Consider the following 57,671-nt stretch of genomic DNA (forward strand, 5'->3'; position numbering starts at 1 on the left):
TCGACTGGTACGCGGGCATGGCGCTGGCGCTCGGGACCATGGTGGGGGGCTGGCTGGGCGTACACACCAACCTGGCCAAAGGCCAGACCTGGATTCGCCGGGTGCTGGTCATCACCCTGGTCGCCTTTATCATCAAACTGCTGTGGAGCGGCTGATACCGGGGACAGTGGCTACCCAAGTCAGCGCCATTGCCGCTGACCGGTTGAAACCGCTAAAATGCGGTTTCGGGCGCCCTCTCAATGGAGCGCCCTGTTTTTTTCCGGCGCCTTGCAGACCCTTTCAGCACCGCTCGACGCCACGTTAACGCCTGAGTACAGCTAATGGATATTTATAAAGAATTCACTTTCGAAGCCGCGCACCTCCTGCCCCATGTGCCCGCGGGGCACAAGTGCGGGCGCCTCCACGGACACTCTTTCCGGGTGCAGATTCATGTCAGCGGCGAGGTGGATGCCCACACCGGCTGGATCATGGACTTCGCCGACATCAAGGCCGCCTTCAAACCCATCTACGAGCGCCTTGATCACCACTATCTCAACGAGATCGAGGGGCTGGAGAACCCCACCAGCGAAGTGCTGGCCCGCTGGATCTGGGCCGAACTGAAACCCAGCCTGCCGCAGCTCAGCCAGATCCTGATTCAGGAAACCTGCACCAGCGGCTGCGTTTACCGGGGCGACTGATCGCTCGCCGGGCGTTTGCCCCGGGAAGGGAAACCAGCCGGGCGACGGTCTGCGGTCGATGAAAAACGCTTTCGTGCCCGGTTTTGCCCCCATGCCCGGTTATTCGTCAGCGGCACGGGCTGGGCTTCACCAACTGGCGACTTTTTTGTTGCCCGGCAAAACCTTACCATAAGCAAAAAAGAGCCGCCGGAACGCCCATGCACAGCCACAGTCATAGTCACAGCCACGCCCCCACCTCCCCTCAAGACCGGTCCGCCTTCGCCCAACGGGTTACCTGGATCGGCGCCATACTTGATGCGGTGCTCGGGGTCGCCAAAATCGTGGTCGGCTGGCTGTTCTATTCCCAGGCGTTGATAGCGGACGGGATTCACTCCCTGTCAGATCTGGTCACCGACTTTATGGTGGTGGCCATCGTGCGCATCTCCCACAGCGAACCCGATGAAGATCACCCCTATGGGCACGCCCGTTTTGAAACGCTGGGCACCGTGCTGCTGGGTTTCCTGCTGGTGGCGGTGGCCGGAGCCATGGCTTACGAGAGCACCCTTAACCTGCTCAATCCCGAAGAGATGCCCCTGCCCGGCTGGCCGGCCCTGGTGATTGCGGCAGTGTCCATTCTCAGCAAGGAGTGGATCTATCGCTACACCCTCGCCGCCGGCAAACGGATCAAGTCGGACCTTCTGATCGCCAACGCCTGGCACAGCCGCACCGACGCCTACTCCTCCATCGTGGTGTTCGTCGGGGTGGGGGGCGCCATGCTGGGACTCCCCTGGCTCGACAGCCTTGCGGCCCTGGCGGTGGCCCTGTTTGTTGCCAAGATCGGCTGGGATTTAAGCTGGAGCGCCCTGCGCGAGCTGGTGGATACCGCCATCCCCGCCGAGGAGCTGGAAGCACTGACCCAGGCTGCCCTGACGGTCGAGGGCGTGCGTGACGTCCACAGTTTCAAATCTCGTCAGATGGGGTCGGAGATTCTTCTGGAGCTCCACCTGCAGGTGGCCCCTTACCTGAGCGCCTCGGAAAGCCACTACATTGGTGAAGCGGTGGTGGCCAAGCTGCTCAAGGAGTTCGATAGCATCGGCCACATCATCTTCCATATCGACACCGAAGACGACGATGCGGCCAATTATTGCGCGGTATTGCCCATGCGCCAGGAGATCACCGAACTGCTGGACAGCGAGCTGCAGCAGGTGGATCCGACCTACCGGCGGGAGAAAGCGGTACTGCATTATATCCACGGCAAGGTCGAAGTGGACCTGTTCGTCAGCCACGCTGACCAGACGCCCGCACTGGATACCCGCACTCTGAGTGCTACCCTCAACCAGCGCCTTGGCGATCTGAGCTGGTTTCGGGAACTTAAAATCTGGGTTCCCGGCTAAACGCCGGGGCGGCTAGCGCGCTGCCGCGCTGGCCAGCAGGGGCTCTTCTCCCAGCAGCGCCTGGGCCCGCAGCAAAGCCGGGATACGCTGCGGGTACACCCGGTCTTCGCCCAACCGTTTCAGCACCCCCATCCGGGCCATCACGTCCGCCACCCCCTCGGCCATCCCCACCAGGTACACCTCCCGTCGCCCCTGACGGGACTCCAGGATCAACTCTTCGACGGCGATCGCCGTCGACACATCGATATAAGGTACGGCGGAAAGATCCAGCACCAGAGCATCGTGAGCCGTCTGGGCGGCAATCTTTTTCTGTATCGCCTTGGCCGCACCGAAGCTGACCGGTCCGGTCAACTGGTACAGTAAAATCCGGCCACGGGACTGGGCGAGAATCTCCCGCTCCTGGGGCGTCAAACAGGCTTCGTCATCACCAACCACCCGCGCCGACTCCAGCTGCAGGTCCGACAAGCGGCGCACGGTGTAGAGGTTCGCCAGGAACACACCCACCCCCACCGCAGTTACCAGGTCGACGAACACCGTCAGGTACAGCACCAGGAACATGAGCCCGGCCACGAACGGCGGGGCCCGGTGAACCCGACCCAGGAAGCGCCAGTCGATAATATCCAGGCCCACTTTCAGCAGAATGCCGGCCAGTACCGCGTGGGGAATCGCCTCCGCCAGCTGCCCTCCCCCCAGCACCGCCAGCAGCAGAAGCAGCGCATGGACCGCCCCGGACAACCCGGTGCGCCCGCCGGCGCGTATATTGACCACCGTGCGCATGGTGGCCCCGGCGCCCGGAAGGCCGCCGAACAGCCCGGCCGCCAGGTTACCGATGCCCTGCCCGACCAGTTCCCGATTGGGGTTGTGCTGACTCTTGGTCAAGTTATCGGCGACCAGCGAGGTGAGCAGAGAGTCGATGGCGCCGAGGGCTGCCAGCATCAGGGCGGCACGGATCATTTCCCCCGCAAGACTCATGTCCACATGCGGCCAGTGCAGCGCCGGCAGTCCCTGGGGAATCGATCCGATCACCGCAACAGCCCCCTGCGGGTAAAGCGAAACTGTCAGCGCCGTACCCAGAATCAGCGCCGCCAGCGGCGCCGGCAGCCAGCGATTGAAGGTCGAAGGCCAGAAGAACAGGATGGCCAGGGTCAGCAGCGCCAATCCGAGCGCATGGACGTTGAGTGCGACGATGGCCGCGGGAAGTTCCTGCAGCGCCGACAGGACACTGGCCTCGGCGGGATGCCCCAGCAGCGGTTCCAGCTGCAACAGAATGATGATGACCCCGATGCCGGTCATAAAGCCGGAAATCACCGGGAAGGGAACCAGGGTGATGTACTTCCCCAGCCTCAGCAGCCCGAACAGAATCTGAAAGCCGCCGGCAAGCATCACCACGGTAAAGGCCAGCACGGGACCGTTGGCCGGATCCCTGGCCACAAAGTCGGTGAAAACCGCCGCCATGACGACGGTCATGGGCCCGGTCGGACCGCTGACCTGGCTGGGGGTGCCGCCGAACAGCGCCGCGAACAGCCCGACACAGATAGCCCCGTAGAGTCCGGCCACCGGCCCCACCCCCGAAGACACGCCGAACGCCAGGGCAAGGGGGAGCGCCACCACCGCCGCCGTCACGCCGCCATAGATATCGCCCCTAAGGTGCCCCCAACGCTCGCTTTGTGCCACCGTTGTCCATTCTCCCGGTAGATTTTCCCGACCATCGACATTAACACCCTGTCCACAAGGGAAAAATGAGACCAAAGGGGAGAAGGCACCGGGGCAGCAAAAGAAAGCTGATGAGACGCCCTATTTTTAGTATCGTATGCGAGCTTTTACTTATGCTCGGCAAGGAGAGTCAAATTGTCTGTACGACGCGCCACCGCGATTTTTGCCTTATGGCTCGTCCCCGCCTCGCTGCTAGCCGCCTGCCCGGTTAGCAACGTCCGCGTCGGGCTGTTTGATTTTCCTCCGCTCTACCACCTGTCCGCCACAGGAGAAGCCGAAGGTCAGCTGGTGAACCTGCTAGACGAGGTCATGGCAGAGGCAGGCTGCACCTGGCAGCCCCGGTTCTTCACCGATACACCCAGCGCAGGCAAAAGCATCTTCCAGGGCTCCGTCGATTTGATGATGGCAATACGCCACCCGCTGATGGAGCCCCGGGTGTTTTATGGCAGCCTTCCCTTGACCCAACTGGAGCTCAACCTCTACCACGGACCTGCAACACCGGCCGCTCATGGACCCGAAGGACTCAAAGACAAAAGGGTTGCCGTCATTCGCGGCTTCGGTTACGGAGGGCTTATCAACCAGTTGCTCCCCGCCGCCGCGGCGATCGACCTCACTGTAGCCCAAAGCCACAGTGAAGCGTTCTCGCTGCTGTTCCAAAACCAAGTCGATTACGTGCTGGACTATCGCGGGCCCTCCGATGCGGTGCTGGCAACAGGCTCGCCAGTCCCTGTCACCTGGACCCCCTGGGGCTCGGAAGATCTGTTCTTCCTGGTGTCGAAGCATCTCTCGGATCCGCCGGCGCTGCTACAGGCCCTGGAGCAAGCGTTACGCCGGGTTCGACCGTAACCGGCTAACCGTGACGGCCTTGCCAGTGCCAGACCCCGTTTAGGTTATACTGCGCCGCTTGCTTTTGATGACCGCCGCTGGTTGAGCCCCGATGATCGAAATTCTTTACGCCGACGCCCACCTGGTGGTTGCCAACAAGCCCGCCGGGCTGCTGTCGGTACCCGGCCGTGGGCCGGATAAGCGCGATTGCCTGTGGCACCGGGTACAGCAACAGTTCCCCACCGCCCGCATCGTGCACCGCCTGGATTGCGCCACCTCGGGCGTGATGGTGCTGGCCTTGAATGCCGACAGCCACCGCGCCCTGAGCCGCCAGTTCCAGGAGCGCCAGACCGACAAGCGGTATGTCTGCATTGTTGACGGGCGGGTGGTCGCCGAGACCGGCCATGTGGCCCTGCCGCTGCGCTGCGACTGGGACAACCGCCCGCTGCAGATGGTGGATTTCGCCCAGGGCAAGGCCGCGCTGACCCACTGGCGGGTGCTGGAACGGGCCGCCGATCACACCCGCCTCGCCCTGACCCCGATAACAGGACGCTCACACCAGTTGCGAGTGCATATGAAAAGCCTCGGCCATCCCATTCTCGGGGACGCCTTCTACGCGCCCCCCAGGGTACAAGCGGTCAGCCCTCGACTGTTACTCCACGCCGAGCGGCTGCGCCTGATCCACCCGGGCGACGGCCAACCGCTGAGCGTTGAATCCCCCGCCCCGTTCTAAGCCACCACCCGCTGCGGTGAGCCGGCGACGAAAGCCGCGATATTTTCCGCCAGCTGGTCCACAATCCGCTGACGCGCCTCCAGGCTGCCCCAGGCACTGTGGGGGGTGACGATGAGATTCGGAACATCGCCGGCCAACAGTGGATTTCCCTCACGGGGCGGCTCCTGGGAGAGCACATCGACACCGGCTCCCCCCAGGTGCCCGCTCCTGAGGGCCTCGGCCAACGCCTGCTCATCGACGATGCCGCCACGGGCGGCGTTGATCAGCAGCGCCCCCGGGCGCATCCGGGCCAGTTCTTCGGCGCCGATCAGATCCCGGGTCGCCTCGGTCAGCGGGGTGTGGAGGCTGAGCACGTCCACCTGAGCGAGCAGTTCCGCCAGCGGCAGCCGGCCTTGCGCCGGGGATTCAGTCCCCGGTCGCTGGGCCACCAACACCCGCATTCCCAGCGCCTCCCCCAGGCGGGCCACGGCGCGACCAAGTTCACCGTAGCCGACGATCCCCAGGGTTTTGCCGGCCAACTCCATGATCGGATAGTCCAGCAGGCAAAAACGGGGGCTCTTTTGCCAGGCCCCTGCCCGCACGGCACGTTCGTAATCCAGCAACCGCGTGGCCAGCGCCAGCATCAACCCGAGCACGTGCTGAGCCACAGCGGCGGTGCCATAAGCCTGACAGTTGCTGACGCGAATTCCCTGATTCCGGGCCGCCTGGAGATCCACATTGTTGGTACCGGTCGCGGCGACGCAGATCAGCTGAAGCGCCGGGCAGGCAGCCAGGGTATCGGCATCCAGCACCACCTTGTTGCTGATGATCACCTGAGCGTCCCGCACCCGCTCCAGCACCTCGTCCGGCTCCGTGGCCTCGTAACGAACCCAGGGGGAGGCAACATTTCGCAGGGGGCCCATATCCAGATCGTCGAAGTCGAGGCTAGCTGCATCCAGAAAAACGGTCTTCATGGTCAACAACTCCTTATGCAGGCCGGACCGCGGTCAGGTCCGATAAAAAAGGGGCCCGTAGGCCCCTCTAGAATCGCCACGCCTCAACCGGCGGGCATGTTCTCTTTGATCTCCCACAGGATCTCTTCAGCCACCGTGTCCGGTGCCGGCTCCGCCCCATCGGTCAGTACCGAGACGTAGACGCCGCTACGCTGACGGTTGAGTTTCACCTGGTACTGGCCGGTATGCTCGAGCTTTCCGGTTGCTTCATTTTTTTCAAATCCGCTTTTGTCGCTGCCGAACACATAGATTACCCGTTCGCCCAGGTAGATCTTGTAACCTTCCTGCTCCTCCAGCGCCACCGGCTCATCGGGGCTCGGCTCATTACGGCTGTAACGGATACGCGCCTTTTCGTCGGGCTCGATCCCAAAGGCGCTTGAGAGCACCGAATCGCTGATGGTGATATCTTCTCGATCCCCGTGCAGCCAGCTTAAAAAGCCCCAGAACCCCCCTTCTTCCTCGGCGTCAAACGCCGTGGCGGTGGTGTAGGTGATGTAATACTTGCCCAGGGCGCGATCGGCGGACCCCACGTCAAGTTCGGCACGGGTCATGGCCTGCTCAAGCTGGGACCAGGCGACGTCGATATCCGCCGACAACTTCAACACCGGCTCACCGCGCGAATCCCGGCCAAGCAGTGCCGGACTCGTGCCCTGCTGGCGTCGCGCCAGTCCACGGGCAGAGGTGTCGGCGCTGCTTTTGCTCAGATAGTGCAGCAGCTCGTACATGATCTCCGACTTGTAGCTCAGGTCCTCCGCCTGCCGGGACCAGTCCACGGATTCGGTGTCTGCCGGCAGGCGTGCGTGCTGCAGGCGGATGGCGGTCTGCCCAGCATCCGCGGGGCGCGTGAGTACGAGTCGAAGCTTGTCCTGGTAAGGCGGCTCCACCTCCTGGAAGGTGGCGCGCTTAAGCAGGGTGGTGAAAAAGCCCGGCGCCTCTTCGCGGCCCGCGATCCAGGCTGTTTCCATAATGCCCAGCTCCGGGTCCATCAGGGCGATATCCACTTCGTTGTAGCGCCAGAAGCCCTGGACCTTCTCCCAGACGACCTCTTGAGGCTCGTCGACGAGAATCAGTTTTTCCTGCCCTTCACGGGCGAGGTTAACCACCTCGTTACCGGCCTCGGCATAAAAGAAACTGGGGCGCGGCACTTCGAAATCGCGCCCGGTGGCTGTCGCCACCTCGCTCACCTCAGGCACGACCAGAATATCCTCGATCGCCTCCGCATCCAGGTGCGCCGGCACCTCGATACGCGCCAGAGTCCGCGCCTGCTGGTAGTCCTGGCTGCGATCCCGGATCGCCCATTCATCTCCCCCGGGGAGCACATCGTTCACACTGGCACAACCGGCCAGCATCAGCCCCGCAAGGGCAACAACAGAAAGAGTCTTCATCGGTTACTCGGCAATCAGCCCCGCCCGGATAAGGCCCTGCCGCAGCGGCTCGCGCAGCGGCTCCGAGAGGGGCGTAAGGGGCAGGCGGATTCCGGTGCTGCAGTAGCCCATCTGGTGCAGCGCCCACTTGACAGGGATAGGGTTGGCCTCAACGAAAAGCTCCTTGTGCAGGTGGGCTACGGTCTCGTTGAGCTTGCGCGCCTCCTCACCCTTTCCGTCCAGGGCCAGGGCGCAGATTTCAGCCATCACCCGGGGCGCCACGTTGGCCGTCACCGAGATGTTACCCTGGCCGCCGAGCAGTATCAGCCCCATCGCGGTGGCATCATCCCCGGAGTAGATGGCAAAGCCTTCAGGCGCCCGTTCGATCAGCTCCTGGGCCCGCACCAGATCGCCGGTGGCCTCCTTGATACCGACGATATTGTCGATCTCTGCCAGCCGCATCACGGTATCGGGCAGCATGTCGCAGGCGGTGCGACCGGGCACGTTGTAAAGAATCTGGGGGATATCGACAGTTTCCGCCAGGGTGCGGTAGTGCTGATAAAGCCCTTCCTGGGTGGGCTTGTTGTAATAGGGCGTAACCAGCAGACAGGCGTCGGCGCCCATCTCCTTGGCGGCGGCGGTCAGCTCAATCGCTTCCCGGGTGGAGTTAGCCCCGGTTCCCGCGATCACCGGGATCCGACCGGCCACCCGATCCACCACGTACTTGATAACCCGGCAGTGCTCGTCGCAGTCCAGAGTCGCGGACTCACCGGTGGTGCCCACCGCGACAATGGCGCTGGTGCCTTCAGCGAGGTGAAAGTCCACCACCTTATCGAGACTGTTCCAGTCAATATCACCATTTGCCTCCATCGGCGTGACCAGAGCAACCAAGCTGCCAGTAATCATCAAGTCTCTCCACTTCAGAATTTTTTTGTCACCGGAGCACACCAAGTGACACATATCAACGTACCGTTTTATTATTCTGCCCCGTCTCATTGGACGGTCCGGCCCGTTCAGGTGGGCTATTTTAACGAATAAGCACCTGCAAGCGTACCCGAGGCCGGTACTAAATCAACAGATAGACCCGCGTGAAGGAGCATCCACTGATGGAACCCAGCATCGGCCAAAAGGCCCCCGACTTTACCGCCCCGGACCAGAATGGCGATCCGGTCACCCTGAGCCAGTTCCAGGGCCACAAGGTCATCCTCTACTTCTATCCCAAGGACTCAACACCCGGCTGCACCGCCCAGGCCTGCAACCTGCGAGATCATCATGAGACCCTTAAAGAGCAGGGCTACGTGGTACTCGGGGTGAGTACCGACAGCCCGAAACGCCATCAGAATTTTATCGCCAAGAACGAGCTGCCGTTCACCCTCATCGCCGACGAGGAGCGCAAGGTACACGAGCTCTATGGCACCTGGCAGCTGAAGAAATTCATGGGACGCGAGTACATGGGAACGGTGCGCACCACCTTCGTTATCGACGAGCAGGGAGTGATCAGCGACATCATCCGCAAGGTAAAGACCAAGGAGCACGCCGCACAAATCCTGGGTTGAGCCCGGTGGGGATTGGCCTTAGCCCGCCTCTTCGATGGCGGCCCCCGCCCCGGATCCGGCCCGGGGCCAGGCCGTCATCACCGCTTTGAGCAGGGTGGCCAGGGGAATCGCGAAAAAGACGCCCCAGAATCCCCAGAGCCCGCCGAAAACCAGCACCGCAACGATGATCGCCACCGGATGCAGGTTGACCGCCTCGGAAAACAGCAGAGGCACCAGCACGTTACCGTCCAATGCCTGAATGATCGCGTACGCGGCCATCAGGTACATGAACTCGTTGCTCCACCCCCACTGAAAGAACGCGATCACCGCCACCGGCAGCGTCACCACGGCAGCCCCGATGTAGGGAATCACCACCGAAAGCCCCACCATCAATCCCAGCAGCGCCGCATAATTAAGCCCCAGCGCGATAAACACAACGTAACTGACGGCGCCCACCACGATGATTTCCACCACCTTGCCGCGGACATAATTGGCGATCTGGGTATCCATCTCAGTCCAGACCTGAGACATGACTGCCCGACGTTCGGGAAGAAAGGAGGTCCACCAGCGCATGATCAGACCGCCATCCTTGAGAAAGAAAAACACCAGGATCGGCACCAGCACTAGGTAGATAAGCACCTGCACCAGGTTGGCGATGGACGACAGCGAGTAGGAGACGACAACTTGGCCAAGCTTGCCCAGCTCACTTCCCACCTGGCTGATCAACGAGCGCACCTGCACTTCAGAAATCAGGTCGGGGTAGCGCTGGGGCAACAGCAACAGCAGTTCCTGGCCTTCGGCCACCATGCCGGGCAGTTCGTTCAGCAGGTTCACCAGCTGCCCCCAGACCTGGGGAACCACAACCAGCAACAGGGCCATCAACCCCCCGACAAACGCGAGAAAAACCAGCGTCACCGCAAGATTATGGCCCATACCAAACTGCTCGAGCTTGCCCACGACGCCCTGCATCAGAAACGAGAGGATCATACCGGCGAAGACCGGCGCCAGGGTTCCCCCCAGGGTGAGAATGATCACCAGGGCCGCAGCCAGAAAAACGAACAACAACAATGCCTCCTCATCGGAGAAGTAGCGTTCGATCCAGCTGCTAATGACCTTAAACATCGATTGGAAATCCTCGGCAAAGCGGGTTCACGGCTTGGAGGCCTTGCGAATGGTGTAGAAATAATTTTGGTCGTGCACCTCAGCGGCCAGCAGCTCGTCTCCGGACTGGTCGGTAAAGGCCTTAAAGTCGCGCATTGAGCCGGCATCAGTGGCAATCACCCGCAACACCTGCCCCGGCTCAAGGCGGTTAAGGGCCTGCTTGGCCTTGAGCAGAGGCAGCGGGCAACTCAACCCGCTGGCATCAAGGGTCTGATCAATCTCCATCGGTGCTTCACCTTTGTATCCGCGTTCGGTTGAGCGTTATAGTACGGCTTGCACCCGTTGGACCTGAAGACGCTAGGAACGCGAAGCCGCAGCTGCGACTATATACCAAATACCAACCACCGATAAGCTGCGGGTGCGGGATTGGCTAAAAGAGGAAGCGTTTGAAAACCAAGCTGTTACCCTTGGCTTTTTTGGCCATGCTAGCCCCCCCCGCAAGCCAGGGCAGTAACGAGCTGCCGGTGATCGGGGATACCGCCTCTGCCATCGTCAGTCTCGACGAGGAATTCCGCATCGGCCGGGCCTGGGTACGGACGCTGAGAGCCCAGGCACCGCTTCTGAATGACCCCCTGGTCTACAGCTATACCGACAACCTGCTCTCCCGCCTCGCCACCTTCAGCCCCCTGCAAGACCGCCGCCTGAGTCTGGTGCTGCTCGAAAACAGCTCCCTCAACGCCTTTGCCGTGCCCGGGGGCATCATCGGTGTACATGGCGGGCTCTTTCTGTATGCCAGCACCGAGAGCGAATTCGCCTCGGTTCTCGCTCACGAACTGGCCCACCTGAGCCAACGCCACCACGCCATGACCCTGGAAGCCCAGCAACGCAACCTCCCCTGGCAGCTGGCGGCCACCCTGGCCAGCATTCTGATAGCCGCTAAGTCCGATGGCGCCGGCGGTACGGCGGCCCTGGTCACAAGCCAGGCCGCGAGCCAACAGCAGAGCCTGGCCTTCAGTCGCGACAATGAACGCGAGGCGGACCGCATCGGCATGCAGGTGCTGGCAGATGCCGGCTACACCCCCCGGGCCATGCCCAAAATGTTTGGCCACATGCAGCGCCAGATAGGACGAGCTGGCCGCAACGCCCCGGAGTTTCTACTGACCCACCCGGTAACCGAAGCCCGGGTTGCCGACGCCCTCAACCGCAGTGAACAGCTACCGAGCGAGGGCAAAACCGACAGCCTCGAATACCAACTGATCCAGACCCGGGTGAAGATCCACTTGGCCAAAAACCTGGGTGCGACCTACGCCCGCTACCGGGCCGCCGTGCGCCAGTTCCCCACCGAGCCCACCTACTACGGTTTGGCCCTGAGCGCGATCCGCAACAACCACTTCGAGGAAGCGCGCGAGGCAATAGACTGGCTGCTGGAACAATCGCCTGACCGCATGATCTACCGCATCGCCGAATTTGAATACTGGCTAGCCACACGCCAAGGAAAAAAGGCCCTGCCGGCGCTTGCCAAACTGCTGGAGGTTTATCCCGGCAACCACGCCCTGACCATGCTGTTCGCCCAGACACTCACGCAACAGGGCCATCCAAACCAAGCGGTTGAACTGCTGAGAGCCCACAGCCGACGCTACCCCCAGGACATGGAGCTCTGGTACACCCTTGCCGAGGCCGAGGGCCTGGCAAACAACATCCTCGGGGTTCACCTGGCGCGGGCCGAATACTACCTGCTGAAAGGGGCGGTTCGACGGGCCGAAAACCATCTGGAGGTCGCCCTCAAACTGCCCGAGCTAAGCCAGCATGACCGACTTCGCATCGAACAACGGCTTAAGGACGCCAAGCAGATCCGCCAGGACCTGGAGTTTTAGCCCCGGATAAAAAACGAGGCCCACCAGGGGCCTCAAGAAGGGGTTTTCAAAACGGTACCAGGCGGGCCGTCGCGCTCTGCGCGAGCTCAGGCGTTAACCGCCCCAGACTGCTTCAAAGCGGCGGTAAAGTCCAGCATCCGGCGCAGCGGAACCAGCGCGCGCTCGCGCAGCCCGGCGTCAACTTCGATGGCGTTGCTTCCGGTCTCCAGGACCTGGGCCAGGCTTTCCAGATCGTTCATCGCCATCCAGGGGCAGTTTGCGCAGCTGCGGCACGTGGCGCCCTGGCCACCGGTCGGCGCTGCAATAAAGGACTTGCCCGGGGCCGCCTGCTGCATTTTGTAAAAAATACCCTGGTCAGTCGCCACGATAAAATGCTCGTTAGGTAGCTCTTGGGCGGCTTTGATTAACTGGCTGGTAGAGCCCACCCGGTCGGCCAGTTCAACCATGCTCGCCGGCGACTCGGGGTGCACCAATACCGCGGCATCCGGATAAACCCGCTTCAGGTCGCTGAGCCCCTTGGCCTTGAATTCGTCGTGAACGATGCAGGCGCCGTCCCACATCAACATCTCGGCACCGGTTTCGCGCTCAATGTAACTTCCCAGATGCTTATCCGGGGCCCAGATAATCTTTTCACCCTGTTCCACCAGGCTCTCGACGATCTCAAGAGCGCAGCTGGAGGTTACCACCCAGTCGGCCCGGGCTTTGACCGCGGCCGAGGTATTGGCGTAAACAACAACCTTGTGGTCCGGGTGCGCATCACAAAATGCGGAGAACTCTTCGATCGGACAGCCGATATCCAGCGAGCAGGTGGCCTCGAGGTTGGGCATCAAAATCCGCTTTTCCGGGTTGAGGATCTTGGCCGTTTCCCCCATGAAACGGACCCCTGCCACCACCAGCGTCGAGGCAGAGTGCGCACTCCCGAAACGGGCCATCTCGAGGGAGTCAGAGACACAGCCCCCGGTCTCTTCGGCCAGCTCCTGCAGCAGTGGGTCGGTATAATAATGCGCCACCAGGCAGGCGTCCTGTTGTTGCAACAGGGTCTTGATCCGCGCCTTATACGCCACCACCTGATCGTCGCTGTAGGCGGGCTGCCGATACTGGTGAGCGAGGTGCTCCTGAACCAGTACGCGATCGGCAATCTGTTTCTCTGTCAGCATATCTACAACCATTTCACCGTTGCAACGTGCTTTCGGCATCGCCGAAAGCAGCGAGTTTACCACAAGTCAAAAAGACCACGGTGTGCAACCTGGAGTTCCGGGGGAATGGTGGGTCGTACAGGATTCGAACCTGTGACCAATTGGTTAAAAGCCAACTGCTCTACCAACTGAGCTAACGACCCGCTCAAGAGAGAAAAAAGTTGGTGGGTCGTACAGGATTCGAACCTGTGACCAATTGGTTAAAAGCCAACTGCTCTACCAACTGAGCTAACGACCCAACGGGTGACGTATGATACGCCCCTTGAATGGAAAATCAACTATTGAAAGCAGGATCCCGCTTCTCGGCGCAGCCCAAAGAAGCGGCGCCAAGCGCCGGCGACCTACCCCGAAGGCGCCAGCCTCAGAACTAAGAGCCCGCCCGGGACAATGGCGCTCAAAACGCGCGATCTCAGCGTGATCCCGAGCCGACCTTGTACCGGGTCACATCCTCTGCACCGGCGTCAGCAAAACCCTGCGCCCGCAAGCGACAGCTGTCGCAGACACCGCAGGCCCGGCCATCTTCATCAGCCTGGTAGCAGGATACGGTCAAGCTGTAATCCAGCCCCAGTGCGACACCCTGCTGAATGATCTGCGCCTTGGTCAGTTCCAGCAGGGGCGTCATGATCCGCACCGGACGCCCGCTGACGCCAGCCTTGGTGGCAACATTCGCCAGGGCCTGAAAGGCCTCGATAAACGCGGGGCGGCAATCTGGATAGCCTGAATAATCAACCGCATTGACCCCGATATAGATCGCATCAGCGTCGAGTACTTCTGCCCAGCCAAGGGCCAGGGAAAGGAAGACCGTATTACGGGCCGGCACGTAGGTAACCGGTATTCCTGCTTCCAACTGCTCGGGCACCGCAATACTGGGGTCGGTCAGCGCCGAGCCACCGAAGTCTTCCAGGCTTAAACGCACGATCTTGTGCTCCACCACTCCGATCTTGGCAGCCACTTCCCGGGCGGCATTCAGTTCGGTCAGAGAACGCTGGCCGTAGTCAAAGCTGAGCGCATAGCAGGAAAAGCCCTCGGCAGACGCCATGGCCAGGGCCGTAGCCGAATCCAGGCCGCCGGAAAGCAGCACCACGGCCTTTTTGTTTGTATCAGACATGAAAAGTACTCGAAGAAAGGACCGCCCGGGCGGATCAGTTCTGACTGAGAAAATCCCGTGCCAGCTGGGCGGACTGCTGGTCGGGGTATTGCCGAACGACCTGCTGCATCAGCTCAGCAGCCTGCTGACGATTACCGAGCGCAGCCTCGGTCAAAGCCAGCTTGTAGGTGGCCTCCGGCGCTTTGGCGTGTTGCGGAAACCGTTCCAGCAGCCGCTGGTAAGCCTGGCGGGCCGCCTCCTGATCAGGGTTGGGCTTTGCCCGGTGCACCTCGCCCGTCCAGTAGAGAGCGTTGGCCAGAAGCAGGCTTTGCGGGTAGTCGCGCTCGAATGCTGCGAAAGCCGCCAGAGCCTGGGTGTATTCCCGCTGGCGAACCTTGGCAAAAGCTTGTCGATAGGCCTGGGAGTCTGTCAGTTGAGGAACTGCCGTAGGTGTCGTCCCTGCCCCTTCAGTACCAGCAAGAGCTGGAGGTACCACCGGCGGCAAGGCAGACTGCTTAGGCGGCTCCTCCGCCAGACGTTGGGTCAGCAGGGTGATGCGGCGGTCCAGGTCCCGGTAGCGGTCCCGCTGGTTTTTCCGCATTTTATCCATCTGGTGACCCTGCTCTTCAACACGGCCACGCAAAAATCGCACCTCTTCCTGGAGCTGGTCCAGCGTCATCAGCAGTTCTGCCACCTGATTAGGCGGCATGGCGGCACGCTGCTGCGGCGCAGGAGCACTCCGCGGTGCAGCAGTCTCTTTGCCGTCACTACGATCAATGACAGGGACCGACGCCTGCTGCGCCATAACGCAAGAACTGGCCAGCACCACAAGGGTGCCGACCAGCGGTTTCAGAGTTCGCATTGCTTAACGGCTTTCGTATTTCAGCTCTACGCGACGATTTTCAGACCAGGCAGCTTCGCTGTGACCTACCACCGCAGGACGCTCTTCACCGTAGCTGACAGTTTCGATCTGCTGGCCGGGCACGCCCTGAACTGTCAGGTAACGGCTGACCGCCTTGGCACGACGCTCACCCAGCGCCATGTTATATTCCCGCGTTCCCCGCTCGTCGGCATGGCCCTCAAGTACGGCCTTGGCGGAGGGATTATCCAGCAGGTACTGGGCATGGGCAGTCAGGGCCTCGAAGGCCTCGGACTTGACCACGGCCCGGTCAAAATCAAAGTAGAAGACAGTCTGCAGGTCGGTGACGTCGGCCGCGCCTTGATCCATTGCGCTGCTGTCGGTCCCCATTTGGCTGCCCTGCATGCTTTCGCCCGCACCGGCACCCGTGGCGGCAGCGGCATCCTGCTCGGCGCGCTGGTCTGCCTGATCCATGGAGTCGGCACTGTCACTGGTCGAGCTAGTCGTACTACAACCGGCAGCCCACACGACAGTTGCGGCGATTGCCATAGCCTTGCTGAGATTTCCCACTCGCATTATCTGCTCCTAATAATAATTCAGACACTTGTTTGTTTTTCGGCATAAGGTACTGCGTAGATTGATCTATTGCAAGTAAGGGGACCATGCTGGCTCGCGCACATTCCCCTCACGTGAAGGCAGCTTGTATTTCACGGTTCCGTCGATGGAAACCACCGCCAACACTTCCCGGGTTCCCTCCTGGGTGCCGTAGATCACCATGCTGCCGTTAGGCGCAATACTCGGTGACTCGTCTAGGTAGGTTTCGGTCAGCACATCCAGGCGCCCGGTCTTAAGGTCCTGCACCGCGATATGGAAAACCCCGTTATTGCGATGAACCATCACCAAGTGACGACCATCCTGGGTCAGACTGCCCCGGGCATTATAGTCGCCTTCAAAGGTGAGACGCTCGACCCAGCCGGACTCCAACTCAATACTGTAAATCTGCGGCATGCCTCCCCGGTTGGAGGTAAAAATGATCGAGCGTCCGTCCGCCGACCAGGTGGGCTCAGTGTCGATCCCATAGTGCCGGGTAATCCGCTGAAACTGGCGGCTGGCGATATCCAGCACATAGATCTCCGGATTGCCGTCCTTAGAGAGCGTCATAGCCAGGCGCGAACCGTCGGGGGACCAGGCCGGCGCTCCGTTCAACCCGCGAAAACCGGTCACTCGCTCGCGTGCACCGCTCTGCTTATCCTGCAGGTAAATGGCAGGTCGACCGGTCTCAAACGAGACGTAGGCGATCCGCTTGCCGTCACGGCTCCAGCTTGGAGAAAGAATCGGCTCGCGGGACTCAAGTATGATCCGCGCGTTGGCACCATCGGCATCGGCCAGCTGCAACTGGTAGTTAAACTCGTCGGGGCCCAGCTTTTTTGAGGTGACGTAGACAATTTCGGTGGAAAAGGCTCCAGGGATCCCGGTCAGCTTCTCGTAGACCTTATCACTGATGTAATGGGCCGCTTTGCGCAGGCTGCCGGGCCTCACCGTCAGCTGCTCACCGAGCAGACGCTGCTCCTTGAGTACATCGTGCAGTTCAAACTCGACCCGCAGCTGTCCCCCTGCGGCCGGCAGGACACGGCCAATAACAAGGTATTCCTGGCCGCCCAGGCGCCAGTCACGAAAATAGACCTGCTCCGACCGGGTGGGGAAACTGAGCATGTCGGCACGATCCATCATTTTGAACAGACCGCTGCGGTACAGATCAGCAGCAACCACCTTGGAGACATCCTCGCTCAGCGCGCTGGTACCGGCCCAGCCGAACGGCACTACGGCGACCGGTACCGGCTCGTCCACCCCTTGAGTTATTTCGATGGTCAGTTCGGCGCGTGCGCCAAAAGCAATGAAAAGCAGCGCCCCAAAGAGCAGGGCTGACAGTCGGCGGGTCACAGTCGTAAATCCTCCGGTCTGAATTTGAGTTTGATTCGACGTAGGTTGCGGTCAAAAACCACGGGGTCAATGTTCTGGAGCTCGGGGAAGCGCTCGGCCTTGAGTACCGCATTCACCGCGCTGCGGTCAAAAGCCCCATCACCGCTGGAGCGGGTGACGTAAGCGTCGTCGACCTCCCCAGTGGGTAGCAGGTGAATTTGCAGCTCCACCTCCATACCGTTACGGGCAGAGGGGGGGCGAGACCAGTAGGAAGCCACCACCTCTCGAATCAGGTCACCGGCAGAGGCTACTACCTGCTGCTCTTGCGCCGCCCGGGCGCGGGCCAGTTCGGCCTGGCGCGCCTGCTCGGCTTCCTGCCGGGCACGCTCCTCAGCGGCAGCCTTGGCCGCCTCCTGGCGGCGCTGTTCCTCGGCCCGCTCGCGGGCTAAACGCTCCTCTCGAGCCTTCTCCGCAGCCCGTTTAGCTTCCGCCTCTTTGCGGGCCTCGGCTTCGCGCCGCGCCTTCTCCTGACGGGCTTTTTCCTCGGCCAAGCGCCGACGCTCGGTCTCGGCGCGGCGCTTGGCCTCCGCCTCGGCCTTCTTACGTTCGGCTTCGGCACGGCGCTTCTCTTCGGCCGCCCTTTTTTCGGCCAGCTCCTGCTTGCGCTTTTCCTCAGCGCTGCGCTTAGCCTCGGCTTTTTTCTTCTCGGCCGCGAGGCGCTTTTTCTCCTCCTCGCGACGCTTCTTCTCAGCCTGACGCCGCACCTCTTCCTGCTTGGCCTGCTCCGCCTGGTTAAGCGCCTTGAGATCAATCAACTCAGCCTTCACGTGGCGAAACGGCTGCACCCGCCGCTCAGCCTCCTGGTCAAACCAGGTCGAGGCCGCCAAAAACAAGATTCCGCCGTGCATTGCAACGGCGATACAGGCAGGTACGATATAGGAACGCAGGTCGTTCACTGCCAACCGCCTACTCGGTAACCAGGCCGACACTGGGTGCGCCGGCACCCTGCAGCGCCGCCATCAGGCCCACGACCCGCTGGTAATCCACCGCCTTGTCACCACGCACCAGTACCAGCTTCTTGGGGTTGGTACGCAGTATTTTTCCCACTCGGTCCGCCAAAATCGGCAACTCGATTGCCTCCTTGGGATCACCGCCGACATTGAGGAAATACTCCCCCTGGGCATTGACGGTGGCAATCAGGGGCTCTTCGTCCCGAGTGTCAACCGGCTCCGCTCCCGCCTGCGGCAACTCAACATCCACCCCCTGGGTCAACATGGGCGCCGTGATCATAAAAATCACCAGCAGCACCATCATCACATCGATGTAGGGAACGACGTTGATCTCCGCATTCAGCTTGCGGCGCTTCTTATTGGGTCTCAGCGCAGTCATAAATCAGTTGGACCCGTAGACACGACGATGAAGAATGCTGGAGAATTCCTCGGCAAAGGTCTCGTAACTGTTCATCAACGTTTCCACCCGCGCCGAGTAGCGGTTGTAGGCGATAACCGCAGGTATTGCGGCGAAAAGGCCGATCGCCGTGGCGATCAGGGCCTCAGAGATGCCCGGCGCCACGCTGGCCAGAGTGGCCTGATGGACATTCGCCAGTCCCCGAAACGAGTTCATGATGCCCCAGACGGTGCCAAAAAGACCGATGTAAGGACTGGTGGAGCCGACGGTCGCGAGGAACGGCAGGTGGGTTTCCAGCTTCTCCTCCTCCCGGGCCAGCGCTACCCGCATGGAGCGCTGCACACCGTCCATCACCGCATCCGGATCGGCATCGCTTTGCTGGCGCAGGCGGGTGAACTCCTTGATCCCAGCGCGGAAAATATTCTCCAAGGCACTGTTGGGATTGGGTTGGGCATTGACCTGGCGAAACAGCTGGCTCAGATCGACGCCGGACCAGAACTTCTCTTCGAACTCCACCAGCGTACGCCTTGCCCGCCGCAAATAGTTGCGGCGCTGAATAATCATCACCCAGGACACCACTGAGGCCAGCAGCAAGCTGATCATTACCAGTTGCACCACCAGACTGGCGTTGACCACCAGGCTCCAGAGAGACATTTTTTCAACCACCGTGTTGGGTCCTCATCTTGGCTGTCACTTCAATTATTGGATGGTAAATAAGGCGCCAACGCTTCGACCAGCGGACGCGGTGTTCGAGTCGGCTTGAGCGAATCAGCGGCGACCGTGGCCACTTTAACGCAGGCACTGCAAAGCAGGGTACCATCCAGCCTCGCTACGTTCTGCCTGAATGCGAGCGTGGCCGCCGAAGCCTGTTCGATCACGGTTTCTACATTAAGTTCATCGTCAAGCTGCGCCGGCTTCAGATAACGGCTGTCCAGGCTGTGCACCACAAAAATCACCCCCGCGCTGCGTAGCTTCGTCTGCTCAAAGCCCAGCTCGCGCAACAGTTCGGTCCGCGCCCGCTCCATGAACTTGAGGTAATTGACGTAGTAGACGATACCACCGAGATCGGTATCTTCGATGTAGACCCGCAGCCGGTAGGTAAAGGGCGCCATGGAATCAGCCCGCCTCCGCGCCCCGGCCGGGAGGCTCCATGCCGAAATGCAGGTAGGCGCTATTGGTCAGCACCCGACCCCGGGGGGTACGCATGATGTAACCCTGCTGGATAAGATAAGGCTCGAGCACATCTTCAATGGTGTCGCGTTCCTCGCTGATGGCGGCCGCCAGGCTGTCCACGCCCACCGGCCCGCCGTCGAACTTTTCTATCATCGCCAACAGCAACCGCCGGTCCATATGATCGAAGCCCTGGCTGTCCACGTGCAGCATGTTCAGCGCCTCGTCCGCCAGCTGTCCCGATATCAGCCCATCCCCCCGCACCTCGGCGAAGTCGCGGGCCCGGCGCAGCAGGCGATTGGCAATACGGGGCGTGCCCCGTGAGCGGCGCGCCACCTCCCGAGCCCCGTCGGAGTCGATCGCCACTCCGGAGAGCTCTGCCGAACGGCTGACGATCTGGGTCAGGTCGCTCACCGAGTAAAACTCAAGGCGCTGCACGATACCGAACCGATCCCGCAAGGGCGAAGTCAAAAGGCCCGCGCGCGTGGTTGCGCCCACCAGGGTAAAGGGCGGCAGGTCCAGCTTGATCGAGCGAGCGGCAGGGCCTTCACCGATCATGATATCCAGCTGGTAATCTTCCATCGCAGGGTAGAGGACTTCCTCCACGGCGGGGCTGAGACGATGGATCTCATCGATAAAGAGCACATCGCCCGCTTCCAGGTTGGTCAGCATGGCCGCCAGGTCACCGGCCTTCTCCAGCACCGGCCCGGAGGTGGTCTTGACCTCAACCTCCATTTCGTTAGCGATTATATGGGCCAGGGTCGTCTTGCCCAGGCCCGGCGGTCCGAAAATAAGGGTGTGGTCCAGCGCCTCGGCCCGCATTCTGGCCGCCTGAATAAAAATCTCCATCTGCTCGCGCACCGCCGACTGCCCGACGTAGTCAGTCAGCAGCTTGGGCCGGATGGCCCGGTCCTGAACCTCTTCAGTGCGTGGCCCGGGGGTGGGAGAGATAAAACGATCCGCTTCGATCATACCGCTGGTCTCGCCGCCTTAAGCAAAGCTGATATCATACTTGATCGGCTGCCTAGACCATACTCTTGAGGGCGTGACGGATCAGGTTTTCGGCGCTTGCGCCGTCCTGGGTCCGCGCCGCTGCGGCGACCGCCTTGGTCGCCTGAGCCGGCTTGTAGCCCAAGGCGATAAGCGCGCTCTCCGCCTCCTGCCGGGGATCGGCGGTGGCCGGCGCCAACACCTCACCCGCCGGCTGAAAAAGCGCCGGGGCGGGCAGGCCATCGCTGAATTTATCGCGCATTTCGATGATCAACCGCTCAGCGGTCTTTTTGCCCACCCCGGGCAGACGTACGAGGGCCGCGGTATCGTCCTGGTGCACACAGCGGGCAAACTCGCTGGCCTCAATCCCGGAGAGAATGGTGAGGGCCAGCTTGGGGCCGACGCCATTAACCTTGATTAGCACACGGAACAACTCCCGCTCCTCCCGGGTATGAAAGCCGAACAGCAGATGGGCATCTTCGCGCACCACGAAGTGGGTCCACAGAGAGAGCGGCTGCCCGACCTCCGGCAACTGGTAGAAGGTGCTCATGGGGGCTTCCACCTCGTAGGCGATACCCTGCACTTCAAGCAGGAGCTGAGGCGGCTGCTTCTCGATCAACTCTCCTCTTAAACGTCCAATCATAGCGTTCCGATTTTACTGGTGATGAATTTAGCGCAGGCGTCGCCGCCCCCCGGCACCGGTCATACAGATCAGTCCATGCTGAGTGTGGGCATGACACAACGCGATAGCGAGCGCGTCCGCCGCATCCGCCTGGGGAAGCCCGGGCAGTTTTAAGATAGAGCGGACCATGTGCTGGACCTGTCGCTTATCCGCCCCTCCCTTGCCCACAACCGCCTGTTTGACCGCCCGCGCCGCATACTCGGCAACGGGCAAACCCTGAGTGACGCCCGCGACGATCGCCGCCCCCCGCGCCTGACCAAGCTTGAGCGCTGAGTCGGCATTACGGGCCATAAACACCTGCTCGATAGCCATTTCCTGGGGGCAATGCAGTCGAATGACCTCAAGAACCCCTTCGTAGACCTGCTGCAGGCGATCGGGGAGGTGATCCCCGGAAATACGGATGCAGCCGCTGGCTACGTATTCGTTACGCACCCCAACGGCATTGATAACGCCATAACCGGTAATCCGCGAACCGGGGTCGATACCCAGAATTAAAGACATCAGCCCACCTGCGACTGGCGAACGATAAATAAAAAGGGGGAGCCAGCTCCCCCCGGGTTACTTCATGACCTTACCGGCCTAGCGCTGCTCGATCTCAGCATTTGCCCGCAGGTGACTCAGCAGCGCCTGGTAATCGGCTTGGCCATAACGGTTGGCGATAAAACCACCCAGCCCCTGGCGCTCAGCATCGCTGAGGACAAGGTCCTGGGGCTCATTGACCGCGGTCACCGCAACGACCGCCAGCCCGTCAACCCGTTCAACGATACCAAAGCTGGGCGCATCAAGCGGCTTCGCCAATTTAAAGGCACGGTCACGGATAGCCGCAGGAACGCTCTGATCGCCCCGTTCCATCGCATCCTGCTCCTGCCAACTCTTATCGAATTGAGCAATGGCTTCCAGCCCCTGCGCCTGCATCGCCACGATCATCTCCTGAGCGTCGTCGCGAAGCCTCGCTACGGCCTTTTGGTTAATCAGGAGCGCCTGAATTTGCTCGCGCACCTGGCCCAGCGGTTCGACCTGGGCCGGACGGTGCTCCTTGACGCGCAGGACCACCATACGGTCGGCATCAAGCTCTACAAGCTCACTGTTATTACCTGCTTCAAGCACTTCCGGATCGAACGCAGCGGCCAGCAGACGGGGGTTGGAAAGCAGCGTGTCCGCACCGCCTTCGCGACCGAAAAAGTCGCTGGTCTGAATATCCAGGTTAAGCGCCTCTGCCGGCTCACGCAGGTCAGCCGCGGAGAAGCTGATATCAGCCAGTTCTTCGGCACGCGCCACAAACAAGGATTCGGCACGCTGTGACTGCAGTTCGTTCAGCAGCGAGGTGCGCACCTCTTCAAACCTCGGCGGTTCAGCATCATCAATCGCCACCAGCTTGATCAGGTGGTAACCAAAATCGGTCTGAACCGGTGTCGATACTTCGCCCTCTTTCAGCTTGTACAAGGCCTCTTCGAACTCGGGCACCATTACGCCCCGCTCCACATACCCAAGATCTCCGCCCGCCTCGGCCGAGCCGGGGTCTTCGGAGTATTCCCGGGCAAGTACCGCAAAGTCAGCACCACTCTCCAGTTGCGCGGTCAGGTCCTCGGCCAGCGTGCGTGCCTCTTCGGCGCTGCGCTCGTCGTTCACCTGAATCAGAATGTGCGCAGCCTCGCGGGCTTCGTCGCCTTCAAAGCTGTCGACCAGCCGCTCGTACTCGCTTTGCAACTCGGCCTCTTCTACTTCGATACCCGCCGCCACGTCGGCCTTGTTCAGCATTACGTACTCAATGGCGACCTGCTCAGGAGAGCGAAACTCCTCCCGATTGGCCTCGTAATACTCAGCGATTTCGTCATCGCTGACCACCACCTGGTCGCGGTAAGGCGCAAGCTCCAGATCGACATAACGGATGTCGCGGGTCTGGCGGTCAAGGGCGGCCAACTCGCTGATTTCACGGGGAAGCGCAAATGCGGTCGCGACGAGTCCTGCCTGGGATTGGTTGATCAACGTATCTTTGCGCAGGTAGTCACGGTACATCAGCGGCGTCAGCCCCACATTGCGCAGCAGAGCCTCGAACCGGCTGCGGTCGAAGCGACCGTCCACCTGGAAGTCCGGCGTCTGCAGAATAATCTGGTCCATGTGCTCATCGGCAACGCCCATGCCCTGCTCCCGGGCGTGCTGCACCAACAACGTTTGCTGGACCAGCCCTTCAATGACCATGCCTCGCAGCAAGCTGTCTTCCAGCAGGCTGGGATCAAGGTTATCGCCCATCTGAGCCATCAACTGACGCCGTTGAAGCTCTACGCCCTCCCGGATTTGCTGTTCGGTGATTTCAACCCCATTGACCTCCACCGGCGCATCCGGCGCGCTAGCCAAGCCCACCAGCGAATCCACGCCCCAGAGCGCAAAGGTGACGATGATAAAGCCAACGATGATTTTGGCGATTATACCCTGGGAATTTTCCCGCATACTCTGCAGCATGATGCCCCCATGGAGTGCAGAATGACTCTTGAAAAAAAAGGCGCATCCCTTCGAATGCGCCTTTAGATACTGGCGGAACGGACGGGATTCGAACCCGCGACCCCCGGCGTGACAGGCCGGTATTCTAACCAGCTGAACTACCGCTCCGTAACTCTTGCAATCAACCCGAAGCGGCTAACTGCCAGAAAACTTGGTCCGGTCTTAGTTGACCGCGTCCTTGAGCGCCTTGCCGGCTTTGAAGCTCGGTACGTTGGCAGCAGAAATTTCTATCGGCTGGCCAGTCTGGGGGTTGCGGCCAGTGCGAGCGGCCCGCGCCTTAACACCAAAAGTACCGAAACCTACCAGCGCAACACTATCGCCCTCTTTCAGAGCACCGGTGATGGCGTCCAGCGCCGCATCCAGTGCACGGCCGGCAGATGCCTTGGAAAGATCCGCCGACGCTGCAATCGCATCAATCAACTCAGATTTATTCACTTCATTCCCCTTCTAAAAAAATGCAATTTTTTCTTATTGCCCGTGCCCAGTAAAACTAGCTCGACGCACTTTATACCAACATGCCGAAACCAGTGTCAAGCGCGGAAACCAACAAAACACGGGGCCTCCAGCCTTAATGAGTGCTGATTTGATTCCGAACAGCTTTACGTCCTTTTTTCTTTTCGGAGACGACTTTAGTCTCCTCCAGACCCTCGGGTTTAGGCAAATACTGAAGCGCAATTTCCAATACTTCATCAATCCAACGGACCGGCTTAATTTCCAGTTCTCCCTTAATATTGTCGGGAATTTCTTTCAGATCGCGCTTATTTTCCTCCGGAATAATCACGACCTTGATTCCACCACGTCGCGCAGCCAGTAATTTTTCCTTCAAGCCACCGATGGGCAGCACCTGCCCACGCAGGGTGATTTCGCCGGTCATGGCCACATCCGCCCGCACAGGAATGTCGGTCAAGGCCGACACCAAGGCTGTACACATACCGATACCCGCACTGGGGCCGTCCTTGGGCGTCGCCCCTTCCGGCACGTGGATGTGGATATCCTTGGACTCATGGAAGTCGGACTTGATCCCCAACGCCTGCGCGCGGCTGCGCACAACCGTCAGCGCCGCCTGGATGGACTCCTTCATGACATCACCCAGAGAACCCGTATGCACCTGACGCCCCTTACCAGGCACCACTGCCGCCTCAATCGTGAGGATATCTCCCCCGACCTGGGTCCAGGCAAGCCCCGTCACCTGACCCACTACATCCTGCTCCTCGGCCATGCCGAAGTTGAATTTGCGCACCCCGCTGTACTCTTCCAGATGCTCCGGCTCCACCACCAAGGGCTCCTTCTCCCCCTTGTTGAGTGCGCGTTCCTTGACCACCTTGCGACAGATTTTAGCGATCTCCCGCTCCAAGCCCCGCACGCCAGCTTCCCGAGTGTAATAACGAATAAGGTCGCGAATACTCTCCTCAGCGATCTCCATCTCACCCTTCTGCAAACCATTGGTTTTCAACTGCTTGGGAACCAGATAGCGCTCGGCAATTTTAACCTTCTCGTCTTCGGTGTAACCGGGTATGCGAATGATCTCCATTCGGTCCAGCAAGGGACCAGGAATGTTCATCGAGTTGGAGGTGCAGACGAACATGACGTCTGACAGGTCGTAGTCCACCTCCAGGTAATGATCATTGAAGGTATGATTCTGCTCAGGATCGAGCACTTCAAGCAATGCCGATGCGGGGTCACCCCGGTGATCCATTCCGATTTTGTCGATCTCATCGAGGAGGAACAGCGGGTTACGAACCCCCACCTTGGAAATCTTCTGCAACAACTTGCCCGGCATGGAACCGATATACGTGCGGCGATGACCACGAATTTCCGCTTCGTCCCGCACCCCACCAAGCGCCATCCGCACGTATTTACGGTTGGTGGCCCGAGCGATGGAACGCCCCAGGGACGTTTTACCCACACCGGGAGGGCCGACCAGACAGAGCACCGGCCCTTTGAGCTTGCGCACCCGCTGCTGAACGGCGAGGTACTCGAGGATGCGCTCCTTCACCTCCTCCAGGCCGTAGTGATCTTCCTCCAGAACCAGTTCAGCCCGCGACAGGTCATGACGCACTTTGCTGCGCTTTTTCCATGGCAGGCTGACCATCCAGTCGATATAACTGCGAACCACAGTCGCCTCGGCTGACATCGGCGACATCATTTTCAGCTTGTTGAATTCGTTGAGAGCCTTCTCCTTGGCCTCCTTGGTCATCCCGGCCTCTTCGATGCGCTGCTTGAGCTGCTCGACTTCGTTGGGACCGGCCTCATCAAGATCGCCCAGTTCCTTCTGAATCGCCTTCATCTGCTCGTTGAGGTAATACTCGCGCTGACTCTTCTCCATCTGCTTCTTGACCCGGCCACGAATCCGCTTCTCCACGTTAACCAGGTCAATCTCGGCCTCCATCAGGCCCAGCAGGTACTCTAGGCGCTCACGCGTATCCACCATCTCCAGTATGCGCTGTTTCTCATCCAGCTTGACGGTGATGTGAGCAGCAATGGTATCGCCCAAGCGCACAGGGTCGTCGATGCTCGAGAGCGAGGAGAGCACTTCGGCAGGAATCTTCTTGTTGAGCTGAACATACTGCTCAAACTGGGACAGAACGGTACGGGTAAAGACCTCGCCTTCCTCACCCAGCTCGGTAACCGCCAGCTCCTCGCAGACGGCGACCCAGCCGTCCTCTCCTTCGGCCAACTCACCGATACGGGCCCGGTAGCCACCTTCGACCAGTACCTTGACGGTACCGTCGGGCAGCTTCAGCAGCTGCAGGATATTGGCGACAGTACCCACCTCGAACACATCTTCCGCCCCTGGCTCGTCGACCGAAGCGTTTTTCTGGGCGACCAGCAGTATCTCCTTGTCTCCCTCCATCGCCTTTTCCAGAGCCTGAATCGATTTCTCGCGGCCTACGAAAAGGGGAATGACCATGTGGGGATAGACCACCACATCACGCAGGGGAAGCAACGGAAGTTGCAGGGACGCGTTTTCGATGTGTTCATGCTCCATGGTGGAGACCTCTGTTTGACTGACGGCGTCGGCTACAGCCAACCTCTGCCGCGATGACTCGATACTGACGATCCGGCTGTAGTAAGAGAAAGAGAATTGGGGCGACGGGTACCAATTACAAGGTAGCACCGGGAAAAAACCCTGTGAACAAAAAAGGGCCCCAAAAGGGCCCTTTCAAATTTACTCAGTCGTCCCGGGCCGCTCGCGACGGCTCGACGTTATCGTAGATCAACAACGGTTCGGACTCTTCGAGGATGACACCGTCATCAATAACCACTTTGCTGACGTTCTCCATGGACGGCAGGCGGAACATGATGTCCAGCAACGCCGACTCAAGTATCGAGCGCAGTCCCCGGGCGCCGGTTTTGCGCTCCATCGCCTTGTTGGCCACCGCCTTGAGGGCGTCTTCGCGAAAATCAACCTCCACACCCTCAAGCTCAAACAGCTTGGCGTACTGCTTGGTCAGCGAGTTCTTCGGCTCGGTCAGAATCTGCACGAGCGCCTCCTCGTCCAGCTCGGCCAGCGTCGCCACCATCGGCAGACGCCCCACGAACTCGGGAATCAGGCCGTACTTGACCAGATCCTCGGCCTCCAGGTCCTCCAGCGTCTCACCGACACTCTTGGCACCGTCCTTGGAGCTAACCATGGCCGAAAAACCGATACTGCTCTTGTCAGAGCGGTCCTGAATAACCTTCTCCAAGCCGGCAAAGGCACCGCCACAGATAAAGAGAATATTGCCGGTATCCACCTGCAGAAACTCCTGCTGGGGATGCTTGCGCCCACCTTGAGGCGGAACTGAAGCGACGGTTCCCTCGATCAGCTTCAGCAGCGCCTGCTGAACCCCCTCACCGGATACATCGCGAGTAATGGAAGGATTATCAGACTTGCGGGAAATCTTGTCGATTTCATCGATGTAGACGATTCCCATTTGGGCCTTTTCCACATCGTAGTCGCACTTCTGCAGCAGCTTCTGAATGATGTTCTCGACATCCTCGCCCACGTATCCCGCTTCGGTGAGCGTGGTCGCGTCAGCAATCGTGAAGGGCACATTCAACAGCCGCGCCAATGTCTGCGCAAGCAGCGTTTTACCACTTCCGGTAGGCCCGATCAGCAGAATGTTACTCTTGCCCAGCTCGACGTCATCGTCCTGGCTACCCTGGTAGCGCAGCCGCTTGTAGTGGTTGTATACCGCCACAGAAAGAACCTTTTTGGCCCTCTCCTGACCGATGACGTACTCATCCAGGGTCTGCCTGATCTCTTCCGGCGCAGGCAGCCTGTCGCCCTGCTCTTCAACCCCTGCGTCCTGAATCTCTTCACTGATGATGTCGTTACATAGATCGACACACTCATCACAGATAAAGACAGACGGGCCGGCAATCAGTTTACGGACCTCGTCCTGGCTCTTTCCACAGAAAGAGCAGTAGAGCAGTTTTCCGTCACCCTTGCCGGTGTTTTCGTCGGACATTCGACTACCTCGTAACAGCAATAACTTTGTGCATTAAACGATTAATGCAGATCTCAGCCTAGCTTTTCAAGCTCTGCAGGAATATTTTAGCCAATTACTCCACCGCCGTGCGCTGCTCCACAATGGAGTCAATCAAACCGTACTCTTTGGCCGTTGCTCCGTCCATGAAGTTATCACGCTCGGTATCCTGGGCGATTTGCTCGAGATCCTGTCCCGTATGACGAGCCAGGATGCGATTAAGTTTCTCACGAACCGTCAAAATCTCCCGCGTGTGAATCTCAATATCCGTGGCCTGCCCCTGATACCCACCCAACGGCTGATGAATCATCATGCGCGAGTGCGGCAGGCAGTGACGCTTACCTTCAGCACCACCAGCCAGCAGCAGCGCACCCATGCTGGCCGCCTGCCCCAGACACATAGTGCTCACATCCGGCTTGATAAACTGCATGGTGTCGTAAATGGCAAGACCAGCAGTCACCGCCCCGCCGGGAGAATTAATGTAGAGATGAATGTCCTTGTCCGGGTTTTCGGACTCCAGGAACAGCAGCTGGGCAACAATCAGGTTGGCCATATGGTCTTCGACCTGACCGACCAGAAAGATCACCCGCTCCTTAAGCAGGCGGGAATAGATATCGTAGGAGCGCTCACCGCGCGCGGTCTGCTCCACCACAATCGGCACCAGTCCGGACGCCGTAATCAAACCGTTTTGCTCGGCCTGCAACTTATCCTGCATAGATTCTTCTCCATCGTACAGCGACTTTTCCCGCGAAAGCCCGCTACTGAGAAAAAACGGCAGGCGGCGCGATGCGCCGGCTGCCGCCTAATTTTTTGTTCAAACCGAGTTTAGCCTCGGCCAAGCGAAAAATGAAGCTTATTCAGCGTCCTTCTCTTCGCTCTCCTCGGCCGCCTCTTCCTTCTGCGGAGCAGGCTTGATCGCCTCCTCGTAGGAAATGCTGACCTCGGTTACCTTGGCACCCTCCACCAGCAGGTCGACCACTTGATCCTCGAGCACCAGGGCCTCAACCTGGGCCAGCTGCTCCTGGTTACCGTAGTAGTAGTCGATAACCTCTTGCGGCTGCTGGTACGTCTCGGCCATCTCCTCGATGGTGCTGCGCACCCGGTCAGCATCGGCCTTCAGCTCTTTGCTCTGGATCAGTTCGCCGACCAGCAGGCCGATGGCTACACGCTGCTTGGCCTGAGCCTCAAACAGCTCTGCCGGCAGGTTGCTGGGATCGATCTGCGCGCCGCCACCGAACTGCTGCACGGCCTGCTGACGGAGACGATCGATCTCGCCGTCCACCAACGCCTTGGGCACATCCACGTTATTGACCTTGACCAGCTCGTCCATCACTTTGGACTTGAGCTTGCTATGCAGCGCCTGCTTGACCTCGCGCTCCATGTTCTTGCGGATCTCAGCCTTGAAACCCTCCAGATCACTCTCTTCGATACCGAACTTGGCAAAAAACTCCGCGTTCAGTTCGGGAAGCTCGGGAGCAGATACTTCATTAACCTTGATTTTAAAGGTCACCGGCTGACCAGCCAGCTCCTCGGAGTGATACTTCTCGGGGAAGGTCACCTCCAGGTCCTTTTCATCACCGGCCTTGAGACCAACCAGGCCATCTTCGAAACCGGGAATCATGGTGTTGGAACCCAGCACCAGCTCATGGCCTTCGGCCTTGCCCCCCTCGAAGGCCTCACCGTCCTTGAAGCCTTCGAAGTTGATGTTGACCCGGTCACCCTGCTCGGCCGCCCGCTCCGCAACTTTCCAGTCGGTGTGCTGCTTGCGCAGGGTCTCGATCATGGTGTCCACGTCGGCGTCGGTCACTTCCGCCGTCTGCTTCTCGACTTCCACACCGGCCAGGTCAGTCAGGGAGATTTCCGGATAAACCTCAAAAGTGGCGACGTATTCGAAGTCCTCACCCTCGGCGTCCTGCTTGGGCTCAATAGAAGGCCCGCCGGCCGGCTTCAGATTCTCTTTGGTCACAGCCTCGTAGAAGGTGTTCTGGATCAGCTCGCCCAGCACCTCCTGACGCACACCGCGGCCGTAACGGCGTTTAACCACCTTCAGCGGCACCTTGCCCGGACGAAAGCCGTCGATGCGGGCGGAGCGAGCAGTCTGTTGCAACCGAGCGTTGACGTCCTCCTCGATACGGGCAGCGGGGACGGTAACCGTCATCTGGCGCTCAAGGGAAGAGGTTGCCTCAACAGAAACTTGCATGAAAATTCCTCACAAAAGAAAAGATAACTAACCTGAAGCGAATCCCACCGCGGCGGGCCTGAGTAGCCCCGACGGCAACGCTTGCGCCCAGCGGGGGTAAAAATTAAAAAGGAGGAATTTTCCGGCATCCCGGGAACGGAGTCAAGGGAGGCGAAAATTAAAAGAAATAGAGAACAGAAGAATCAAAAGACGATAGAAGAAGCTGCAGGAATGGGGTGGGCGATGGGGCTCGAACCCACGACCACCGGAATCACAATCCGGGGCTCTACCAACTGAGCTACGCCCACCACTATATTCCAGCACTTGGTGCGGACGGGGAGACTCGAACTCCCACACCTTGCGGCACCAGAACCTAAATCTGGCGTGTCTACCAATTTCACCACGTCCGCACATACATTAATGGGGTGGGCGATGGGGCTCGAACCCACGACCACCGGAATCACAATCCGGGGCTCTACCAACTGAGCTACGCCCACCATCAATGTATAACCGGGCCGCCGATGGCACGCCCTACAGGATTCGAACCTGTGACCTACGGCTTAGAAGGCCGTTGCTCTATCCAGCTGAGCTAAGGGCGCACAATGAATCCCGCTCCCAAACGACGTCGAAATGGTCGGGGTAGAGAGATTCGAACTCCCGACATCCTGCTCCCAAAGCAGGCGCGCTACCAGACTGCGCTATACCCCGTGAACTGCGCCCCCAAGGGGGACCGACATCTCAAGGAGGTGCGCATATTACAGCCGCCTATTTTTGCGGTCAACCTCTTTTTAGCCCCGCGAAAGACACCCCAAGACCAACTAAAAGCCGCCCTGCGCTTTGCCTATAGCCCGTTACATGCGAGAATTGCCGCCCAACGTACGCGACCGACCAAGAGGCAACGGACACTCCCTCCATGACCGCACAAATCATTGACGGCAAGAAAGTTTCCCAACAGGTAAAAGACCAGGTTAAGACTGCCATCGCCCAGCGAATCCAGGCGGGCAAACGCGCCCCGGGGCTGGCGGTGGTATTGATCGGCCACGACCCGGCCTCGGAAGTCTATGTCAGCCACAAACGCCGGGCCTGCCAAGAGGTCGGTATCGAATCCACCGCCTACGACCTGCCCGCTGAGACCAGCCAGGAAGATCTGCTGGCCCTGATCGACGAACTGAATGCCGCGCCGCGCATCGATGGCATCCTGGTCCAGCTCCCCCTACCCGAACACCTGGACGCCAATCAGATACTGGAGCGGATCCGCCCCGATAAAGACGTGGACGGGTTTCACCCCTTTAACCTGGGAAGGCTGGCCCAGCGCATGCCCGTCCTGCGTCCCTGCACTCCCAAAGGGGTGATCACCCTGCTGGAATCCACCGGCGTTCCCATCCGCGGGCTCGACGCCTGCGTGGTCGGCGCCTCCAACATCGTCGGACGCCCCATGTCCCTCGAACTGCTGCTCGCCGGCTGCACTACCACCACCACCCACCGCTTTACCCAGGACCTGGCCGGCAAGGTCAACCGGGCCGATATCGTCGTCGTTGGCGTCGGCAAGCCCGGACTGGTCAAAGGCGAATGGATCAAGGAAGGCGCGATCGTGATCGACGTGGGGATTAACCGCCTCGACGACGGTCGACTGGTGGGCGACGTGGAGTTCGAAAGCGCTTCCCAGCGCGCGGCCTGGATCACCCCGGTTCCGGGCGGTGTCGGCCCCATGACGGTGGCCACGTTGATGGAGAACACCCTCTACGCCGCTGAGCACCTCCACGATTAACCGGGGCTGCAAGAGCGATACGCCGATGCCAGCGCACGACACACAAACGGCTCAGCCAGCCCCGCGTTCGTCAAGCAACCAGACCCGCGATACTGAAGACACCCGCCAGGGACGCCGCTTCAGCATCGCCCCAATGCGCGGTCAAGCCCGCGCCAGGGTGCGTTATATAGAAGGCTCTCAAGCGACAACCGGCTGTCGCTTTCTTGGCTGACCCGTACCCCGGCTAAAGCCTTATCCCTGCCCCACCAGGGCGTGCTGCTTGAGGTTTTGCAGCTCGTCCCGGTAAGCCGCCGCCTGCTCGAACTCCAGGTTCTTCGCCGCCTCGAACATTCTGTCCTCAAGCCGACTGATGGCCCGAGCCAACTCCTTGGCCGACATCTTGGCCGGCTCAACCGTATATTCAGCAGCGGGTTCGGCCACCTTGCGCGCTCCGCGCCCCGGCTTCTTGCCCGGCACCCGTGCCCCCTCGAGGATATCAGCCACCGACTTGAAGACCCCTTTGGGGGTGATCCCGTGCTCCTCGTTAAATGCGATCTGCTTAGCGCGTCGCCGCTCGGTCTCGTCAATGGCCCGCTGCATGGAGCCGGTCACCCGGTCACCGTAGAGAATCGCCTTGCCGTTGAGATTCCGCGCCGCTCGACCAATGGTCTGGATCAACGACCGCTCAGAGCGCAAAAACCCCTCTTTATCGGCATCTAGAATCGCCACCAGGGAGACCTCGGGCATATCCAGGCCTTCGCGTAGCAGGTTGATTCCCACCAGCACGTCGAACTCGCCGATGCGCAGGTCGCGGATAATCTCCACCCGTTCAACGGTGTCGATATCCGAATGCAGATAGCGCACCCGCACCCCGTGCTCGGCAAGATACTCGGTGAGGTCCTCGGCCATGCGCTTGGTCAGGGTGGTCACCAACACCCGTTCCTGCTGGGCCACCCGCTGGTTGATCTCCGACAGCAGATCATCCACCTGGCTCTGGGCCGGACGCACCTCGATGGCCGGATCTACCAGCCCGGTGGGCCGCACCACCTGCTCGACTACCTGTCCCGCGTGCGCCTCCTCATAAGGTCCCGGCGTCGCCGAGACGTAAACGGCCTGGGGAGCAATGCGCTCCCACTCCTCGAACCGCATCGGCCGGTTGTCCAGCGCAGAGGGCAGCCGGAACCCGAACTCCACCAGAGTCTCCTTGCGTGAGCGGTCTCCCTTATACATGGCGCCCAATTGGGGGATGGTGACGTGGGACTCGTCGATCACCAACAAGGCATTATCCGGCAGGTAGTCGAACAGAGTGGGAGGGGCCTCGCCGGGCCGGCGCCCGGAGAGGTAGCGGGAATAGTTCTCGATACCGTTGCAGTAACCCAGCTCGAGAATCATCTCCATATCGAAATTGGTCCGCTGCTCCAGACGCTGCGCCTCCACCAGTTTGTTGTTTTCACGGAGCCGGGCCAGGCGCTCACGCAACTCCTCGCGGATGTGCTCGACCGCCGCCACCAGCGTCTCCCGAGGCGTAACATAGTGGGACTTGGGATAGACGGTCACCCGCGGCACCTTGCGCAACGTCTCGCCGGTGAGCGGATCGAAAAAACTGATCTCCTCAACTTCATCATCAAAGAGCTCGACCCGGATCGCTTCCTTTTCCGATTCCGCGGGAAAGATGTCGATCACATCCCCCCGCACCCGGTAGGTGGCCCGGTGCAGCTCCAGATCATTACGGGTGTACTGCAGCTCTGCCAGGCGGCGCAGAATAAAGCGCTGATCGACCCGATCCCCCCGGTCCAGGTGCATCACCATCTGCAGGTAGGCACGGGGGTCCCCCAGCCCGTAGATAGAGGAGACAGTGGCGACTATGATGGCATCGTCCCGCTCCAGCAGCGCCTTGGTGGCAGAGAGGCGCATCTGCTCGATATGCTCGTTTATCGAGGCGTCCTTTTCGATATAGGTATCCGAGGCGGGCACGTACGCTTCCGGTTGGTAGTAGTCGTAATAGGAGACGAAATACTCCACCGCATTGTCCGGGAAGAACTCCTTGAACTCACCGTAGAGCTGGGCCGCCAAGGTCTTGTTGGGCGCCAGGACAATGGTTGGCCGCTGCACTCGCTGCACCAAATTGGCGACAGTAAAGGTCTTTCCCGAACCGGTCACCCCGAGCAGGGTCTGGGCAGCCAGCCCCGCCTCAACCCCCTGGTGTAATGCCTTGATCGCACCCGGTTGATCGCCGGCGGGCTGGAAGCGGGAATGGACGGTGAATTTGTCGCTCATGCAGTTTTCGGCCCCTGTTTAAATCCGGTATGATTATAAAATTTACTCGGGCGCAGGGTACAGCGCTCGGACAGACCCACTCTCCAATCAAGAGGATAGAAGCTTGGACGTGCAACTTTCAGACCGCGTACAGAACATCAAGCCCTCCCCCACCCTGGCCGTGACCAACCGAGCGGCCGAACTACGCGCGGCAGGTAAAGATATTATCGGCCTTGGCGCCGGCGAGCCCGACTTCGACACCCCCGAACACATCAAAGCCGCCGCCAAGCAGGCTCTGGACAACGGATTCACCAAGTATACTGCGGTGGACGGCACCCCTGCCCTGAAGAAGGCGATCATCGCCAAGTTCAAGCGCGACAACGGCCTGAACTACGAGCCCGCCCAGATTCTCGTTTCCTGCGGCGGCAAGCAGAGCTTCTTCAACATGAGCCTGGCGCTGATCAACCCCGGCGACGAGGTGGTGATTCCCGCGCCGTACTGGGTCTCCTACCCCGACATGGTCGCCGTCGCCGACGGCGTCCCGGTGATCATCCGCACCTCCCAGGAGCAGCGTTTCAAGATCACCCCCGAGCAGCTGGAGATGGCGATCACCCCCAAGACCCGCCTGGTGGTTCTCAACAGCCCCTCCAACCCCTCCGGCGTCGCCTATACCCGCGCCGAACTGGAGGCGCTGGGTGAAGTACTGAAAAAGCACCCCAACATCCTGATTGCCACCGATGACATGTACGAGCACATCCTCTTCGGCGAGGAGCCTTTCGTAAACATCGTCATGGCCTGCCCCGAACTCTATGACCGCACCGTGGTGCTCAACGGCGTTTCCAAGGCCTACTCCATGACCGGCTGGCGAATCGGTTACGCGGCCGGGCCGCAGAAGCTGATCGCAGCGATGAAAAAGATCCAGTCCCAGAGCACCTCCAACCCCACCTCCATCTCCCAGGTGGCGGCCCAAACGGCACTGGAAGGCTCCCAGGACTGCGTTGCCGAGATGCTTAAAGCGTTCAAGCAACGCCACGATTTCGTGGTAAATGCCCTGAACGAAATCGAAGGAGTGGAGTGCATTCCCGCCGATGGCACCTTCTACGCCTTCCCGAGCTTCCAGAAGGTCATCGACGCCAACCCCGCTTTCGAAGACGACATCGCCCTGGCCGAGTTCCTGCTCAACGAAGCGGGCGTCGCCCTGGTCCCCGGCTCCGCCTTCGGCGCGCCCGGCCAGATGCGCCTCTCCTTCGCCACCAGCCTCAAGGTGCTGGAAGACGCCATCGCCCGCATCAAGCGCGCCCTGGAAGGCTGATCCCGCCCTCTCCCCGACGCGCTCAAAAAAGCCCGGCCTTGGCCGGGCTTTTTCGTTTACCGTCCCCCTGCTGATTCTTACTCGGGCGTTTAGCGAAGCCCCGCGGACCGGGTTCGCCCGCAACGTTGTTACAACCGAGCACTACCCCTGAAATTGACAGAGTGCCCAGCCCGACCCATAATGCGGACCTTTTACTAGACGACCGGTCTAATCATGTCCGAGAATCCCAAGCAGGCCCAGACCCGGGAGCTGCTGCTACAAAATGGCCTCGAGCTCTTCAACCGCCAGGGCTACCATGGCACCGGCCTGAAAGAGATCCTCGCGGCTGCCGGCGTACCCAAGGGCTCCTTTTACCACTATTTCGACTCCAAGGAGCATTTTGCGGTGGAGATTATTCACCACTACCGTGCCCTGGAGTTCAAACGCTGGGAAAGCAAGATCAAGGGAAGCGAGGGCGACCGTCTCGCCGAGATGCGCCGCTGCATCAGCACCCTGATCGACGAGTACGATGCCCAGGAACAGAAAGTGGGTTGCCTGATCGCCAATCTCAGCGGCGAACTGGCCGCCTGCAGCCCCTATTTCCGCAGCGCCATCCAGGCCTCCAGCGAAGAGGTTCTCGACTTGATGGAAGCCGATTTCGCCACCGCACAGCAACAGGGGAGCGTGCGCCGGGACCTGCCGCCCCGGGCACTGGCCTGCCTGTTCTGGGACGCTTGGCAAGGCGCCATGCTGCGCATGAAGGTCAACCGCTCCACCACCCCCTTACGCCAGGTGGCCGAGCTGCTCTTCGACAACCTGTTAAAAGCTCCACACAACTGATGTTCATAATAAGGAACGACGCCATGCCCCTGATCACACGCTCGCTACTGCTCCTACTGGCTGCGCTTTCCGCCCCCGTGGCGCCGGCCCAGGAAGCGCCCAAGGGCCTGCCCGCCGAGGTGGTCCGGGTCCAGCCCCAGCCACTGGTCCGCGACCTGGAAGCCATCGGCAGCCTCAAAGCCAACGAGTCGGCGATTATCAGTCCCGAACTGACCGGCCGCATCGGCGCCATTCACTTTCAGGAAGGGCAGCCCGTGACCCGCGGCGACAAGCTCTTCACCCTGGAAGACTCCAGCTACCGCGCCACCCTGGCCGAGGTCGAAGCCAGCCGCCGGTTGAGCCAGGTGGAGTACGACCAGGCCGAGCAACTGCTCAGCCGCAAGCTGGGCTCCCAGCACGAGCGCGACAAGGCGCAGGCGCAACTGAACATCTACCGGGCCCGGGTCAACCGCGCCCGCACCGAACTGGAAAAGATGACCCTCTACGCCCCCTTTTCCGGCGTCATGGGGCTGCGCAACGTCAGCGTCGGCGATTACGTGCGCGCCGGTGACGACCTGGTCGAGCTGGTCGATCTAGAGCGGCTCAAGGTCGAATTCCGGGTGCCCGAGGTCTACCTTGCCCAGATCAACGTCGGGCAGACCGTTGAGATCACCACCGACGCCTTTCCGGGGCAGATCTTCGAGGGCGAGATCTACGCCAGCGCCCCGCGCCTGGACGAGCGTGGTCGCAGCCTGCAGGTGCGGGCCCGTATCGCCAACCCGGACGGCAAGCTGCAGCCGGGGCTGTTTGCCCGGGTGCGCCTGATCCTCGAGCGCAAGGACGCCGCCCTGATGCTGCCCGAGCAGGCGATTCTCCCCCAGGGTCAGAATTTCTTCGTCTACCGGGTCGAAGACGGCAAGGTAGCGCAGGTGGCGGTGACCCTCGGCCAGCGCAGCCAGGGTCAGGTCGAAGTACTCAGCGGCCTCGAGGCCGGTGACGTGGTGGTCACCGCCGGCCAGCTCAAGCTGCGTCCCGGCGCCCCCCTCACCCCGATCTTCGTCGACGAGTCCCAGGCCACCGCCGGAGGTCGCTCCTGATGGTGCTCTCCGACCTCAGCATTAAACGCCCGGTCTTCGCCACGGTAATCAACCTGCTGGTGTTACTGGTGGGCATCATCGCCTACGACCGGCTCACGGTGCGCGAATACCCCAACATCGACGTGCCGGTGATCACCGTGGAGACCCGCTACCCCGGCGCCAATGCCGCGATCATGGAGACCCAGGTCACCGAGGTGCTGGAAGATTCGCTCTCGGGCGTCGAAGGCATTGATTTCATGACCTCGGTCAGCCGCTCCGAAACCAGCCAGATCACCGTCACCTTCAAGCTCGACCGCGACGCCGACGCCGCCGCCAGCGACGTCCGTGACCGGGTGGGCCGGGTCCGCGGACGCCTTCCCGACGACATCGACGAGCCGGTGGTGGCCAAGGTGGAGGCCGACGCCCAGCCGATCATGTACCTGGCCTTCTCCAGCGACCGGCATAATTCCCTCGACGTGACCGACTTCGCCGAGCGCCAGGTCAAGGACCCCCTGCAGGTGGTGCCGGGAGTGGCCAACGTGCAGATTTTCGGCGAACGCCGTTACGCCATGCGGGTCTGGCTGGACCGTACCCGGATGGCAGCCTACAACACCACCGTGCAGGACATCGAGAACGCCCTGCGCCAACAGAACCTGGAGGTGCCGGCCGGACGCATCGAGAGCCAGGCGCGCGAGTTCAGCATTCTCAGCGAAACCGATCTCAACAGCGTCGCCGAATTCGAGCGCATCATCATTCGCACCGAGGACGGCTACCCGGTACGCCTGGGCGACGTAGCCCGGGTCGAGATCGGCCCCGAGGATGAACGCCGCATCACCCGTTTCAAGGGCGAAAGCGCAGTGGCGCTCGGCGTAGTCAAGCAGTCCACCGCCAACCCGCTGGACGTTTCCAGCGGCGTGCGCGCGGAGCTGCCCAAGATCCAGGCCCTGCTCCCCGAGGGCATGAAGGTAGCCATCGCCTACGACTCCTCACTCTTTATTGCCGAGTCCATCGACGCCGTCCTCAGCACCCTTATCCAGGCGGCGGGTCTGGTGGTGCTGGTGATCTTCCTGTTCCTGCGCAACCTGCGCGCCACCCTGATTCCCATGGTCACCATCCCGGTCTCCCTGGTCGGCGCATTCGCCCTGATGTACGCCCTGGACTTCAGCATCAACACCCTGACACTGCTGGCCCTGGTGCTGGCGATCGGCTTGGTGGTGGACGACGCCATCGTCATGCTGGAGAACATCTACCGCCACGTGGAATCCGGGATGGACCCGATCCAGGCAGCCTTTCGCGGCAGCCGGGAGATCGCCTTTGCGGTGATCGCCACCACCCTGACCCTGGTGGCGGTGTTCGTTCCGGTGGCCTTTACCCCGGGGCGCACCGGCATGCTATTCACCGAATTCGCGCTGACCCTGGCCGCGGCAGTGGTGGTCTCCACCTTCATCGCCCTCTCCCTCTCGCCGATGATGTGCTCGCGGCTGCTCAAGCACCAGTCCAAGCACAGCGCGCTTTACAACCTCTTTGAGCGGGGGCTGCACGGCCTGGCCCGGGGCTATCGCTGGCTACTGACCCTGACCCTGCGGCTGCGGCCGCTGATGCTGGGGCTGGTTGCCCTCTCCCTCTGGGGTGCCTGGGTCTTCTACCAGCAACTGCCCCGCGAGCTGGCACCGGTGGAGGACCGCGGCACCATCATCGCCTTCTCCATGGCCCCCGACGGTGCCTCCGTCTCCTTCATGGACCGCTATGCCCGCCAGGTGGAGAAGCTCTTCGCCAGCGTCGAGGAGGGCGACCGTTACTTCATGATCGTCGGCTTCCCCTCCAGCACCCAGTCCATCGGCTTTCTCGGCCTCAAGCCCTGGGAACAGCGCGAGCGTAGCCAGCAGTCCATCGCCCAGGAGCTGATGCCCAAGATGTACGGCGGCATCACCGGCACCATGTCCTTCCCTCTGAACCCGCCGTCGCTGGGACAGAGCATCGTCAACCGGCCGGTCTCGTTCGTGATCCAGAGTACCAGCAGCTATCAGGAGCTGAGCGCGATCACCGACCAGGTTATGGCCAAGGTCTACCAGAGCGGACTGTTCGTGCAGCCGGACTCCAACCTCAAGCTCAACAAACCCGAGCTGCGGGTCGCCATGCGCCGGGACAAGGTCGCCGACGTGGGCACCCGGGTGGAGACCATCGGTCGCACCCTGGAGACCCTGATGGCCGGGCGTGAGGTCACCCGCTTCAAGCGTGAAGGCGAGCAGTACAACGTCGTTCTGCAGGTGGAGGATGTGGATCGCTCCAACCCCGAGGACCTGACCAACGTTTACGTGCGCGGCGATGACGGCGCCATGATCCAGCTGGCCAACCTGGTGCAGGTGGAAGAGAGCGTGGCGCCCCGCGAACTGCACCACTTCAACAAGATGAAGTCAGTCACTATCCAGGCCAACCTGGCCCCGGGCGTGAGCCTGGACAAGGCGCTGGAGTTCCTGGAGCAGACCGTGGCCGAGGTGAGCGACCGGGTGCAGATCGACTACGCCGGCGAGTCCCGGGAGTTCAAGAGCTCCAGCAGCCAGTTGGAGGTGACCTTCCTGATGGCCCTGGCTTTCATCTACCTGGTGCTGGCTGCCCAGTTCGAGAGTTTCCGTGCGCCCCTGATCATCCTGATCGCGGTGCCGCCGGCCCTGCTCGGCGGGCTCTTCGCCCTTACCAGTACCGGCGCCAGCCTCAGCGTTTACAGCCAGATCGGGCTGATCGCCCTGGTCGGCCTGATCAGCAAGCACGGCATCCTGATCGTCGAGTTCGCCAATCAGCTGCAACAGCAGGGCAAGGAGCGGATTGAAGCCCTGGTGGAAGCCGCCACCCTGCGCCTGCGCCCGATCCTCATGACCACGGGCGCCACCGTGCTGGGTGTGTTACCTTTGGCGCTGGCCGAAGGGGCGGGCGCCGAAAGCCGCCACCAGATTGGCTGGGTGATCGTCGGCGGGATGCTCTTCGGCACCCTGCTCACCCTCTTCGTGGTGCCCACCGTCTACAGCCTGCTGGGCAAGCTGGGGCTGAAGCCGGTGGAGCCGTTGCCCCAACCTGATCGTCTGCAAAGGAGCTGACCTTGAAACTCAAACCCCTGTCGCTGATCCCCCTGGCGGCCGCCCTCGCCCTGCCGGTGCGCGCTGAATTGCTGGCCGAGGTCTACCGCCAGGCCCTGGAGAATGACCCCCAGCTCAAAGCCGCCGAGGCGCGCTTTCAGGCCGACTGGGAAGTGGTCAGCCAGAATCGTGCCGCCCTGCTGCCCAACCTCGGTCTGTCCGCCAACACCGCCTATCGGGAAACGGATGCCGATAACGGCCTTTTCGGCGCCAGCGACGGTAATACCCACGGCTTCAGCATCAGCCTGAGCCAACCGCTGTTCCGCGCCGAATCCTGGTTCCAGTTCCAGCAGGCCCAGGAGCTGGGGGAGCAGGCCGCGCTGCGCTTCGCCGAAGCCCAGCAGGCACTGATTCTGCGCACCGTCCAGGCCTACCTGGGGGTGCTGCGCGCCCGCACCGACCTGATCACGGCGGAGGCGCAGGAAAAGGCGGTGAAACGACGCCTGGATCAGGTCAGCGCCCAGTTCGACGTCGGTCTGATTGCGGTCACCGATGTTCAGGAAGCCCAGGCCGCCTACGACAACACCCGGGTCTTGCGCATTATCGCCGAGGGGGCGCTGGACAACAGCTACCAAGCCCTCAAGCGCCTGACCGGACAGGACTATCGCCAGGTCTCGCCGCTGAACCCGAATTTCCCGGTCCAACCCCTCGAGCCCGATCTTCCGCAACCCTGGGTCGACAAGGCGATCCAGAACAACCTGGCCCTGCGGGTCAGCACCCAGAGCGTGGAAGCCGCCCGCCAGGCCTCCAAGGCCGGGGGCGCCGCCCGCTATCCGACCCTGGACCTGACCGCCAGCTACAGCGACGAAGACAGCCCCACCTTCGAGGGCGACACCCGCTCCATCGGCCTTTCGCTGAACATGCCCCTCTACCAGGGCGGCTTTATCAGCTCCCGGCAACGGGCGGCCCTGGCCGAACTGGAGGTCGCCGTCCAGAGCCGCGAAGACACCTACCGGGAAGTGGTCGAACGGACCCGCAACCTGTTCCGGGACCTGCGCACGGACCAGGCGACCATCGAGGCCCGCCTGCAGACGATCCGCTCCAGCGAGACCGCCCTGGAAGCGACCTCGGCCGGCTTCGAGGTGGGCACCCGCAACGTGGTCGATGTACTGGAGGCCGAACGGCAGCTGTACCAGGCCCGGCGCGATTACGCCGACGCCCGCTACAACTACGTGACCAACGTGTTTCGCTTCAAGCAGGCCCTGGGCACCCTGAGCCCAGAGGATATCGCCGAACTCGACCGCTGGATGCTGCCGGCAACACAGAGCTAAGGCTCGCCAGGGTTCTCCCCCCGGCGCAGGCTGCCCGCCTGCGCCGGCTCGCCTCACGTTCACACCGATAAAGCCGCGGGCCTTCGCCCAACGCTCATCCTCCCGTCCCCACACCTGCGCGGTGAGCAGGCACAAAAAAGCCCGGCACACCCCGAGGGCGCACCGGGCCGAAAACGCAGCGCGTTAAACCTTGAAGTGAGACAGCTCCTTTTCGAGCCCCTCGGCCACCCGCTGAAGTTCAACGCCCGCGGCGCAGACCTCCTCGGTGCCACCGGCGGTCTCCTCGAAGGCGCTGTTGATGTTGTTGACGTGCTCGCTGATCATCTCCACGGTCGCGCTCTGCTCCTCGGTGGCCGAGGCGACCTGGGTGTTCATGTCGGCGATACGCAGAATATCCTCGGTGATTTCGCCCAGGGTCTGGCCGGCCTCTGTCGCCCGGGAGACGCTGGTTTCCGCCTCGTCGCGCCCTGCCAGGATCACCGCCACGGCGCCCTTGGCCTCGCTCTCCAGCTGCTCGATCATGGTCTGGATTTCCTCGGTGGACTCCTGGGTCCGTTGCGCCAAGGAGCGCACTTCGTCGGCAACCACGGCAAAGCCCCGCCCCTGCTCGCCGGCACGGGCCGCTTCAATGGCCGCGTTGAGCGCCAGCAGGTTGGTCTGGTCGGCGATGGCCCGGATCACGTCCAGAATACCGGCGATATTGTGCACTTCGGACTCCAGGGTCTTGATCGAGTTGGCGGCTTTCTCCACGGAACCGGCCAGGGCGGTGATCGAGGCGACGCTGCCGTCCACCACGGTTTTGCCGGCCAGTGCCTTCTGCTGCGCGTCCTGAACCGCCTGCGCGGCCTGGGCCGCGTTCTGAGCCACCTCCTGGATCGTCGCGCTCATTTCGGTCACCGCCGTCGCGACCTGGTGGGTCTCGTCCTTGTGGGACTGCAGCGCACCGTTGGACTGCTCGGTCACCACCGCCAACTGCTCGGCGGAAGTCACCACGCGATCGCCATAGGAGCGGACATTGTTGACCACCGCCTGCACTTTATCAGCAAAGGCGTTGAAGCCGCTGGCCAGGGACGCCAACTCATCGCGCCCCTTGACCGGCATCCGCACAGTGAGGTCGCCATCCCCCTTGGCAATCTCCTGCATGGCCAGGCTGGTCGCCTCCAAGGGACGCACCACCGCACGGATAATCCCGTAGAAAGCCGCGCCCAGGGTCAACAACAGCAGCCCCAGGACAATACTGTTTGATTTCAAATCCGCCGCGAACTCCTGGTCCACGTCATCGATGTAGACACCGCTGCCCACGATCCAGCCCCAGGGCTGAAACCCTTTCACGTAGGAGAGCTTGGCCACCGGCTCCTCGTGCCCGGGCTTGGGCCAGAAGTAATCGACAAAACCCGCCCCCTCGCTGCGCACCTTGGCAACGAAAGCGGTAAACAGGGCCTTACCGTTGGGGTCCTTGATGGTGGACAGGTCCTTGCCGTCCAGCGCCGGCTTGATGGGGTGCATCACCATGGTGGGCCCCATGTCGTTGATCCAGAAATATTCAGTTCCCTGGTAACGGAGCTGCCCGACTGCCGCCATGGCTTGAGCCTGGGCTTCGGTTTCATTCAACTCCCCGGCCTGGACCCGCGCGTGGGCCGACTCGACGATGCCATAGGCAGTCTCGACCACCGCCACCAGCTTATCCTGCTTGGCTGTCAGCAGGGCGGTGCGCTTCTGAAAAGTTTGGTAAAGGAAGGTGCTGGCAAAAACCGCCAGCGCGACAATAGCGATAAGCCAGATGCGTTGCGCAATAGTCAGTCGTGACAACATGGGGCTACCCGTTTTTATTTGGTTATTCTGCCCCGGACCTTGGTTGGCCGGGGTCGTAGTGCATCCCAGCCGTTGACGACCTGCCGATCGCCGCTGCCTCCTGCAAAGAGGTGTCCATACCACTGCGTTAAGTGGGCGTCATCATACGGAAAATCAGCTCCTTTTAAAAAGTGGGGTTATCGCAAAGTTGATCTCCGTCAGTACTACCAAGGTCGAAGACAGGGAAAACATGGGCTAACCCACGGTTACAGGGAAACTTAACCGGGCCAACGCCTCCCCCTGCGAGCGCTCGGAGAGCGCCGGGCCAGCTATACTTTTTGGCATAAAAAGCATGCCTGATAGTTATTTTTGAAGGGGATTTCTCACCCATGCGTCCACACCTTTACCTGCCTCTACTGCCGTTAACACTCCTCGCTTTCCCGACCCATGCCTCCAGCGGCCCGCTGGATCTGACAGCCACCGGCGCGGGGTACTTCGCACTGGTGGTCTTCGTGATCGCGTACCTTGTGGTCATGGCCGAGGAACGCCTGCACCTGCGCAAATCCAAACCGGTGCTGGTGGGTGCCGCCATCATCTGGGCCGTCATCGGCTGGATCTACGTGCAGGAGGGGATGCCGGAGGTCACCGAGGCCGCCTACGAACACACCCTGCTGGAATTCTCCGAGCTGATGCTCTTCCTGCTGGTGGCCATGACCTACATCAACGCCCTAGAGGAGCGACGCCTGTTCGATACGCTCCGCGCCTGGATGGTGGAGAAAGGGTTCAGTTACCGCGGTCTGTTCTGGCTCAGCGGGACCCTGGCCTTTTTTATCTCACCGGTTGCCGACAACCTGACCACCGCGCTGCTGATGTGCGCCGTCGTCATGAAAGTGGCGGAGGGCGACAACCGCTTTATCAACCTCTGCTGCATCAACATTGTGATCGCGGCCAACGCCGGCGGCGCGTTCAGCCCTTTTGGCGACATCACAACCTTGATGGTGTGGCAGGCGGGGAAAGTGGATTTCGCCGAGTTCTTTGCCCTCTTTTTACCTTCCCTGGCCAACTTCCTGGTCCCGGCCGCCATCATGAGTTTCGCCGTTGAAAACCGCCACCCCGCGCCCCAGACCGAACAGGTGGAACTCAAGCGCGGCGCACGGCGCATCGGCCTGCTGTTTCTGCTCTCGATAGCCACCGCGGTGTCGGTTCACACCTTCCTTCACCTGCCGCCGGTGCTGGGGATGATGGCCGGCCTCGGTTACCTCCAGTTTTTCGGCTATTACCTGCGCATGACCCTGCCACGCTCTCTGGCCCGCAAGCGCCACGCGGCCGAACTTGCCGGCGACACGGAGCGGTTGCGCTACCTGGGTGGGGTGGTGCCCTTCGACGTGTTCAGCCGCGTGGCCCGCTCGGAGTGGGACACGCTGCTGTTTTTTTACGGGGTTATCATGTGCGTTGGCGGCCTGGGGTTCATGGGATACCTGGCGATGATGTCGGAAGTGCTCTACACCCAGTGGGACCCCACCAGCGCCAACATCGCCCTGGGGATTCTGTCAGCCATCGTCGATAACATCCCGGTGATGTTCGCCGTGCTGACCATGGATCCCCAGATGTCCCACGGCCACTGGCTGCTGATCACCCTTACCGCCGGCGTTGGCGGCAGCCTGCTCTCCATCGGCTCAGCGGCCGGGGTTGCCCTGATGGGCCAGGCCCGCGGCATCTACACCTTTTTCGGTCACCTGAAGTGGCTTCCGGCGATCCTGGCGGGCTATATCGCAAGCGTGGCCGTTCACCTCTGGCTCAACGCCGGGCTGTTCTAGGCCCGGCAGCCATGACCGCTCCGTGAAGGATAACGGGCGGACCGGCGGCCCTCCCCCAAGGCGGAAATTCGGGCATAAAAAAACGGGGCGCCCGGAAAACCGGGACCCCGTTCTTTCCTCTGACACTGGTGCGCACTCGCGTGTACATCAGTGGTTAGAGCCTTTTGCTCCTAAGAGCTTGATTCCAGTATAGAGGTGGCCATCCATTTTCCTAATGAAAAAAAAACATGCTTTTTATTAATTTGCTGCAGCACATTAATTCCGCGCCGCAACAAAAGGCAGCACTCAGCCGCTGACCTTCACGACCAGCCGCATTAACCAACCCCTTGCTCAGGCGAAAAAAAACGGCGTCAGGAACACCTGACGCCGTTGGATCTAATCGCGCGGGGATCAGGCCAGGTTGTACACGAAGACAACCAGCACGCCCAGCGGAGTCACGTAACGCACCAGCCCGTACCAGAGGGAGAAGGCAACGGAGCTCTCCATGCCCAGCTCACTCTCAACCGAGGCGCGTTTCATTCCCCAGCCCACAAACAGGGCCACCAGCAGCCCGCCCAAGGGCAGCATCACGTTGGCGGTAAAGAAGTCCAGCAGATCAAAGATCGTCTTGCCTTCGAACATGGTGAACATGCCCAGCGGGTGGAAATCGGACCACAGGTTAAGCGAAAGAATGGAGGCGATGCCCAACAGCCAAACCATAAAGCCAGCGCCCAGGGTGCTGGCCAGACGGTTGACGTCCTTGTGCTCTTCCAGCCAGGAAACCAGCGGCTCCAGCAGGGAGATGGCGGAGGTCCAGGCGGCGAATACCAGCAGCACGAAGAACAGGGTGCCGAAGAAGGCGCCGCCGGTCATCTGCCCGAAGGCCAGGGGCAGTGTCTGGAAAATCAGGCCGGGACCCGCGCCCGGCTCAAGGCCGGTGGCAAAGACGATGGGGAAAATTGCCAGCCCCGCCAGCAACGCCACCAGGGTATCCATGAAGGAGACGGCGATGCTGACCTTGACGATCGAAACCTCCCGGGGCAGGTAGGAGCCGTAGGCCATCATCACGCCCATACCCAGGCTGAGAGTAAAGAAGGCGTGGCCCATGGCGGTCAGGATGCCCTCAGTGGTCAGCTTGGAGAAGTCGGGGGTGAACAGAAAGTCGACACCGGCACCGAAGTGATCGGTGGTCATAGCGTAGCCGACCATCAGCAGCAACAGCACGAACAGGGCCGGCATCAGCAGGGTCACTGCCTTTTCCAGGCCCGCGCGCACGCCGCGGGCGACCACGACGATCACCATCGCCATGAACACCGTGTGCCACAGCAAGAGATCACCGGGGCTGGCCAGCAGGTTTCCAAAAATCCCACCTACCTGATCAGCGTCGGCGCCGACAAAAGCGCCAGAGGCGCTGCTGCCCACGTAAGAGACGGCCCAGCCGCCGATGACGGAATAGAACGACAGGATGATAAAAGAGGCGATAACCCCCATCCAGCCCAGCCCCTGCCAGCGGCTGGAACGCCCGTCGCTGAGAGCCAGGCTGCGCATGCTGTTGATCGGATTATGGTGCCCGCGGCGGCCGATGAGCACCTCGCCCATCATAATGGGCAGGCCGATCAACGCGATACAGAACAGGTACACCAGCACAAAGGCGCCGCCGCCGTTTTCGCCGGTGATGTAGGGAAACTTCCAGATATTGCCCAGGCCGACAGCGGAGCCGGTAGCGGCAAGAATAAAGGCAAAACGTGAAGACCAGAGTCGCGCCGCGGGCTGGCCGTTGGCAACGCCGGCGCTGGCAGTTGTGGAGCTTGCAGTCATGGATTCCTCCGGAGCAGGAAACAAGCGCGTACTCACCGCCAAAGAAACCGCGGTTTCGTACGATTAATTATTAGAAATTGTGGAGTTGGTTCAGTTACGGCCGGCGTCGATCAAAAAGCCTGCTCGAAACGGCAACCAGAACGGAGAGGAAATCCCGAAAGCCGGGAGGTACAGCATGAGTAACAGGTGACATCATCATGATAATTAAGCCCTTCCCCCGCTGGATCACAGCGAGTGGTGCAAGTTTTTGTTGTTATCCGGAAGTTCCGGCTCTTGCGGGTGTCTGCCCTTGTGGAGCGACGCGGCTAAAGTAACGTATTCGTCCCCTTTCCGTCAATGTCAATAATCAACAGCGAGTCAAAGATTATTGACAAGGCGCCTTGAAGCTGCAGCGCACGCCGGCCCCTGACACCCCAACTCCCTGTTCTCACAGGAAAGCGCCGACCATACTTGAAGCGGCCCGGTTCCATGAGGGAACCGCCGTATTTTCTCGATCAAGGATGCGCAGAAGGCAGGGAATGGAACGCAGCCCCACCCAATGGCACTGCCTGAAAGAAGACGAGGTCGTCCGGCGACTGGCCACCTCGGTACACGAAGGGCTGAGCAGCGCCGCCGCCGAACAACGATTGCAGGAACACGGCCTCAACACCCTGACGTCGAAGCGGGACGCGCCTGCCTGGCGGGTGTTTTTGCAGCAGCTTGGGCAGCCTCTCATTTACATTCTGCTGGGCGCCACGCTGGTGACCAGCCTGTTGGGCGAGTGGGTCGACGCCGGCGTGATCTTTACCGTGGTGCTGGTCAATGCGGTGATCGGCTATATCCAGGAATCCCGCGCTCTGAGGGCGATCCGCGCCCTCTCCCATGCCATGACCAGCGAGGCCAGGGTGCTGCGGGACGGCAGCACCCGGCGACAACGCTCAGAAGCCCTGGTCCCCGGGGATATTGTCCTGCTCAGTTCCGGCGACAAGGTGCCGGCGGACCTGCGCCTGCTGCGCTGCCGTGAGTTGAAGGTCAATGAATCAGCGTTAACCGGCGAATCCCTGCCGGTGGCAAAAGACACGCACCCCCGCCCCCCAGCCTGCCCCCTGGCCGACCGGGGCAACATGGTCTATAGCTCCACCCTGGTAACCTGCGGCACGGCCCTGGGCGTGGTCGTCGCCACCGGCGACGGGAGCGAAATCGGCAGGATCAACGCGCTGATCAACACCGCCGATGTGCTGGCAACCCCCCTCACCCGCCGTATCACCCGCTTCAGCCGGGTGCTGCTTTACGCCATTCTTGGCCTAGCGGCACTCACCTTTGGGGTAGGTTTGCTGCACGGTGGGTCCTGGGTCGAGATGTTCATGGCCTCGGTGGCATTGGCGGTGGGTGCCATTCCCGAAGGCCTGCCGGCAGCACTGACCATCACCCTGGCCATTGGCGTCGCAAAAATGGCCCACCGCAATGCCATCATCCGCAAGTTACCGGCGGTAGAGACCCTGGGCAGCACCACCGTTATCTGCTCCGACAAAACCGGGACCCTTACCGAGAACCAGATGACGGTACAACGCGTCTATGCCGGTGGCGCGACACTGGCGGTCAGCGGTGTCGGCTATGTGCCGGACGGTCATTTCAGCCGTGCCGGGCAACCCGTCGACCCGACAGGCCTAGCGGCGGTGCGTGAGTGCCTGGTAGCCGGCCTGCTGTGCAATGATGCCAAGCTGGCCAGGGATGCAGATGGCAGCTGGCGGGTCGAGGGGGACCCCACCGAAGGTGCCCTGATCACGGTGGCGCACAAGGCAGGCCTTTATTTAGCCGACCTCGGGCTGCCCCGCATCGACAGCATTCCCTTTGAGTCGCAACACCAGTACATGGCGACCCTGCACCGGAACGAGAAGGGCAGGTATCACACCTACCTCAAGGGCGCCGCCGAAAGCCTGCTGCAACGCTGCGAGTATGCACTGGATAACCGCGGCGAGCGGATCCCGTTGGACTTTGACCACTGGCACGGGCAAGTAACAGCGCTGGCCCGCCAGGGCATGCGAGTACTGGCCTTCGCCCGAGACGAACGGACACGGGCGCCTGAGACGCTGCATCACCGGGACGTCGAGAGCGGGCTCACGTTGCTGGGCCTGCAGGGCATGATCGACCCGCCGCGTCCGGAAGCGGCAGAAGCGGTCGCCGCCTGCCGCGAGGCCGGCATCCAGGTCAAGATGATCACCGGCGACCATGCCGCCACCGCCAGCGCCATCGCCCGCCAGGTGGGTATATCCCAGGACGGGGAGGCGGTGATAACGGGGTCTGAGCTGGAGGCACTGGATTTCCGCGCCCTGGAAGCCGTGGCCGCAGCGAGGGCGGTCTTTGCCCGGGTAGCGCCGGAGCAGAAGTTGCGACTGGTGCAGGCGCTGCAGGCCAGAGGCCAGGTGGTTGCAATGACCGGGGACGGGGTCAATGATGCCCCGGCCCTGCGCCGGGCCGATATCGGCGTGGCGATGGGCATCACCGGCACCGAGGTCTCCAAGGAAGCGGCGGACATGGTGCTCACCGACGATAATTTCGCCTCGATTCGGGCGGCGGTGGAAGAGGGTCGCGGGGTTTACGATAACCTGGTCAAGTTTATCACCTGGACCCTGCCCACCAACCTGGGCGAAGGGCTGGTCATTCTCAGCGCCGTGCTGGCCGGCATCACCCTGCCGATCCTGCCGGTACAGATCCTCTGGATCAACATGACCACCGCGGTGCTGCTGGGCCTGATGCTGGCCTTCGAACCCAAGGAACCGGACCTCATGGCGCGCCCGCCCCGCGACCCGCGCGCAAGCCTGCTCTCAACGGCGCTACTGGTGCGGATCGCCCTGGTGGGCCTGCTGTTGCTGCTCGGCGCCTACGGTCTCTTCCGCTGGGAGCTGGCTCAGGGCAGCAGCGAGACCCTGGCCCGCACGGTGACGGTGAACGTCTTCGTTTTCGGCGAACTCTTCTACCTGTTCAACTGCCGTTCCCTGCGCTACTCCATGCTCCACCTCGGCGTTTTCAGCAACCCCTGGCTGCTGCTGGGGGTCGCCACCATGATCGGACTGCAGCTGCTCTACACCTATGCCCCGGCCATGAACACGGCCCTTGGCAGCGCACCGATCGGTGGCGAGCAGTGGCTGCGGATCCTCGGGGTCAGCCTCTCCATTTACTTGATCGTAGGTATAGAGAAGTGGGTGGCCCGGCACCTAAGCCGAGCCGAATAAGATCTGACGCGAGCGCCAAGCGAACACGGGAACCCCCAGGGAGTCTCCAAGTCCCGGTGCCCGGGGGAAGTCGGATCAGCCGATGGCTAGGCGCTAACGGTAGCGGCTGTCGTCAAAGGGATCGATGGGATCGGCCAGTTGCTCATCGGCGCTGAAAAAGGGCGTTTTATCCCGCAACACCAGTCCGCGCTTGTTGAACCAGCGCTCGACCTCCTCCATGGCATCCTCGGCCTGGGATTTCTGAATGTAGGCCGAGAGTATCTGGTAGAAGTAAACCGCGAACAGGGCCGCCGCCGCGCCGAGAAAGAACTCCGAGCCCATGGCGAAGAAAAGCAGAACAATCCCCACGATCCAGATCTTGCTGCCACGGGAGCGCTTAAGCGAGTCGTGGGCCGACTGGCCGCGGCTGAACAGCTCGACAAACTTGTGGTACTCCTTTTGAAACGCGTTTTTCTCGTCAGCAGGTAGGTATCTTTCCATTGGGTCTTCCTTTTGGGTTCGCAAATAGTGCCTTACGCCCGCCCGGGCCGCGAAAAGTCAGTATAGACCGCGGGGACTGGTTTCAGGTTAACCGGCGCCCCCGCGCCAAGGCCATATCACCAAAGGCGAATAAAGCGCCTCAGGCCAAGGACTTGCTAACCACTTCATAGCAATCTCTGGAGAGTTCCTCAACCGCCAGGACCCGCTGCAACTGCGCCTGCATCTGGGCACTCAGCTCGGGCGGGTACTTGCGCCAGCGGGTCAGCGGCGTCAGCAGCCTTGAAGCAATCTGCGGATTGAGCCGGTCCAGCTCGATCACCCGGTCGGCCAGGAACCGATACCCTTCCCCGTCCGCACGGTGGAACTGCACCGGATTCTGGCTGCAGAAGGCGCCGATCAGCGCCCGCACCCGGTTGGGGTTGGCCAGCTCGAACGCCTCGTGATCCATCAGCGCCCGTACCGTCTCCAGGGCATTGTCCCGGGGAGTCGTGGCCTGGGTGGTGAACCACTGGTTCACCACCAGGGTGTCCGCCTGCCAGCGCTGGTAAAAGGCATCCAGTGCGGCGGCTGCCTCGGCCTCGAAGCCGGAGTGGGCGATCAGGGAGAGGGCCGCCTGGGCGTCGGTCATATTGTCAGCGTTCTCAAACTGGTTCTGGGCCAGGGCCAGCACCTCCTTCTCCTCCAGCGCCATCAAATAGCCCAGGCTCTGGTTCTGCAACCGGCGGCGGGCGATGGCCTCGGCAGCCAGGGTGTAGGGACCGTCGCTGCGGTTGCGCCGGTAGACCTCCAGCAACAGATCGCGCAGTTCGGTAGCCAGGGTGCGGCGAACAAACTCCCGCACCCGGTGAATCGCCTCCACGTCCACGGTCTCTGCCAGCTCGCTCAGGTAGCTTTCGCTGGGCAGCACCAGCATTTTCGCCACCATGGCCGGGTCCAGCCCGGTGTCCGCCAGCAGCTGCCGGTAAGCCTGCACCAGACGCTGATCCAATTTCAGTTCGCGTCCCGCCCGGTAGTCGACAATCAGCTCCTCGATGATCGCTACCGCCAGCTGCTGCCCCGCATCCCAGCGGTTGAAGCCGTCACTGTCGTGGCTCATCAGGAACACCAGCTCATCCCGCGAGTAGGGGTAGCTGAGCTTCACCGGCGCGGAAAAACCGCGCAGGAGGGAGGGGACCGGCTTGCAGGGAACGTTGTCGAAGTGAAACTGCTGCTCGGACTCGGCCAGGTGCAACACTTGGGTGGTGGCGCCGTCCTTGAGCGGAATATCCCGGCCCTCGGCATCCAGCAGCCCCACGGCCAGGGGAATATGGAAAGGCGCTTTCCGGTCCTGCCCCGGCGAGGGGGGGCAGCTCTGTTTGACGTTCAGGGTATAGCGTTTCGCGTCGGCGTCGTAGGCGTCGCTCACCTGCAACCGGGGCGTGCCGGCCTGCTCGTACCAGCGCCGGAACTGGCCCAGGTCGACCCCGGAAGCCTCCTCCATAGCGGCGACGAAGTCATCGGTGGTCACCGCCTGGCCGTCATGGCGGGCAAAGTAGAGATCGGAGCCGGCACGGAATTGCTCCGGACCCAGCAGGGTGTGGATCATGCGGACCACCTCGGCCCCCTTCTCGTACACGGTCAGGGTGTAGAAATTGGAGATCTCGATGTAGGAGGCCGGGCGCACGGGGTGGGCCATAGGGCCGCCATCCTCGGCGAACTGCGCGGTGCGCAGCAGGGTGACGTCCTCGATCCGCTTCACCGTGCGCGAGCCCATGTCGGCCGAGAACTCGGCGTCACGGAACACGGTAAAGCCCTCCTTGAGGCTGAGCTGGAACCAGTCGCGGCAGGTGACCCGGTTGCCGGACCAGTTATGGAAGTACTCGTGGGCGACGATGCTCTCGATCCGCTCGAACGCGCTGTCGGTGGTGGTTTCCGGCTTGGCCAGCACGCAGGATGAGTTGAAGATGTTCAGCCCCTTGTTCTCCATGGCGCCCATGTTGAAGTGATCCACGGCCACGATCATGAAGATATCCAGGTCGTACTCCCGCCCGTACACCTCCTCGTCCCAGGCCATCGCCTTTTTCAGCGAGCGAATGGCGTGATCACATTTGTCCAGGTTCTGCGGCTCCACGAACAGGCGCAGGGCCACTTCGCGTCCGGAGGCGGTGGTAAAACTGTCCTCCACCCGTTCCAGGTTGCCGGCCACCAACGCGAACAGATAAGCGGGCTTGGGGAAGGGGTCTTCCCAGGTGACGAAATGGCGCCCTTCGGACACCTCCCCCTCCTCCACCGGATTGCCGTTTGAGAGCAGCACCGGGTAGTCGTCTTTGTCGGCAACCACCGTGGTGGTAAAGCGGGCCATGACGTCGGGGCGGTCCAGGTAGTAGGTGATCTTGCGGAACCCCTCAGCCTCGCACTGGGTGCAGAACATGCCGTTGGATTTATAGAGCCCCTCCAGGGAAGTGTTCTCCTGGGGCTTGATCAGGGTCACGCACTCCAGCACGAACTGCTCAGGCAGCCCGTCCAGACGCAGGGTATCGGACTCGAGCAGGTAATCCCCGGGGGCCAGGTCCTTGCCGTCCAGCACCAGCCGGCGCAGGGTCAGGTCAGCGTCCCCGTCCAGCTCCAGGGGGGCATCAAGCTCCCCGGACGCGGGGTTGCGGCGCATCTGCAACCGTGACTTGACCAGGGTCGCCTTCTCGCCGAGTTCAAAGTGCAGCTCGGTCTGGTCAATCAGAAAAGGGGGCACCCGGTAATCTTTGAGATGAATGGCCCGGGGGTTCTCTTTGCTCATGGTCGCTCCTGTTGCGAATCCTCAGGTCGAAAAGGCGACCCGATAGGCACTGAATTTACGGATATTGATCACGCCGGTGTCGAGAATCAGGTACTGCCCTTTGATCCCCAGCAGCCGGCCTTCCACCACCGGCGTCTTGTCCAGGTTGAAGGAGGTCACCTTGTCGGGGTACTGCAGCACCGGGTAGTCGATATCGACCGTCGCCGCGTCGGCGAGCGGCTGGATCGCCTGCAGTCCGAACGCCTCCTGCAGGGCGTTGAGCCCCTCCCGGGCCGTTTCAAACAGTTGATCACGGGCCGCGGCCAGATCCAGAGGCGCCACCTGCCCCTTGAGCATCGCCCGCCAGTTGGTGCGATCGGCTACATGCTCCTTGAACAGCGTCTCCACCCGCCCCGACTGCAGACGGCTCGCCACCCGCAATATCGGCAGCGCCTGCACCGCCCCCTGGTCGATCCAGCGGGTCGGCACCTGCGAAGCGCGGGTAATGCCGACCTTTAAGCCCGAGGAGTTGGCCAGGTAGACGATGTGATCCTGCAGGCAGTGGCGCTCACCCCAGGCACTGTCGCGACAGGTGCCCAGGTGATAGTGACATTTTTCCGGGCTGACAATGCAGCTGTCACACTGGGGAAGCTTTTTGAAACAGGGATAGCAATAGCCCTGGCTGAAGCTCTTCTTGCTGAGGCGGCCACAGTGCAGGCAGTGTATTTCACCCAGGTACTCGAGGCGCACCGGTTCGTTCAGCAAGGGATTAAGGGGAACTGTCCGGTCGTCAAGGCACAGCCGGTAGCTGACGGGCCCCTCCAACGTCACCTGCATCTTGCGCAGGTGACCCTCTGTCTGGTGGGAAAATACGGTCATTTAGTGGTTGAGGATTTTGATGATGTCTTCAGCGTTCTTGTTGGGGCCGTGCTGCGAGCCATCGGCCTTGGTCCGGTCGATAAACCCGACCCGCTCCTCCTCCGGCAGATGCTTGGCATCGTAGGCGATCACCGCCTGCAGGCAGGCTTTACGCTCCTCCTCGCCCAGGCGCTGGCCGTTGGGCCACTTGCCCAGTTCCACCGCCTGTTTCATGGCGGCGTGGATCTCGGGGGTCATTGATTCGAGCAGTTCTTCAAAGGTCATCACGGCTACCTGAACAATCCATCAGCCCGGCATCATACCACAGCCGCCTTGGCGCACCGCAGCCTCAATGGCGCCAGGCGCGCGCACCGAAAAGCCGCACCAGGGGCACGGCAGCCAAGCCACAGAGCAGTCCCGACAGGTGGGCGGTGTTGGCAATCGCCCCGAACCCCAGCTTCTCGATCAAGCCGCTGACCCCCAGCACCAGCCAGATCATCATAAAGGTCATCAGCGCCTGAGGCAGACCAAAAGCCCGCCGCGGCTCGAGCCGGTCCCAGAGCCAGGTGTAACCCATCAGACCGAAAATCACTCCCGAGAGTCCGCCGAACATGGGCCCGGACATCAGGTACTGGGCAATATTGGAGCCCACCCCCAGCGCCAGCACCAGCCCCAGCAGCACCCAGCGCGGCTGGGCCCACTCGATGCGACGACCCAGCTCCCAGGTCCAGAGCAGGTTGAACACCAGGTGCAGAAAACTGAAGTGAAGAAAGATCGGCGTCAGCCAGCGCCACCACTGGCCGCTCTCGACCAGGGTGGCGAGGCTCTGGTAGAGCAGGTGACTGCCCTGGAAGTTGAAATCCACGAAGGTAAACCAATGGAGCCACTGCAGGTCGTTGCCAAAGGAGGTCAGTAGCGTCAGCCCCAGGCTTATCCCGATCAAGGCCAGGGTCACGGGCGTGTGCCGTAACCAGAAACCCAACCCCGGCGTGACTCGCTCCCAGGGCGCTTCTTTCTCCAACGGCTCACCACGCTGCCAGTGGTTGAAGCGGCTGATCACAAACTCGGCGTCATCCGGGTTGGCCAGCCACACCTCCTGCATGCTCCCCCGGTGAACGATCCGGTGTCCCACCTTGTGCTGCCACAAAAAGGCGGCGAACTCACCGAGATCGGTAGCGCTGTCAATTTCAAAAAGCTTGTGCATCAGTAAACCGTGTCTCCGTCCTGTACCCCGTCGCCGGGTTCGACCTCAACTGCGACGAAATGCTCCGGCTGCAGGCGGCTTTCGCCATCCATGCGGTACGCCACCAGCTTGCCGTACTTGACCGCCGAATAATCGAGGCAGGCAATATTGGGGGTAATGGGCGCCGGCTCCCCCTCCCGCCAGTAATGACCAATGAAGAGCGGGCGTTGGTCGGCGCCGTAATGGAGCAGGCGAGCCTTTTCCGCCGGGCCCAGAGGCACGCCGGCTAGGTGCGCGGGCAAGGGATCGGGCTGAAACACCACGTCGGCGTGGGTCTGCGGCTCATCGGCCCAGAATTTGGTGCGAAAGACCCGGCGCCGGTAACCGTCGGCACTGGTCATCTCCTCCCCGTTAGGCAGGGGCAGGTAGGTGCCCCTCAACAGGCGGTCCGCCGCCTGCCACTCGAAGGTGCCGCGCTCGACGGAGCGGCGCAAAAAACCATCGTCACTGAAATCGCGAACGCCCTCGCGCTTCAAGCGTTCGATAATGGCGCCGTCCCAGCAGGCATGTACCGCCCTGAATAACGGCGTCTCCAGGTAGAGGGGCAGCTCCCGGAACCACTGCAGGAAATCCTGCCACTCCTGGGGGTAGGGGGCGAATTGCTCCAGGGTTTCGCGAATCTGGCGCTCGTGGCGGGGATCATGGGGCCGCAGGTAGCGGTGCCGTCCTGCCACCTCCACCTCGGTGCAGTAGGTGAGGCAGTTGTACTCGTGGTTGCCGATCACCATCTGCGCGCTGCCGGCCAGCACCATGTTACGCACCAAGTGCAGGGCCTCGCGAATCCGCGGCCCCCGGTCGACGATATCACCGATAAACACCGCCTGACGCCGAGGGTGACGGTAGACCCCCTTGACGAGGCTGTAGCCCAGCTGCTGCAGCAGGCGCTCCAGGGTGCGGGCGCTGCCGTGAACATCTCCGATTAGATCATACCCCTGAAAACTCACCCCCTCCCCCTATTCGCCCAGTTTCGTTCCCCAGCCGAGCTTCGACCGGCAGGTTTCGTAAAAGTTGTAATTTAACGGATGCACCAGCCGCAGCGGATGGGGGCTCTTGTGCACGCTGATCTCGTCCCCGGGCTCACAAGGAATAAGCTGCTGACTGTCGCAGCTCAGGTGGGGAGAGGCCGAAGTCTGCGCCCCCAGCACCAGCTTCAGCCTGGCATTGCCATCCACTACGATTGGCCGGCTGCTCAGAGTATGGGGAAACATGGGCACCAGCACCATCGCATCAAGGTGCGGGTGCATGATCGGCCCGCCGGCGGACAGGGCGTAGGCCGTGGAGCCGGTGGGTGTGGCCATGATCAGCCCGTCGGAGCGCTGGTTATAGACGAACTCGCCGTCGATATAGAGTGCGAAGACCATCATGCGGGCGGTCTCGCCGGGGTGAAGCATCACCTCGTTCATCGCCCTCCCCTCGCCGATCCGCTCGCCTTCCCGGCTCACCGCGGCCTCCAGCATAAAGCGGCTTTCGACCCGGTAGCGC

At 61.4% G+C, this 57,671-nt stretch carries 49 protein-coding genes and 8 tRNA genes (2 of these 57 only partly in view); 15 read left to right on the forward strand and 42 right to left on the reverse strand.

The window, feature by feature from the left end; all coding sequences use genetic code 11:
* The 3 genes from JGZ97_RS07030 to JGZ97_RS07040 form a co-directional block, all read left to right on the forward strand.
* Nucleotides 1-155, forward strand: partial view of a sulfite exporter TauE/SafE family protein gene (locus JGZ97_RS07030; RefSeq protein ID WP_207061917.1) — the 3' portion only. 604 nt of this gene lie to the left of the window's left edge; 155 of the gene's 759 nt are visible here — the last part of the coding sequence; the start codon falls outside the window, past its left edge; the stop codon is at nt 153-155.
* 165 nt (nt 156-320) lie between these two features.
* Nucleotides 321-677 (forward strand): 6-carboxytetrahydropterin synthase QueD, encoded by a 357-nt coding sequence (gene queD, locus JGZ97_RS07035; RefSeq protein WP_207061918.1) that lies wholly within the window; start codon nt 321-323, stop codon nt 675-677.
* Between the two features lie 197 nt (nt 678-874).
* Nucleotides 875-2,050: a cation diffusion facilitator family transporter gene (locus JGZ97_RS07040; RefSeq protein WP_207061919.1), complete on the forward strand. Its 1,176-nt coding sequence runs from the start codon at nt 875-877 to the stop codon at nt 2,048-2,050.
* Nucleotides 2,051-2,062: 12 nt separating this feature from the next.
* Here the strand turns inward: JGZ97_RS07040 and JGZ97_RS07045 are convergent, their stop codons facing one another.
* Nucleotides 2,063-3,724: a SulP family inorganic anion transporter gene (locus JGZ97_RS07045; RefSeq protein ID WP_207061920.1), complete on the reverse strand. Its 1,662-nt coding sequence runs from the start codon at nt 3,722-3,724 to the stop codon at nt 2,063-2,065.
* 174 nt (nt 3,725-3,898) lie between these two features.
* On the opposite strand from JGZ97_RS07045, the gene JGZ97_RS07050 reads away from it, so the two are divergent.
* Both JGZ97_RS07050 and JGZ97_RS07055 read left to right on the forward strand, forming a co-directional pair.
* A complete protein-coding gene (locus JGZ97_RS07050; protein ID WP_207061921.1) occupies nt 3,899-4,609 on the forward strand; it encodes an ABC transporter substrate-binding protein in 711 nt (236 codons plus the stop codon).
* Nucleotides 4,610-4,700: 91 nt separating this feature from the next.
* Nucleotides 4,701-5,321: a pseudouridine synthase gene (locus JGZ97_RS07055; RefSeq protein ID WP_207061922.1), complete on the forward strand. Its 621-nt coding sequence runs from the start codon at nt 4,701-4,703 to the stop codon at nt 5,319-5,321.
* Here the strand turns inward: JGZ97_RS07055 and JGZ97_RS07060 are convergent.
* The 3 genes from JGZ97_RS07060 to dapA form a co-directional block, all read right to left on the reverse strand.
* Nucleotides 5,318-6,274, reverse strand: a complete 957-nt coding sequence (locus tag JGZ97_RS07060; protein ID WP_207061923.1) for a 2-hydroxyacid dehydrogenase — start codon at nt 6,272-6,274, stop codon at nt 5,318-5,320. The genes JGZ97_RS07055 and JGZ97_RS07060 overlap by 4 nt on opposite strands.
* Nucleotides 6,275-6,357: 83 nt before the next feature.
* Complete coding sequence (bamC, locus tag JGZ97_RS07065) at nt 6,358-7,698, reverse strand: outer membrane protein assembly factor BamC (RefSeq protein ID WP_207061924.1); 1,341 nt, start codon at nt 7,696-7,698, stop codon at nt 6,358-6,360.
* Between the two features lie 3 nt (nt 7,699-7,701).
* The gene (gene dapA, locus JGZ97_RS07070) at nt 7,702-8,583 is read right to left on the reverse strand and encodes a 4-hydroxy-tetrahydrodipicolinate synthase (protein ID WP_207061925.1); all 882 of its coding nucleotides are present in this window, start codon (nt 8,581-8,583) and stop codon (nt 7,702-7,704) included.
* Nucleotides 8,584-8,783: 200 nt separating this feature from the next.
* Between dapA and bcp the strand changes: the two genes are divergently transcribed.
* Nucleotides 8,784-9,233 carry a thioredoxin-dependent thiol peroxidase gene (gene bcp / locus JGZ97_RS07075; protein ID WP_207061926.1) on the forward strand — a complete coding sequence of 150 codons (450 nt, stop codon included), beginning with the start codon at nt 8,784-8,786 and terminating at the stop codon, nt 9,231-9,233.
* A gap of 18 nt (nt 9,234-9,251) precedes the next feature.
* Here the strand turns inward: bcp and JGZ97_RS07080 are convergent, their stop codons facing one another.
* Entirely contained in the window at nt 9,252-10,334 is a 1,083-nt protein-coding gene (locus JGZ97_RS07080) for an AI-2E family transporter (RefSeq protein ID WP_207061927.1), read from the reverse strand.
* Between the two features lie 27 nt (nt 10,335-10,361).
* A complete protein-coding gene (locus JGZ97_RS07085) occupies nt 10,362-10,598 on the reverse strand; it encodes a sulfurtransferase TusA family protein (protein WP_207061928.1) in 237 nt (78 codons plus the stop codon).
* A 161-nt stretch (nt 10,599-10,759) separates the two neighbouring features.
* On the opposite strand from JGZ97_RS07085, the gene JGZ97_RS07090 reads away from it, so the two are divergent.
* A complete protein-coding gene (locus tag JGZ97_RS07090; RefSeq protein WP_207061929.1) occupies nt 10,760-12,187 on the forward strand; it encodes a M48 family metalloprotease in 1,428 nt (475 codons plus the stop codon).
* An 86-nt stretch (nt 12,188-12,273) separates the two neighbouring features.
* On the opposite strand, the gene nadA is transcribed toward JGZ97_RS07090, so the two are convergent.
* From nadA to JGZ97_RS07220, 26 genes are all read right to left on the reverse strand, one after another.
* Nucleotides 12,274-13,344 (reverse strand): quinolinate synthase NadA, encoded by a 1,071-nt coding sequence (nadA, locus tag JGZ97_RS07095; protein WP_207061930.1) that lies wholly within the window; start codon nt 13,342-13,344, stop codon nt 12,274-12,276.
* 106 nt (nt 13,345-13,450) lie between these two features.
* A tRNA-Lys gene (locus tag JGZ97_RS07100) sits at nt 13,451-13,526 on the reverse strand.
* 19 nt (nt 13,527-13,545) lie between these two features.
* Nucleotides 13,546-13,621: transfer RNA gene (locus tag JGZ97_RS07105), tRNA-Lys, on the reverse strand.
* A 171-nt stretch (nt 13,622-13,792) separates the two neighbouring features.
* Nucleotides 13,793-14,491 carry a 7-cyano-7-deazaguanine synthase QueC gene (queC, locus tag JGZ97_RS07110; protein ID WP_207061931.1) on the reverse strand — a complete coding sequence of 233 codons (699 nt, stop codon included), beginning with the start codon at nt 14,489-14,491 and terminating at the stop codon, nt 13,793-13,795.
* A 34-nt stretch (nt 14,492-14,525) separates the two neighbouring features.
* Nucleotides 14,526-15,332, reverse strand: a complete 807-nt coding sequence (ybgF, locus tag JGZ97_RS07115; protein WP_207061932.1) for a tol-pal system protein YbgF — start codon at nt 15,330-15,332, stop codon at nt 14,526-14,528.
* Between the two features lie 3 nt (nt 15,333-15,335).
* Entirely contained in the window at nt 15,336-15,803 is a 468-nt protein-coding gene (gene pal, locus JGZ97_RS07120; protein WP_370584023.1) for a peptidoglycan-associated lipoprotein Pal, read from the reverse strand.
* Nucleotides 15,804-15,971: 168 nt separating this feature from the next.
* Nucleotides 15,972-17,270 (reverse strand): Tol-Pal system beta propeller repeat protein TolB, encoded by a 1,299-nt coding sequence (gene tolB / locus JGZ97_RS07125; RefSeq protein ID WP_207061934.1) that lies wholly within the window; start codon nt 17,268-17,270, stop codon nt 15,972-15,974.
* A complete protein-coding gene (gene tolA / locus JGZ97_RS07130) occupies nt 17,267-18,205 on the reverse strand; it encodes a cell envelope integrity protein TolA (protein WP_207061935.1) in 939 nt (312 codons plus the stop codon). Before tolA ends, tolB begins: the two co-directional genes overlap by 4 nt.
* Nucleotides 18,206-18,215: 10 nt before the next feature.
* Nucleotides 18,216-18,638: a protein TolR gene (gene tolR, locus JGZ97_RS07135; protein WP_207061936.1), complete on the reverse strand. Its 423-nt coding sequence runs from the start codon at nt 18,636-18,638 to the stop codon at nt 18,216-18,218.
* Nucleotides 18,639-18,641: 3 nt separating this feature from the next.
* Nucleotides 18,642-19,310, reverse strand: coding sequence for a protein TolQ (gene tolQ / locus JGZ97_RS07140; protein WP_207061937.1), 669 nt, complete (start codon nt 19,308-19,310; stop codon nt 18,642-18,644).
* Between the two features lie 41 nt (nt 19,311-19,351).
* Nucleotides 19,352-19,768, reverse strand: a complete 417-nt coding sequence (gene ybgC / locus JGZ97_RS07145; RefSeq protein WP_207061938.1) for a tol-pal system-associated acyl-CoA thioesterase — start codon at nt 19,766-19,768, stop codon at nt 19,352-19,354.
* Between the two features lie 4 nt (nt 19,769-19,772).
* A complete protein-coding gene (ruvB, locus tag JGZ97_RS07150; RefSeq protein ID WP_207061939.1) occupies nt 19,773-20,798 on the reverse strand; it encodes a Holliday junction branch migration DNA helicase RuvB in 1,026 nt (341 codons plus the stop codon).
* A 52-nt stretch (nt 20,799-20,850) separates the two neighbouring features.
* The gene (ruvA, locus tag JGZ97_RS07155) at nt 20,851-21,459 is read right to left on the reverse strand and encodes a Holliday junction branch migration protein RuvA (protein WP_207061940.1); all 609 of its coding nucleotides are present in this window, start codon (nt 21,457-21,459) and stop codon (nt 20,851-20,853) included.
* A 27-nt stretch (nt 21,460-21,486) separates the two neighbouring features.
* Nucleotides 21,487-21,999 (reverse strand): crossover junction endodeoxyribonuclease RuvC, encoded by a 513-nt coding sequence (gene ruvC / locus JGZ97_RS07160; protein ID WP_207061941.1) that lies wholly within the window; start codon nt 21,997-21,999, stop codon nt 21,487-21,489.
* Between the two features lie 78 nt (nt 22,000-22,077).
* Nucleotides 22,078-23,958 (reverse strand): SurA N-terminal domain-containing protein, encoded by a 1,881-nt coding sequence (locus tag JGZ97_RS07165; protein WP_207061942.1) that lies wholly within the window; start codon nt 23,956-23,958, stop codon nt 22,078-22,080.
* A gap of 70 nt (nt 23,959-24,028) precedes the next feature.
* Nucleotides 24,029-24,105 (reverse strand) — tRNA-Asp (locus tag JGZ97_RS07170).
* Nucleotides 24,106-24,159: 54 nt separating this feature from the next.
* Entirely contained in the window at nt 24,160-24,432 is a 273-nt protein-coding gene (locus JGZ97_RS07175; protein WP_207061943.1) for an HU family DNA-binding protein, read from the reverse strand.
* 133 nt (nt 24,433-24,565) lie between these two features.
* Nucleotides 24,566-26,986, reverse strand: coding sequence for an endopeptidase La (gene lon / locus JGZ97_RS07180; protein ID WP_207061944.1), 2,421 nt, complete (start codon nt 26,984-26,986; stop codon nt 24,566-24,568).
* A 184-nt stretch (nt 26,987-27,170) separates the two neighbouring features.
* Nucleotides 27,171-28,451, reverse strand: coding sequence for an ATP-dependent protease ATP-binding subunit ClpX (gene clpX / locus JGZ97_RS07185; protein WP_207061945.1), 1,281 nt, complete (start codon nt 28,449-28,451; stop codon nt 27,171-27,173).
* A gap of 94 nt (nt 28,452-28,545) precedes the next feature.
* Nucleotides 28,546-29,184, reverse strand: coding sequence for an ATP-dependent Clp endopeptidase proteolytic subunit ClpP (gene clpP, locus JGZ97_RS07190; protein ID WP_207061946.1), 639 nt, complete (start codon nt 29,182-29,184; stop codon nt 28,546-28,548).
* 138 nt (nt 29,185-29,322) lie between these two features.
* Nucleotides 29,323-30,669 (reverse strand): trigger factor, encoded by a 1,347-nt coding sequence (tig, locus tag JGZ97_RS07195; RefSeq protein WP_207061947.1) that lies wholly within the window; start codon nt 30,667-30,669, stop codon nt 29,323-29,325.
* Nucleotides 30,670-30,880: 211 nt separating this feature from the next.
* Nucleotides 30,881-30,956: transfer RNA gene (locus JGZ97_RS07200), tRNA-His, on the reverse strand.
* A 17-nt stretch (nt 30,957-30,973) separates the two neighbouring features.
* A tRNA-Leu gene (locus JGZ97_RS07205) sits at nt 30,974-31,058 on the reverse strand.
* An 11-nt stretch (nt 31,059-31,069) separates the two neighbouring features.
* Nucleotides 31,070-31,145 (reverse strand) — tRNA-His (locus tag JGZ97_RS07210).
* Between the two features lie 25 nt (nt 31,146-31,170).
* Nucleotides 31,171-31,247 (reverse strand) — tRNA-Arg (locus JGZ97_RS07215).
* 32 nt (nt 31,248-31,279) lie between these two features.
* Nucleotides 31,280-31,356 (reverse strand) — tRNA-Pro (locus JGZ97_RS07220).
* 205 nt (nt 31,357-31,561) lie between these two features.
* On the opposite strand from JGZ97_RS07220, the gene folD reads away from it, so the two are divergent.
* A complete protein-coding gene (folD, locus tag JGZ97_RS07225) occupies nt 31,562-32,416 on the forward strand; it encodes a bifunctional methylenetetrahydrofolate dehydrogenase/methenyltetrahydrofolate cyclohydrolase FolD (protein WP_207061948.1) in 855 nt (284 codons plus the stop codon).
* Between the two features lie 231 nt (nt 32,417-32,647).
* Here folD and uvrB read toward each other — a convergent pair whose 3' ends face one another.
* The gene (gene uvrB, locus JGZ97_RS07230; RefSeq protein ID WP_207061949.1) at nt 32,648-34,672 is read right to left on the reverse strand and encodes an excinuclease ABC subunit UvrB; all 2,025 of its coding nucleotides are present in this window, start codon (nt 34,670-34,672) and stop codon (nt 32,648-32,650) included.
* 103 nt (nt 34,673-34,775) lie between these two features.
* Between uvrB and JGZ97_RS07235 the strand changes: the two genes are divergently transcribed.
* The 5 genes from JGZ97_RS07235 to JGZ97_RS07255 all read left to right on the forward strand — a co-directional run bounded on the left by JGZ97_RS07235 (nt 34,776) and on the right by JGZ97_RS07255 (nt 42,239).
* The gene (locus JGZ97_RS07235) at nt 34,776-35,963 is read left to right on the forward strand and encodes a pyridoxal phosphate-dependent aminotransferase (protein ID WP_207061950.1); all 1,188 of its coding nucleotides are present in this window, start codon (nt 34,776-34,778) and stop codon (nt 35,961-35,963) included.
* Between the two features lie 213 nt (nt 35,964-36,176).
* The gene (locus JGZ97_RS07240) at nt 36,177-36,782 is read left to right on the forward strand and encodes a TetR/AcrR family transcriptional regulator (protein WP_207061951.1); all 606 of its coding nucleotides are present in this window, start codon (nt 36,177-36,179) and stop codon (nt 36,780-36,782) included.
* Between the two features lie 23 nt (nt 36,783-36,805).
* Entirely contained in the window at nt 36,806-37,858 is a 1,053-nt protein-coding gene (locus JGZ97_RS07245; protein ID WP_207061952.1) for an efflux RND transporter periplasmic adaptor subunit, read from the forward strand.
* Nucleotides 37,858-40,929 (forward strand): efflux RND transporter permease subunit, encoded by a 3,072-nt coding sequence (locus JGZ97_RS07250; protein ID WP_207061953.1) that lies wholly within the window; start codon nt 37,858-37,860, stop codon nt 40,927-40,929. The genes JGZ97_RS07245 and JGZ97_RS07250 overlap by 1 nt, the downstream gene beginning before the upstream one ends.
* 2 nt (nt 40,930-40,931) lie before the next feature.
* The gene (locus tag JGZ97_RS07255) at nt 40,932-42,239 is read left to right on the forward strand and encodes a TolC family outer membrane protein (protein ID WP_207061954.1); all 1,308 of its coding nucleotides are present in this window, start codon (nt 40,932-40,934) and stop codon (nt 42,237-42,239) included.
* A 183-nt stretch (nt 42,240-42,422) separates the two neighbouring features.
* Here JGZ97_RS07255 and JGZ97_RS07260 read toward each other — a convergent pair whose 3' ends face one another.
* On the reverse strand, nt 42,423-44,051 hold the full coding sequence (locus JGZ97_RS07260) for a methyl-accepting chemotaxis protein (protein ID WP_207061955.1): 1,629 nt from the start codon (nt 44,049-44,051) through the stop codon (nt 42,423-42,425).
* Nucleotides 44,052-44,419: 368 nt separating this feature from the next.
* Here JGZ97_RS07260 and nhaD point away from each other — a divergent pair, with 368 nt between their 5' ends.
* Nucleotides 44,420-45,847: a sodium:proton antiporter NhaD gene (gene nhaD / locus JGZ97_RS07265; RefSeq protein WP_207061956.1), complete on the forward strand. Its 1,428-nt coding sequence runs from the start codon at nt 44,420-44,422 to the stop codon at nt 45,845-45,847.
* Nucleotides 45,848-46,237: 390 nt separating this feature from the next.
* Here nhaD and JGZ97_RS07270 read toward each other — a convergent pair whose 3' ends face one another.
* A complete protein-coding gene (locus JGZ97_RS07270; protein WP_207061957.1) occupies nt 46,238-47,644 on the reverse strand; it encodes a sodium-dependent transporter in 1,407 nt (468 codons plus the stop codon).
* 518 nt (nt 47,645-48,162) lie between these two features.
* Here JGZ97_RS07270 and JGZ97_RS07275 point away from each other — a divergent pair.
* Nucleotides 48,163-50,856 carry a cation-transporting P-type ATPase gene (locus tag JGZ97_RS07275; RefSeq protein ID WP_255537732.1) on the forward strand — a complete coding sequence of 898 codons (2,694 nt, stop codon included), beginning with the start codon at nt 48,163-48,165 and terminating at the stop codon, nt 50,854-50,856.
* Nucleotides 50,857-50,949: 93 nt separating this feature from the next.
* On the opposite strand, the gene JGZ97_RS07280 is transcribed toward JGZ97_RS07275, so the two are convergent.
* From JGZ97_RS07280 to JGZ97_RS07310, 7 genes are all read right to left on the reverse strand, one after another.
* Nucleotides 50,950-51,336 (reverse strand): hypothetical protein, encoded by a 387-nt coding sequence (locus JGZ97_RS07280; protein WP_207061959.1) that lies wholly within the window; start codon nt 51,334-51,336, stop codon nt 50,950-50,952.
* A 139-nt stretch (nt 51,337-51,475) separates the two neighbouring features.
* Nucleotides 51,476-54,109: an aminopeptidase N gene (pepN, locus tag JGZ97_RS07285; protein WP_207061960.1), complete on the reverse strand. Its 2,634-nt coding sequence runs from the start codon at nt 54,107-54,109 to the stop codon at nt 51,476-51,478.
* A 21-nt stretch (nt 54,110-54,130) separates the two neighbouring features.
* On the reverse strand, nt 54,131-54,967 hold the full coding sequence (locus JGZ97_RS07290; protein ID WP_207061961.1) for a DUF2797 domain-containing protein: 837 nt from the start codon (nt 54,965-54,967) through the stop codon (nt 54,131-54,133).
* Nucleotides 54,968-55,231 (reverse strand): YeaC family protein, encoded by a 264-nt coding sequence (locus tag JGZ97_RS07295; RefSeq protein WP_207061962.1) that lies wholly within the window; start codon nt 55,229-55,231, stop codon nt 54,968-54,970.
* A gap of 64 nt (nt 55,232-55,295) precedes the next feature.
* Nucleotides 55,296-56,150, reverse strand: coding sequence for a rhomboid family intramembrane serine protease (locus tag JGZ97_RS07300; RefSeq protein WP_207061963.1), 855 nt, complete (start codon nt 56,148-56,150; stop codon nt 55,296-55,298).
* Nucleotides 56,150-57,133: a metallophosphoesterase gene (locus JGZ97_RS07305; protein WP_207061964.1), complete on the reverse strand. Its 984-nt coding sequence runs from the start codon at nt 57,131-57,133 to the stop codon at nt 56,150-56,152. Before JGZ97_RS07305 ends, JGZ97_RS07300 begins: the two co-directional genes overlap by 1 nt.
* A 9-nt stretch (nt 57,134-57,142) precedes the next feature.
* Nucleotides 57,143-57,671, reverse strand: partial view of an NAD(+) kinase gene (locus JGZ97_RS07310; RefSeq protein WP_207061965.1) — the 3' portion only. It continues 353 nt past the right edge of the window; the window shows 529 of its 882 coding nt (coding positions 354-882); the start codon falls outside the window, past its right edge; its stop codon occupies nt 57,143-57,145.

This window comes from Motiliproteus sp. SC1-56, from assembly GCF_017309075.1.
Lineage (GTDB): Bacteria > Pseudomonadota > Gammaproteobacteria > Pseudomonadales > Balneatricaceae > Motiliproteus.

What these genes read in the sequence shown, in the direction of transcription:
- JGZ97_RS07295 (WP_207061962.1), bottom strand. Translation starts at nt 55,231, where the DNA reads ATGACCTTTGAAGAACTGCTCGAATCAATGACCCCCGAGATCCACGCC.
- JGZ97_RS07165 (WP_207061942.1), bottom strand. Translation starts at nt 23,958, where the DNA reads ATGCTGCAGAGTATGCGGGAAAATTCCCAGGGTATAATCGCCAAAATC.
- queD (WP_207061918.1), top strand. Translation starts at nt 321, where the DNA reads ATGGATATTTATAAAGAATTCACTTTCGAAGCCGCGCACCTCCTGCCC.
- JGZ97_RS07250 (WP_207061953.1), top strand. Translation starts at nt 37,858, where the DNA reads ATGGTGCTCTCCGACCTCAGCATTAAACGCCCGGTCTTCGCCACGGTA.
- pepN (WP_207061960.1), bottom strand. Translation starts at nt 54,109, where the DNA reads ATGAGCAAAGAGAACCCCCGGGCCATTCATCTCAAAGATTACCGGGTG.
- JGZ97_RS07040 (WP_207061919.1), top strand. Translation starts at nt 875, where the DNA reads ATGCACAGCCACAGTCATAGTCACAGCCACGCCCCCACCTCCCCTCAA.
- nhaD (WP_207061956.1), top strand. Translation starts at nt 44,420, where the DNA reads ATGCGTCCACACCTTTACCTGCCTCTACTGCCGTTAACACTCCTCGCT.
- tolQ (WP_207061937.1), bottom strand. Translation starts at nt 19,310, where the DNA reads ATGTCTCTCTGGAGCCTGGTGGTCAACGCCAGTCTGGTGGTGCAACTG.
- JGZ97_RS07080 (WP_207061927.1), bottom strand. Translation starts at nt 10,334, where the DNA reads ATGTTTAAGGTCATTAGCAGCTGGATCGAACGCTACTTCTCCGATGAG.
- ruvB (WP_207061939.1), bottom strand. Translation starts at nt 20,798, where the DNA reads ATGATCGAAGCGGATCGTTTTATCTCTCCCACCCCCGGGCCACGCACT.
- ybgC (WP_207061938.1), bottom strand. Translation starts at nt 19,768, where the DNA reads ATGGCGCCCTTTACCTACCGGCTGCGGGTCTACATCGAAGATACCGAT.
- JGZ97_RS07240 (WP_207061951.1), top strand. Translation starts at nt 36,177, where the DNA reads ATGTCCGAGAATCCCAAGCAGGCCCAGACCCGGGAGCTGCTGCTACAA.
- clpP (WP_207061946.1), bottom strand. Translation starts at nt 29,184, where the DNA reads ATGCAGGATAAGTTGCAGGCCGAGCAAAACGGTTTGATTACGGCGTCC.
- JGZ97_RS07275 (WP_255537732.1), top strand. Translation starts at nt 48,163, where the DNA reads ATGGAACGCAGCCCCACCCAATGGCACTGCCTGAAAGAAGACGAGGTC.
- JGZ97_RS07270 (WP_207061957.1), bottom strand. Translation starts at nt 47,644, where the DNA reads ATGACTGCAAGCTCCACAACTGCCAGCGCCGGCGTTGCCAACGGCCAG.
- tig (WP_207061947.1), bottom strand. Translation starts at nt 30,669, where the DNA reads ATGCAAGTTTCTGTTGAGGCAACCTCTTCCCTTGAGCGCCAGATGACG.
- folD (WP_207061948.1), top strand. Translation starts at nt 31,562, where the DNA reads ATGACCGCACAAATCATTGACGGCAAGAAAGTTTCCCAACAGGTAAAA.
- JGZ97_RS07060 (WP_207061923.1), bottom strand. Translation starts at nt 6,274, where the DNA reads ATGAAGACCGTTTTTCTGGATGCAGCTAGCCTCGACTTCGACGATCTG.
- JGZ97_RS07260 (WP_207061955.1), bottom strand. Translation starts at nt 44,051, where the DNA reads ATGTTGTCACGACTGACTATTGCGCAACGCATCTGGCTTATCGCTATT.
- bamC (WP_207061924.1), bottom strand. Translation starts at nt 7,698, where the DNA reads ATGAAGACTCTTTCTGTTGTTGCCCTTGCGGGGCTGATGCTGGCCGGT.
- JGZ97_RS07085 (WP_207061928.1), bottom strand. Translation starts at nt 10,598, where the DNA reads ATGGAGATTGATCAGACCCTTGATGCCAGCGGGTTGAGTTGCCCGCTG.
- JGZ97_RS07280 (WP_207061959.1), bottom strand. Translation starts at nt 51,336, where the DNA reads ATGGAAAGATACCTACCTGCTGACGAGAAAAACGCGTTTCAAAAGGAG.
- bcp (WP_207061926.1), top strand. Translation starts at nt 8,784, where the DNA reads ATGGAACCCAGCATCGGCCAAAAGGCCCCCGACTTTACCGCCCCGGAC.
- uvrB (WP_207061949.1), bottom strand. Translation starts at nt 34,672, where the DNA reads ATGAGCGACAAATTCACCGTCCATTCCCGCTTCCAGCCCGCCGGCGAT.
- JGZ97_RS07055 (WP_207061922.1), top strand. Translation starts at nt 4,701, where the DNA reads ATGATCGAAATTCTTTACGCCGACGCCCACCTGGTGGTTGCCAACAAG.
- JGZ97_RS07300 (WP_207061963.1), bottom strand. Translation starts at nt 56,150, where the DNA reads ATGCACAAGCTTTTTGAAATTGACAGCGCTACCGATCTCGGTGAGTTC.
- JGZ97_RS07245 (WP_207061952.1), top strand. Translation starts at nt 36,806, where the DNA reads ATGCCCCTGATCACACGCTCGCTACTGCTCCTACTGGCTGCGCTTTCC.
- tolR (WP_207061936.1), bottom strand. Translation starts at nt 18,638, where the DNA reads ATGACTGCGCTGAGACCCAATAAGAAGCGCCGCAAGCTGAATGCGGAG.
- ybgF (WP_207061932.1), bottom strand. Translation starts at nt 15,332, where the DNA reads ATGCGAACTCTGAAACCGCTGGTCGGCACCCTTGTGGTGCTGGCCAGT.
- ruvA (WP_207061940.1), bottom strand. Translation starts at nt 21,459, where the DNA reads ATGATTGGACGTTTAAGAGGAGAGTTGATCGAGAAGCAGCCGCCTCAG.
- JGZ97_RS07290 (WP_207061961.1), bottom strand. Translation starts at nt 54,967, where the DNA reads ATGACCGTATTTTCCCACCAGACAGAGGGTCACCTGCGCAAGATGCAG.
- clpX (WP_207061945.1), bottom strand. Translation starts at nt 28,451, where the DNA reads ATGTCCGACGAAAACACCGGCAAGGGTGACGGAAAACTGCTCTACTGC.
- nadA (WP_207061930.1), bottom strand. Translation starts at nt 13,344, where the DNA reads ATGCTGACAGAGAAACAGATTGCCGATCGCGTACTGGTTCAGGAGCAC.
- ruvC (WP_207061941.1), bottom strand. Translation starts at nt 21,999, where the DNA reads ATGTCTTTAATTCTGGGTATCGACCCCGGTTCGCGGATTACCGGTTAT.
- dapA (WP_207061925.1), bottom strand. Translation starts at nt 8,583, where the DNA reads ATGATTACTGGCAGCTTGGTTGCTCTGGTCACGCCGATGGAGGCAAAT.
- queC (WP_207061931.1), bottom strand. Translation starts at nt 14,491, where the DNA reads ATGTCTGATACAAACAAAAAGGCCGTGGTGCTGCTTTCCGGCGGCCTG.
- lon (WP_207061944.1), bottom strand. Translation starts at nt 26,986, where the DNA reads ATGGAGCATGAACACATCGAAAACGCGTCCCTGCAACTTCCGTTGCTT.
- pal (WP_370584023.1), bottom strand. Translation starts at nt 15,803, where the DNA reads ATGGATCAGGCAGACCAGCGCGCCGAGCAGGATGCCGCTGCCGCCACG.